This window comes from Labrys sp. F242 (genome assembly GCF_057813875.1).
This window is the reverse complement of record NZ_JBVASG010000001.1, coordinates 2,710,683-2,766,779: the sequence shown is the minus strand read 5'-3', so window position 1 is coordinate 2,766,779 and position 56,097 is coordinate 2,710,683. Positions and strand designations below refer to the sequence as shown.

General features: G+C 63.2%; 52 protein-coding genes, 1 other RNA gene and 2 pseudogenes (2 of these 55 running past the window's edge). 30 read left to right on the top strand and 25 right to left on the bottom strand.

The genetic code is table 11. The features are described from left to right. Window positions 1-326, bottom strand: the 5' portion of a protein-coding gene (locus ACZYTC_RS12965) for a MarR family winged helix-turn-helix transcriptional regulator (RefSeq protein ID WP_488989743.1). It extends 157 nt beyond the left edge of the window; the window shows 326 of its 483 coding nt (coding positions 1-326); it begins with the start codon at window positions 324-326; its stop codon lies beyond the left edge, outside the window. Between the two features lie 44 nt (window positions 327-370). On the opposite strand from ACZYTC_RS12965, the gene ACZYTC_RS12960 reads away from it, so the two are divergent. Next, window positions 371-1,885, top strand: a complete 1,515-nt coding sequence (locus tag ACZYTC_RS12960; RefSeq protein WP_488990007.1) for an FAD-dependent oxidoreductase — start codon at window positions 371-373, stop codon at window positions 1,883-1,885. An 80-nt stretch (window positions 1,886-1,965) separates the two neighbouring features. Here ACZYTC_RS12960 and ACZYTC_RS12955 read toward each other — a convergent pair whose 3' ends face one another. After that, the gene (locus ACZYTC_RS12955; protein ID WP_488989742.1) at window positions 1,966-3,954 is read right to left on the bottom strand and encodes an ABC transporter substrate-binding protein; all 1,989 of its coding nucleotides are present in this window, start codon (window positions 3,952-3,954) and stop codon (window positions 1,966-1,968) included. Window positions 3,955-4,455: 501 nt separating this feature from the next. Between ACZYTC_RS12955 and ACZYTC_RS12950 the strand changes: the two genes are divergently transcribed. Together ACZYTC_RS12950 and ACZYTC_RS12945 are read left to right on the top strand one after the other, a co-directional pair. After that, on the top strand, window positions 4,456-6,240 hold the full coding sequence (locus ACZYTC_RS12950; RefSeq protein ID WP_434955680.1) for an MFS transporter: 1,785 nt from the start codon (window positions 4,456-4,458) through the stop codon (window positions 6,238-6,240). A gap of 146 nt (window positions 6,241-6,386) precedes the next feature. After that, window positions 6,387-11,156, top strand: a complete 4,770-nt coding sequence (locus tag ACZYTC_RS12945) for a DUF3320 domain-containing protein (RefSeq protein ID WP_488989741.1) — start codon at window positions 6,387-6,389, stop codon at window positions 11,154-11,156. A gap of 89 nt (window positions 11,157-11,245) precedes the next feature. Here the strand turns inward: ACZYTC_RS12945 and ACZYTC_RS12940 are convergent, their stop codons facing one another. After that, the gene (locus tag ACZYTC_RS12940; RefSeq protein WP_488989740.1) at window positions 11,246-11,650 is read right to left on the bottom strand and encodes a RidA family protein; all 405 of its coding nucleotides are present in this window, start codon (window positions 11,648-11,650) and stop codon (window positions 11,246-11,248) included. Between the two features lie 612 nt (window positions 11,651-12,262). On the opposite strand from ACZYTC_RS12940, the gene ACZYTC_RS12935 reads away from it, so the two are divergent. Next, window positions 12,263-12,397 (top strand): hypothetical protein, encoded by a 135-nt coding sequence (locus ACZYTC_RS12935; RefSeq protein WP_441774037.1) that lies wholly within the window; start codon window positions 12,263-12,265, stop codon window positions 12,395-12,397. A gap of 120 nt (window positions 12,398-12,517) precedes the next feature. On the opposite strand, the gene ACZYTC_RS12930 is transcribed toward ACZYTC_RS12935, so the two are convergent. The 4 genes from ACZYTC_RS12930 to ACZYTC_RS12915 form a co-directional block, all read right to left on the bottom strand. Beyond that, window positions 12,518-14,077, bottom strand: a complete 1,560-nt coding sequence (locus ACZYTC_RS12930) for a RimK family ATP-grasp domain-containing protein (protein ID WP_488989739.1) — start codon at window positions 14,075-14,077, stop codon at window positions 12,518-12,520. 126 nt (window positions 14,078-14,203) lie between these two features. Beyond that, window positions 14,204-14,686: a GNAT family N-acetyltransferase gene (locus ACZYTC_RS12925; RefSeq protein ID WP_488989738.1), complete on the bottom strand. Its 483-nt coding sequence runs from the start codon at window positions 14,684-14,686 to the stop codon at window positions 14,204-14,206. 243 nt (window positions 14,687-14,929) lie between these two features. Beyond that, complete coding sequence (locus tag ACZYTC_RS12920) at window positions 14,930-15,337, bottom strand: rhodanese-like domain-containing protein (protein ID WP_434955687.1); 408 nt, start codon at window positions 15,335-15,337, stop codon at window positions 14,930-14,932. 114 nt (window positions 15,338-15,451) lie between these two features. Next, complete coding sequence (locus ACZYTC_RS12915) at window positions 15,452-15,769, bottom strand: type 1 periplasmic-binding domain-containing protein (RefSeq protein WP_488989737.1); 318 nt, start codon at window positions 15,767-15,769, stop codon at window positions 15,452-15,454. Between the two features lie 62 nt (window positions 15,770-15,831). Between ACZYTC_RS12915 and ACZYTC_RS12910 the strand changes: the two genes are divergently transcribed. From ACZYTC_RS12910 to ACZYTC_RS12890, 5 genes and pseudogenes are all read left to right on the top strand, one after another. Then, window positions 15,832-16,098 (top strand): hypothetical protein, encoded by a 267-nt coding sequence (locus ACZYTC_RS12910; RefSeq protein ID WP_488989736.1) that lies wholly within the window; start codon window positions 15,832-15,834, stop codon window positions 16,096-16,098. After that, a pseudogene (locus tag ACZYTC_RS12905) lies at window positions 16,059-16,259 on the top strand (ATP-binding cassette domain-containing protein); the annotation flags it as partial. The gene ACZYTC_RS12910 and the pseudogene ACZYTC_RS12905, both read left to right, overlap by 40 nt. Window positions 16,260-16,337: 78 nt before the next feature. Then, window positions 16,338-16,499, top strand: a pseudogene (locus ACZYTC_RS12900) (sugar phosphate isomerase/epimerase); the annotation flags it as partial. A 414-nt stretch (window positions 16,500-16,913) separates the two neighbouring features. Beyond that, window positions 16,914-17,288, top strand: coding sequence for a hypothetical protein (locus ACZYTC_RS12895; protein WP_441774033.1), 375 nt, complete (start codon window positions 16,914-16,916; stop codon window positions 17,286-17,288). Between the two features lie 293 nt (window positions 17,289-17,581). Continuing rightward, on the top strand, window positions 17,582-18,442 hold the full coding sequence (locus tag ACZYTC_RS12890; RefSeq protein ID WP_488989735.1) for a hypothetical protein: 861 nt from the start codon (window positions 17,582-17,584) through the stop codon (window positions 18,440-18,442). Between the two features lie 51 nt (window positions 18,443-18,493). Here the strand turns inward: ACZYTC_RS12890 and ACZYTC_RS12885 are convergent, their stop codons facing one another. From ACZYTC_RS12885 to ACZYTC_RS12865, 5 genes are all read right to left on the bottom strand, one after another. Further along, the gene (locus ACZYTC_RS12885) at window positions 18,494-19,945 is read right to left on the bottom strand and encodes a sensor histidine kinase (RefSeq protein WP_441774031.1); all 1,452 of its coding nucleotides are present in this window, start codon (window positions 19,943-19,945) and stop codon (window positions 18,494-18,496) included. Then, entirely contained in the window at window positions 19,942-20,616 is a 675-nt protein-coding gene (locus ACZYTC_RS12880; RefSeq protein ID WP_434955692.1) for a response regulator transcription factor, read from the bottom strand. The genes ACZYTC_RS12885 and ACZYTC_RS12880 overlap by 4 nt, the downstream gene beginning before the upstream one ends. A gap of 51 nt (window positions 20,617-20,667) precedes the next feature. Continuing rightward, on the bottom strand, window positions 20,668-21,042 hold the full coding sequence (locus ACZYTC_RS12875; protein ID WP_488989734.1) for a hypothetical protein: 375 nt from the start codon (window positions 21,040-21,042) through the stop codon (window positions 20,668-20,670). A 113-nt stretch (window positions 21,043-21,155) separates the two neighbouring features. Continuing rightward, window positions 21,156-21,788: an outer membrane protein gene (locus tag ACZYTC_RS12870; protein ID WP_488989733.1), complete on the bottom strand. Its 633-nt coding sequence runs from the start codon at window positions 21,786-21,788 to the stop codon at window positions 21,156-21,158. A 409-nt stretch (window positions 21,789-22,197) separates the two neighbouring features. After that, window positions 22,198-22,458: a hypothetical protein gene (locus ACZYTC_RS12865; RefSeq protein ID WP_488989732.1), complete on the bottom strand. Its 261-nt coding sequence runs from the start codon at window positions 22,456-22,458 to the stop codon at window positions 22,198-22,200. 272 nt (window positions 22,459-22,730) lie between these two features. Here ACZYTC_RS12865 and xylB point away from each other — a divergent pair, with 272 nt between their 5' ends. Next, the gene (xylB, locus tag ACZYTC_RS12860; RefSeq protein WP_441774028.1) at window positions 22,731-24,188 is read left to right on the top strand and encodes a xylulokinase; all 1,458 of its coding nucleotides are present in this window, start codon (window positions 22,731-22,733) and stop codon (window positions 24,186-24,188) included. 199 nt (window positions 24,189-24,387) lie between these two features. Next, window positions 24,388-25,503 carry a hypothetical protein gene (locus ACZYTC_RS12855; RefSeq protein WP_488989731.1) on the top strand — a complete coding sequence of 372 codons (1,116 nt, stop codon included), beginning with the start codon at window positions 24,388-24,390 and terminating at the stop codon, window positions 25,501-25,503. A gap of 88 nt (window positions 25,504-25,591) precedes the next feature. Here the strand turns inward: ACZYTC_RS12855 and efeO (ACZYTC_RS12850) are convergent, their stop codons facing one another. The 5 genes from efeO (ACZYTC_RS12850) to ACZYTC_RS12830 all read right to left on the bottom strand — a co-directional run bounded on the left by efeO (ACZYTC_RS12850) (window position 25,592) and on the right by ACZYTC_RS12830 (window position 30,672). After that, window positions 25,592-26,422: an iron uptake system protein EfeO gene (gene efeO / locus ACZYTC_RS12850; protein ID WP_488989730.1), complete on the bottom strand. Its 831-nt coding sequence runs from the start codon at window positions 26,420-26,422 to the stop codon at window positions 25,592-25,594. A gap of 44 nt (window positions 26,423-26,466) precedes the next feature. Further along, window positions 26,467-27,759, bottom strand: a complete 1,293-nt coding sequence (gene efeB / locus ACZYTC_RS12845; RefSeq protein ID WP_488989729.1) for an iron uptake transporter deferrochelatase/peroxidase subunit — start codon at window positions 27,757-27,759, stop codon at window positions 26,467-26,469. 13 nt (window positions 27,760-27,772) lie between these two features. Continuing rightward, the gene (gene efeO, locus ACZYTC_RS12840) at window positions 27,773-28,942 is read right to left on the bottom strand and encodes an iron uptake system protein EfeO (protein WP_488989728.1); all 1,170 of its coding nucleotides are present in this window, start codon (window positions 28,940-28,942) and stop codon (window positions 27,773-27,775) included. After that, window positions 28,939-29,778: an iron uptake transporter permease EfeU gene (efeU, locus tag ACZYTC_RS12835; RefSeq protein ID WP_488989727.1), complete on the bottom strand. Its 840-nt coding sequence runs from the start codon at window positions 29,776-29,778 to the stop codon at window positions 28,939-28,941. Before efeU ends, efeO (ACZYTC_RS12840) begins: the two co-directional genes overlap by 4 nt. A gap of 384 nt (window positions 29,779-30,162) precedes the next feature. After that, entirely contained in the window at window positions 30,163-30,672 is a 510-nt protein-coding gene (locus ACZYTC_RS12830) for a hypothetical protein (protein WP_481274164.1), read from the bottom strand. A gap of 152 nt (window positions 30,673-30,824) precedes the next feature. Here ACZYTC_RS12830 and ACZYTC_RS12825 point away from each other — a divergent pair, with 152 nt between their 5' ends. Then, the gene (locus tag ACZYTC_RS12825) at window positions 30,825-31,871 is read left to right on the top strand and encodes a hypothetical protein (protein ID WP_488989726.1); all 1,047 of its coding nucleotides are present in this window, start codon (window positions 30,825-30,827) and stop codon (window positions 31,869-31,871) included. A gap of 114 nt (window positions 31,872-31,985) precedes the next feature. Here ACZYTC_RS12825 and ACZYTC_RS12820 read toward each other — a convergent pair whose 3' ends face one another. The 3 genes from ACZYTC_RS12820 to ACZYTC_RS12810 all read right to left on the bottom strand — a co-directional run bounded on the left by ACZYTC_RS12820 (window position 31,986) and on the right by ACZYTC_RS12810 (window position 34,896). After that, window positions 31,986-33,584, bottom strand: coding sequence for a SulP family inorganic anion transporter (locus ACZYTC_RS12820; protein ID WP_488990006.1), 1,599 nt, complete (start codon window positions 33,582-33,584; stop codon window positions 31,986-31,988). Window positions 33,585-33,705: 121 nt separating this feature from the next. Continuing rightward, on the bottom strand, window positions 33,706-34,473 hold the full coding sequence (locus ACZYTC_RS12815; RefSeq protein ID WP_488989725.1) for an SDR family oxidoreductase: 768 nt from the start codon (window positions 34,471-34,473) through the stop codon (window positions 33,706-33,708). A 126-nt stretch (window positions 34,474-34,599) separates the two neighbouring features. Further along, on the bottom strand, window positions 34,600-34,896 hold the full coding sequence (locus ACZYTC_RS12810) for a hypothetical protein (protein ID WP_434955706.1): 297 nt from the start codon (window positions 34,894-34,896) through the stop codon (window positions 34,600-34,602). A gap of 623 nt (window positions 34,897-35,519) precedes the next feature. On the opposite strand from ACZYTC_RS12810, the gene ACZYTC_RS12805 reads away from it, so the two are divergent. The 5 genes from ACZYTC_RS12805 to ACZYTC_RS12785 all read left to right on the top strand — a co-directional run bounded on the left by ACZYTC_RS12805 (window position 35,520) and on the right by ACZYTC_RS12785 (window position 40,766). Next, complete coding sequence (locus ACZYTC_RS12805; protein ID WP_434955707.1) at window positions 35,520-35,972, top strand: NUDIX hydrolase; 453 nt, start codon at window positions 35,520-35,522, stop codon at window positions 35,970-35,972. A 154-nt stretch (window positions 35,973-36,126) separates the two neighbouring features. Then, a complete protein-coding gene (locus ACZYTC_RS12800; protein ID WP_434955708.1) occupies window positions 36,127-37,158 on the top strand; it encodes a transporter in 1,032 nt (343 codons plus the stop codon). 76 nt (window positions 37,159-37,234) lie between these two features. After that, a complete protein-coding gene (locus ACZYTC_RS12795; protein ID WP_441774020.1) occupies window positions 37,235-37,999 on the top strand; it encodes a site-2 protease family protein in 765 nt (254 codons plus the stop codon). Between the two features lie 116 nt (window positions 38,000-38,115). Then, window positions 38,116-39,771: an energy-dependent translational throttle protein EttA gene (ettA, locus tag ACZYTC_RS12790; RefSeq protein WP_434955710.1), complete on the top strand. Its 1,656-nt coding sequence runs from the start codon at window positions 38,116-38,118 to the stop codon at window positions 39,769-39,771. Between the two features lie 2 nt (window positions 39,772-39,773). Next, on the top strand, window positions 39,774-40,766 hold the full coding sequence (locus ACZYTC_RS12785; protein WP_488989724.1) for a hypothetical protein: 993 nt from the start codon (window positions 39,774-39,776) through the stop codon (window positions 40,764-40,766). 115 nt (window positions 40,767-40,881) lie between these two features. Here ACZYTC_RS12785 and ACZYTC_RS12780 read toward each other — a convergent pair whose 3' ends face one another. Then, a complete protein-coding gene (locus ACZYTC_RS12780; RefSeq protein ID WP_488989723.1) occupies window positions 40,882-42,225 on the bottom strand; it encodes an Hsp70 family protein in 1,344 nt (447 codons plus the stop codon). Window positions 42,226-42,478: 253 nt separating this feature from the next. Between ACZYTC_RS12780 and ACZYTC_RS12775 the strand changes: the two genes are divergently transcribed. The 6 genes from ACZYTC_RS12775 (at window position 42,479) to ACZYTC_RS12750 (ending at window position 47,414) form a co-directional block, all read left to right on the top strand. Then, entirely contained in the window at window positions 42,479-43,204 is a 726-nt protein-coding gene (locus ACZYTC_RS12775; RefSeq protein ID WP_441774017.1) for an SDR family oxidoreductase, read from the top strand. Window positions 43,205-43,374: 170 nt separating this feature from the next. Continuing rightward, entirely contained in the window at window positions 43,375-44,145 is a 771-nt protein-coding gene (gene tam, locus ACZYTC_RS12770; RefSeq protein WP_441774016.1) for a trans-aconitate 2-methyltransferase, read from the top strand. Between the two features lie 90 nt (window positions 44,146-44,235). After that, complete coding sequence (locus ACZYTC_RS12765) at window positions 44,236-44,874, top strand: SGNH/GDSL hydrolase family protein (protein ID WP_434955715.1); 639 nt, start codon at window positions 44,236-44,238, stop codon at window positions 44,872-44,874. 245 nt (window positions 44,875-45,119) lie between these two features. After that, on the top strand, window positions 45,120-46,202 hold the full coding sequence (locus ACZYTC_RS12760) for a 3-deoxy-7-phosphoheptulonate synthase (RefSeq protein ID WP_434955716.1): 1,083 nt from the start codon (window positions 45,120-45,122) through the stop codon (window positions 46,200-46,202). Between the two features lie 142 nt (window positions 46,203-46,344). Beyond that, window positions 46,345-46,719 (top strand): hypothetical protein, encoded by a 375-nt coding sequence (locus tag ACZYTC_RS12755; protein ID WP_434955717.1) that lies wholly within the window; start codon window positions 46,345-46,347, stop codon window positions 46,717-46,719. A gap of 83 nt (window positions 46,720-46,802) precedes the next feature. Then, window positions 46,803-47,414 carry an MOSC domain-containing protein gene (locus ACZYTC_RS12750; protein WP_441774014.1) on the top strand — a complete coding sequence of 204 codons (612 nt, stop codon included), beginning with the start codon at window positions 46,803-46,805 and terminating at the stop codon, window positions 47,412-47,414. 30 nt (window positions 47,415-47,444) lie between these two features. On the opposite strand, the gene ACZYTC_RS12745 is transcribed toward ACZYTC_RS12750, so the two are convergent. After that, entirely contained in the window at window positions 47,445-48,014 is a 570-nt protein-coding gene (locus tag ACZYTC_RS12745) for a dihydrofolate reductase family protein (RefSeq protein ID WP_488989722.1), read from the bottom strand. A gap of 200 nt (window positions 48,015-48,214) precedes the next feature. On the opposite strand from ACZYTC_RS12745, the gene ACZYTC_RS12740 reads away from it, so the two are divergent. Together ACZYTC_RS12740 and metF are read left to right on the top strand one after the other, a co-directional pair. After that, on the top strand, window positions 48,215-49,213 hold the full coding sequence (locus ACZYTC_RS12740) for an ArsR/SmtB family transcription factor (RefSeq protein WP_434955720.1): 999 nt from the start codon (window positions 48,215-48,217) through the stop codon (window positions 49,211-49,213). Beyond that, window positions 49,213-50,106, top strand: coding sequence for a methylenetetrahydrofolate reductase [NAD(P)H] (metF, locus tag ACZYTC_RS12735; RefSeq protein ID WP_441774011.1), 894 nt, complete (start codon window positions 49,213-49,215; stop codon window positions 50,104-50,106). The genes ACZYTC_RS12740 and metF overlap by 1 nt, the downstream gene beginning before the upstream one ends. Window positions 50,107-50,200: 94 nt before the next feature. Here metF and ACZYTC_RS12730 read toward each other — a convergent pair whose 3' ends face one another. The 3 genes from ACZYTC_RS12730 to ACZYTC_RS12720 all read right to left on the bottom strand — a co-directional run bounded on the left by ACZYTC_RS12730 (window position 50,201) and on the right by ACZYTC_RS12720 (window position 52,517). Continuing rightward, the gene (locus ACZYTC_RS12730; RefSeq protein ID WP_488989721.1) at window positions 50,201-51,019 is read right to left on the bottom strand and encodes an AAC(3) family N-acetyltransferase; all 819 of its coding nucleotides are present in this window, start codon (window positions 51,017-51,019) and stop codon (window positions 50,201-50,203) included. A 27-nt stretch (window positions 51,020-51,046) separates the two neighbouring features. Continuing rightward, on the bottom strand, window positions 51,047-51,580 hold the full coding sequence (locus ACZYTC_RS12725) for a GNAT family N-acetyltransferase (RefSeq protein ID WP_441774009.1): 534 nt from the start codon (window positions 51,578-51,580) through the stop codon (window positions 51,047-51,049). 229 nt (window positions 51,581-51,809) lie between these two features. Continuing rightward, window positions 51,810-52,517, bottom strand: coding sequence for a B3/B4 domain-containing protein (locus ACZYTC_RS12720; RefSeq protein ID WP_488989720.1), 708 nt, complete (start codon window positions 52,515-52,517; stop codon window positions 51,810-51,812). Window positions 52,518-52,723: 206 nt separating this feature from the next. Between ACZYTC_RS12720 and ACZYTC_RS12715 the strand changes: the two genes are divergently transcribed. From ACZYTC_RS12715 to ACZYTC_RS12695, 5 genes are all read left to right on the top strand, one after another. Then, the gene (locus ACZYTC_RS12715) at window positions 52,724-53,752 is read left to right on the top strand and encodes a CorA family divalent cation transporter (protein WP_322432741.1); all 1,029 of its coding nucleotides are present in this window, start codon (window positions 52,724-52,726) and stop codon (window positions 53,750-53,752) included. 107 nt (window positions 53,753-53,859) lie between these two features. Next, window positions 53,860-54,615 carry an N-acetylmuramoyl-L-alanine amidase gene (locus ACZYTC_RS12710; RefSeq protein WP_488989719.1) on the top strand — a complete coding sequence of 252 codons (756 nt, stop codon included), beginning with the start codon at window positions 53,860-53,862 and terminating at the stop codon, window positions 54,613-54,615. A gap of 156 nt (window positions 54,616-54,771) precedes the next feature. Beyond that, window positions 54,772-55,181, top strand: an RNA gene (gene rnpB, locus ACZYTC_RS12705) — RNase P RNA component class A. 324 nt (window positions 55,182-55,505) lie between these two features. Continuing rightward, window positions 55,506-55,757: a GlsB/YeaQ/YmgE family stress response membrane protein gene (locus ACZYTC_RS12700; protein WP_434955727.1), complete on the top strand. Its 252-nt coding sequence runs from the start codon at window positions 55,506-55,508 to the stop codon at window positions 55,755-55,757. A gap of 200 nt (window positions 55,758-55,957) precedes the next feature. Beyond that, window positions 55,958-56,097, top strand: partial view of a CsbD family protein gene (locus tag ACZYTC_RS12695; RefSeq protein WP_434955728.1) — the 5' portion only. 43 nt of this gene lie beyond the right edge of the window; 140 of the gene's 183 nt are visible here — the first part of the coding sequence; its start codon is at window positions 55,958-55,960; its stop codon lies off the right edge, out of view.

The following is a 56,097-nucleotide window of genomic DNA, read 5'->3' as shown; positions in this document are numbered from 1 at the left end:
ATGGTCGCCTCGCGAATACGTCGATCGGCAATGCTGCCCTGACGATCCACCAGGCCGAGGCTCTCCAGTTTTGCCACCTGCCGGCTGACTGTCGTGTAGTCGCGCCCCACGCGGTCGGCCAGTTCCACCACGCCGATCGGGCCGAGCCGCTCCACCATGACCAGCAACGGAAACAGAGCGCGATCGAGAGAGATGCCGGCTGCCCGCACCATCGCCTCGTCACGCTGGGGGCGGTTCATCACGCTGACGATGTCAACCAGAGCGCCGTGAAGCTCGCGCAGCAGCGAGCTAATATGTGTATTTTGCACATTGTTGGTTGACGACATATTCGGTCTCCTATTATGTGCATATTACACATATGGAGCAGGCCATGACAAAGCATTTTGCAGTTGACGTTCTCATTTGCGGGGCAGGGGCGGCTGGGTTGACGCTGGCTATCGACCTCGCGCGGCGTGGGGTGCCCTTCCGGCTGATCGAAAAAATGGACAAGCCGTTCCACGGGTCGCGCGGCAAGGGGATCCAACCGAGAACACTGGAGATCTTCGAGGACCTCGGAGTTTTGGATCGGATCGCGGCGGCGGGCGGACCCTATCCGCGGCAGCGCCACTATCACGATGACGGCAGTCACAGCGATTCCGAGCTCATGGAGCAGCAGGCCCCGATACCGGCCGAACCGTATCGCACCCCGTTGATGCTGCCGCAGTTCATGACCGAGAGCATCCTGCGCGAACGTCTTGCAGAATTGGGACATCGCCCTGAATTTGGATCTGAGCTGGTTGGCCTTGACCAGGACGAGGCCGGTGTATCGATGCGGATCGCCCGCAGGGCGGGCGAAGAGAGCATTCGCGTGCGCTGGCTTGTCGGCGCCGATGGCGGCCGCAGTTTCGTGCGCCAGGCGCTCGACCTGGGCTTCCCGGGCAGGACGCTCGGCGTTCGCGCCATCGTCGCCGACGTTTCCCTGACCGGTTTGAACCGGGATGTCTGGCATCGTTTCGGGGACAAGGACATGCAGCGGCAGATCTCGCTTTGTCCGCTCGCGGGAACCGACCTTTTCCAGATACAGGGACCGGTTCCACTTGAAGGCGACGTCGATCTCTCCGCCGAGGGGCTGAATGCCATGGTCGCCCAACGCACCGGCCGGGACGATATCCAGGTGGGATCCGTCTCCTGGGCTTCGGCTTTCGCCATGAACGCCCGGCTGGCCGATCAGTATCGCGTCGGCAGCATATTCCTGGTTGGGGATGCGGCGCATACGCACCCTCCGACCGGCGGGCAGGGGCTCAATACCAGCGTTCAGGATGCCTATAATCTCGGCTGGAAGCTGGCAGCTGTTCTGGCTGGCGCCCGCGACCAGCTGCTCGATACCTATGAGGAGGAGCGGCGCCCTGTAGCCGCAGCCATGCTCGGCCTTTCGACAAGTCTGCTGGATGATCTCAAGCGCGGCGAGATACGGCGTGGCCGCGAGACGCAGCAGCTCGACATCGGCTATCCCAAGTCGTCGCTGGCGATCGAGCGGCCGACACGACGGGGTGGCGTGCTTGCGGGGGATCGTGCGCCGGATGCCCCGGTCCGGGGCGCGGCCGGTCAGCCCCTGCGCTTGTTTGACTTGTTCAAGGGACCGCACTGGACGTTGCTCGTGTATGAGGGCAATCCAACAGCCCTGCCATCGCGTCGCGGGCTGCATATCCACGGCGTCGGCGAGCAGGGCGGCATCGTCGATCACGCCGGCCATGTCGGTGGCATCTACGCCCTCATGCCGGGAGACTGGGTGCTCGTGCGGCCCGATGGCTATGTCGGGGCCATCCTTGCTTCTTCCGAAATGGCGCTGCTGGAGCGCTATCTTGAGGAGGTGGGCCTCGGCCGGCCGGAACAAGCGCAGCCATGACCCATGGCAGTGCAAGGGCGAGCTGGTCGGGGTCGGCCAGCCCGGCCGGCCGCATGGACCTCGCCGCCCCGGCCAAGGCCTTATTGTGGTGAGACGAAGAAGAAATCCGCGGGTGGCAGCGAGCCGTAGACATAGGGTTCCTGCCGGTTGCCCGTGATATCGAGCACGTCCTGCCGGACGAAGCGGAAGATCTTGTTGATCTCCACGCCCGGCTCGACCAGGCGCTTGGCAAGGGAGAGGGCGAAGGGGCTGTTGGCCTGATCGCCGTCGGCAGCCGTCGTACCTTCCTTTGCAGAATAAACCACCAGGGTGGCGCCGGCCGGCTCCACGCGCGAAAGCCCGCGATCGATCGAACGGCTCGCCACGCTCAGCTTCATCTGAGCGATGAAGGGATTGTTGCGACAGGCATCGAGCACCACCAGCTTGAGCTTGCGCGCACCATCCAGCGAACTCATCACCCGCTCCAGCGGGACGGCCTCGTCAGGAACGTCGCGATCGGATTCGAGTACGGCGTCCAGCGGGATCAGATAGTTCTTGTTGTCCACTTCGATGCCGTGACCGGCATAGTAGATGACGGCCCAGTCCGATTGGTCGGCCTTGCGCGCAAAGGCTTTCAGCGCCGCGATCATGCCGGCGCGATCGAGGTCGTGCGCAACCGTGACGTCGTCCACTCCGGTCTGGTGCAGCGCCTGCCCGATAAGGTCGGCATCGCGCAGGGTGTTCGGCAGCTGGGACACCGAACGGTAGGCCGAATTGCCGATGACCAATGCGACGCGGCGAGGCGCTTGGCCGGCGGTGGCGGCGGTCGTGTTGGCAGCAGGAACAGTCTTGACGATGGGAGTGGTTTTGGCAACGGCAGGCGTCTCGATAACAGGCGCGGGCTTGGACGCGTCCTGCGCCATTTCGATCGTATCGCCGGCATTTTCCGGCAGGGCGTCGGCGACCGCAAGCGGGGCCTGCGGTTCGACCGGCTCATAGGTGATAGTGCCGTCGCCACCCTTCTGCCAGCGATAGACGATCAGATCGGGCGTGGTACGGTCGCCCTTGGCGTCGAAGGCGATGTCGCCGAGTACGGTGTGGAATGCCTCGCCACCATGCATCACCTCCGCCATGCGCTGCGGATCGGGCGTTCGGGCCTGTTTGGCCGCCTGCTGGAAGACCTGTACCGCGGCATAAGCATAGAGTGCGTAGCCTTCCGAGAGGTCGGGTGCGGTACGGATGACGTCTGCGGCCGCGGGGTTCTTGCCGGGCTGGGGAGAGAAGGTCATCAGCGTGCCGATCACGGCATCGCCGCCGATGACGGGAAATTCGCTGCCGGCCAGGCCGTCCCCGGAAAACAGCAAGGTCCTTTGGCCTCGTTGGCGCAATTGCCTGAGAATAAGGCCTGCCTCGGTGTAAAGGCCTCCCCAGAGCAGGAGATCGGCTCGTGCCTTGCCCAGCCGGTCGACGATGGCGGAATAGTCCTTCTCGCCGACATCGACGCCGGCCTCCAGCACCGGCTTGAAGCCCGCTCGTACGAAGGCATCGCGGGCGCTATCCGCCAGCAACCGGCCATAGGTGGTCTTGTCATGCACGATCGCCACCCTCTTGCCCTTGAAGTTCTTGGCGGCATAGTCGGCCCAGACGCCACCATGGCGATCGTCGCGGCCAGCGACACGGAAGACGTTCCACAGGCCGCGCTCGGTCACCTTCGGATTGGTGGCGGAGGGGGAAATCAAGAGCATGCCGTGCTCGGCATAGACCTCCGAGGCCGGAATGGTAACGCCCGAGTTGAAATGCCCCACCACCAGCTTGACGCCCTGCGCCGCGAGCTTGTTGGCGGCCGCCACGCCCTGTCGGGGATCGGAAGCGTCGTCGGCGATGACGATCTCCACCCGCTGCCCGGCGATGCCGCCCTTGGCGTTGATGGCCGCCACGGCCGCCTCGGTGCCCTTTCGCATCTGTTCGCCGAAGCCGGCGTTCGGTCCCGTCATGGGGCCGGCCACGCCGAGCTTGATCTGGGCCCCTGCCGGTGTTCCTGTCGAAAGGCCTATCGCCAGGAGCAGGCAGGTCAACCAGGCCATCCGCATAGCGGGTTCCTTTCGGTGTTCGGAATAACCTCAACTATAGGTTGTAGCGTATGATACGGCATCGCACCCGGCAGCGACAATCATCTCGGTAACACGTAGCGGCCGAGGCAGGATGGTCCGGCCTGGGACAAGAAGGGCAAAGCCGCGCGCGGGCCTTTCGGCATCGTGTTCTTGGTGGTGTAGCATTGGGGCGGTGAGCAAGATGCCCGGCCCGGGGAGCCAAACGCCTTAACGTTGCTAAGTATAACTTGAATCACGATTTGACGCTGCCAAGTAACTATGAAACCGTCAGAGCTTGAGGTGTGCGGTTTTTCCGGACAGAGTCGCCGGCGCGCGCCGAAGCTTGATTGAACAGCGTGATGATCGTCTGAGGAAGCCTGCGCTTCAGGCATCGTCCACCGGCACGACAGCCGACAACGGACCGGATCAACGGCCGATGAGGAAACAAGACATCCGGCACGGGTTCGCTGGGCTGCGCCCGGCCGGCGGGGGAGAGCATCGATGTCAGTCAGTACGGCAAGTGTGGACCCTTCGGCGCCGATGAGCAGGGAAGACAAGAAGGTTATCTTCGCCTCTTCTCTGGGCACGGCTTTCGAATGGTATGATTTCTTCATTTATGGTTCATTGGCGACCTATATTGCCGCCCATTTCTTTTCTTCGCTCAGCGAGACTGCAAGCTTCCTCGCCACGCTGCTGGCCTGGGCCGCGGGCTTCATCGTCCGGCCCTTCGGCGCTCTCGTCTTCGGTCGCGTCGGCGATCTGGTCGGACGTAAATATACCTTCCTCGTCACCATCACGCTGATGGGCGCTTCGACCTTTCTGGTCGGCCTGCTGCCCAGCTACGCGTGGTGCGAACAAAATCTCGGCGTCGGCGCCATCGCGCCCACCATTCTGATTGCGCTGCGTATCGTACAGGGCCTGGCTCTCGGTGGCGAATATGGCGGGGCCGCGACCTATGTGGCCGAGCATGCGCCCGCCAACAAGCGGGGCCTTTATACGGGCTGGATCCAGGCAACGGCGACCGGCGGGCTCCTGCTCTCGCTGGTCATTATCCTGTTGATCCGGCAATACATGTCAGAGGCGGCCTTCAGCGCCTGGGGCTGGCGCATCCCCTTCTGGATCTCGATCATCCTGCTGCTGGTTTCGGTGTGGATCCGAATGCAGCTCGCCGAGAGCCCGTCCTTCGTCAAGATGAAGGAGGAGGGGGCAACCTCCAAGGCGCCGTTGAGCGAAGCCTTCCTGAAGTGGTCCAATCTCAAGATCGGCCTGATCGCTTTGTTCGGCATGGTCGCGGGCGAGGCCGTGGTCTGGTATTCGGGGCAGTTCTACGCCTTGCTGTATCTGACCAAGACCTTGCGCGTAGACCTGACCACTGCCTCGCTGCTGCTGGGCGTTGCCCTCGTCGTCGGCCTGCCACTTTTCGTGTTCTTCGGCTGGCTGTCCGACAGGATCGGCCGCAAATGGATCATGCTGCTGGGCTTCCTCCTGGCAGCGGTGTTTTATCAGCCGATCTTCAAGGCCATCACGCACTACGCCAATCCGGCGCTCGAGACGGCGCTCGCCAAATCGGCCGTCACCGTCACCGCCGACCCGGCCGATTGCTCGGTGCAGTTCGACCCGATCGGCACCGCCAAGTTCACCTCCTCCTGCGACGTCGCCAAGAATTTCCTGGCTTCGAGCTCGGTGTCCTACACCAACGAGGCGGCCGCACCGGGAACGCCGGCATCGGTGAAGATCGGCGATACGGTGATCCCGTCCTATGTCGCGACGGGGCTTGATGCCGCCTCTGCCAAGGCCAAGAAGGCCGAGTTCACGACGGCGCTCTACAAGGCCTTGAAGGATCACCAATATCCTGTGTCGGAAAAGCAGGCGCCTGTGAAGGATGCCAGCGGTGCCGTCGTCAAGAACCCGGATGGTACCGACAAGACCGCCACCACCTATGCCATGGCGCCGGCCGATCCGGCCGGGATCAACAAGCCGATGCTGGCTTTGATGCTGATCACGCTTATCGTCCTGGTTACCCTGGTCTATGGCCCGATGGCGGCGGCCCTGGTGGAACTCTATCCCACCCGCATCCGCTATACCGGCATGTCCTTGCCCTACCATATCGGCAATGGCTGGTTCGGTGGCCTGGTACCCTTCGTGATCTTCGCCATGGTTGCGGCCAGCGGGGATCTCTATTACGGCCTGTGGTATCCGATCGTCGTCGCGGCGGTGGGCTTCATCGTCGGCATGCTCTTCGTGCCTGAAACCAAGGATCGCGATCTCGACAACATCCCGTCCTGATCGCCTCGCAACACGACAGGAAACGGCGCGGCGCCTCGGTGTCGCGTCGTTTCCTTTTTGGTGAGGTATTTCGCGCCAACCAGCGGTGTCACGCTGGAAAATCGAACCTCCGCGAGTATAAACTGGCCATGGAGGGGTTCGAATCAATGTCTGACAATTTGGTGCGCAGGCGCCTGCTGGAACAGCGGCAGGCTCTGCTCGATCTTGGCCTGCGCAATCGGCTGATCAACCTGCCGATGCGGACCAAGGGCGTGCGCACCATCGAAATCGTCGAGGCGAGGGCCCCCGAGACCTATGAACTGCTGGCGGCCGGCAAGGCGCTCACTTTTCTGCCCGGACGCGAGCCGGAAGAGGCAGCACAGGGCGAACTGGCCATCGAGGAGATAACCGCCGCTCCGCCGGCGGCCCCGGTGGACGCCAGGCCGAGCAGCGAGGCCGTGGCACCGGCACCCAACCGGTTGCAGACCCGCCTGGCCGCCGAAGCCCTGCAGAAGCGCTTGTTCGATATCTGGTACGATGCCCGCACTATCGAGGAGGAGCAGGGCGTCAATATTCTCTACCTCGCCTTCGGCCTGCTGCGCTGGTACGAGGACGATAAATCCGACATCGCGCGCCATGCCCCGCTCGTGCTCCTGCCGGTGCGTCTCGAGCGTTCCAGCGCCGCCGAGCGTTTCAGCCTGCGTGCGCGGGGTGAGCCAGCTTCGCCCAATCTGTCGATTCAGGCCAAGTTGCGTGGCGATTTCGGCTTGGTGATCGAGGATTTTCTCGATGAGGACGAAGTCGATATTCCCGCCTATGTCACCGAGATCGCCAGGACGGTTTCCGGCAAGGCGCGCTGGGAGGTGTTGCCGGATGCGATGGTGCTCGGCTTCTTCTCCTTCGCCAAATTCCTGATGTATCGCGACCTCGATCCGGACAATTGGCCTGACGGCAGCGCCATCCACGACCATGGGCCGGTGGCGGCCCTGCTGGGGGAGGGCTTCGAGGCCCATGAGCCGATCGTTCCCGATGGTCAACCCATCGATCCGGTGATACCGCCGCCGGCGCTCAATCACGTGCTGGACGCCGATTCATCCCAGGCCGTCGCCATCGAGGAAGTGCTGCGCGGGCGCCATCTGGTGATCAAGGGGCCGCCGGGCACCGGCAAGAGCCAGACCATCGCCAACATCATTGCAGGTGCCGCCCTGCAGGGCAGGAAAGTGCTGTTCGTGGCGGAGAAGATGGCGGCGCTGGACGTGGTGCATCGGCGGTTGCGCCAGGTCGGGCTCGGGCCGATGACGCTCGAATTGCACTCGACCAAGGCCAATAAGCGCCTGCTTTTGGAGGATTTGCGGCGAACGCGCGAGCTTGCCCAGAAAGCGGCCGTCCAAGATCCTGGCGTGACTTTGCGCCTGGCCGAGACTCAGGCTGATCTTAACCGGCATGCGGCGATGCTGCATGAACCGATAAGGCCGAGCGGCATCAGTCCCTATCGGCTGCTGGGCCAGCTTGTCGCCCTGCGTGAGGCGGGTGGGCTCGCCGGCTTTGCCGTCGAGGGCGCCAGCCAGTGGACGGGCGAGCAGGCGCGCACCAATCGGGAGTTGATGGCGGAGCTCGCCGAGCGCCTCGCCACGGTGGGGGACCCTGCCACCAGCATCTGGCGCGGCGTAAGGCGCGATGCCATCGATCCGGCCGAACTCGAACGCCTTGCCGGCCTGATGCGCAGCGTCGAAGCGGATCTGGAAGCCGTGGGAGAGGCCGCAACCGGCGTCATCCAGGATTTCGGGCTCGAAGTCGTGACGATCCGCGATCTCGATGCCGTCAGGCGCACCACCTGCGCGGCATCGTCGCTGCCCGCCCATGCCGACCGGCACCTTCTCGCCCAATCGCTATGGCGTGATGACGCCGGCACCCTCGGCGAACTAGTCGCTCTGGGACGGGCCCATTGCAAGGTTATCGAAGCGATGGCACGGGTCTACCGGGCGGAAGCCTGGACGGCGGATCTGCGGCCGATCCGCGAGGAACTTGCCACGCGCGGCGCGTCCTTGCTGCGCTTCTTCTTCGGGGGCTATCGCAGTGCCAAGGCCCAGTTCAAGGCCTTGCTCGCCATCGAGATGCCCGGCGATCTCGCCAAGCGGCTCCAGCTTCTCGACGGCATGATTTCGGCGCAGGACATTCGCCGCCGTTTCGAGAGCCAGAAAGATTTGGGCGCGCGCGCCTTCGGCACACTCTGGGCCGGCGACAAGTCCGACTGGGACAAGCTGCAAGCCATCACCGATTGGTGGCGGGACCATCGCCATCCCGCGCTCGCGCGTGATTTCCTGGAACGGCTGGCTGCCCGGCCGCGCGGCCGGGACCTCGGCGCCATGGGTACGGTGATCGTACAAAGCGTGCCGCGCCTGTTCGAGGATCTGGAGGCACTCAGCAACTTCCTCGATTACGACCTGGAGGGCGGTCACGGCATCGTCGATTGTGCGGACCTGGAGGTTGCGGCCCTCGCGCGGCAACTGCGCCTCTGGCTGGCCAATCTCGAAAGCATCACCCGCTGGATTGCGTTCACCCATCGCTGCCGCGTGGCTGGAGAGGCCGGCCTCGGCGGTCTGGTGGACGGCTTGCTCGACGGCCGTATCCCGGGCGACAGCCTGGTGGCGACCTTCGAGCGAACCTATTACGAGGCCTTGCGCGAGGACGTCTTCACGCGGCACCCCGATCTCAAGCGTTTCGACGGCGAATTGCAGAACCGCACGGTCGAACATTTTCGCTCGCTCGACAGGGCCCGCATAGCCCTGGCGCGCGAGAGCGTGGCCCTCAAGCATTTGCGTGAACGCCCGGCTTCGGCCGGCGGCATCGGGCCATTAGGCGTGCTCAATGGCGAGTTCGCGAAGAAGCGCAATCATCTGCCGATCCGGCAACTGCTCGACAAGGCCGGCCCTGCCATTCAGCAGCTCAAACCGGTGATGATGATGAGCCCGCTCTCCATCAGCCAGTTTCTCAGGCCGGGAGCGCTCGCCTTCGATCTGCTGGTCATCGACGAAGCTTCCCAGGTCGAGCCGGTCGACGCCCTCGGCGCGGCGGCAAGGGCGTCCCAAATCGTCGTGGTCGGCGACGAGCGCCAATTGCCGCCGACGCGCTTCTTCGCCAAGCTGACCGGCGAGGCGCCGGAGGAGGAAGGGGACGAAGAGACCTTCAAGGCGAGCGATGCTGAAAGCGTCCTTGATCTCTGCCTCGCCAAGGGCATGTCCTATCGCCAGCTCAACTGGCATTATCGCTCGCGGCACCAGTCGCTGATCGCCGTTTCCAATCGCGAATTCTACGATAACCGCCTGCTGGTGGTGCCGAGCCCGCATGCCGGCGGTCGCCTCCCCAGTGGCGGCGCCGGGGGGGCGGAGGCGGTGGGCTTGATCTTCCGCTACCTCCCCAAGGCCGTCTATGATCGCGGCAACAGCCGCACCAATGCCGAGGAGGCCAGGGTCGTGGCGCAGGCGATTATGGCGCATGCCCGCCATCGCGCCTCGCAGTCACTCGGGGTGGCCACCTTCTCGGTGGCGCAGCGCCAGGCCATCCTCAAGGAACTCGAACTGTTGCGGCAAGCCAATCCCACGACCGAGGTTTTCTTCAACCGGGAAGGCAACGAGCCCTTTTTCGTCAAGAATCTGGAGAACATCCAGGGCGACGAGCGCGACGTCATCTTCATTTCGGTGGGCTATGGCCGCAGCGCCGAGGGGTATCTCGCCATGAGCTTCGGCCCGCTCAATCTCGACGGCGGCGAGCGGCGGCTCAATGTGCTGATCTCGCGGGCGAAGTATCGCTGCGAGGTCTTCTCCTCCCTCCGCGGCGAGGATATCGATCTCGCGCGCGCCAATGCGCGCGGCGTCGTGGCGCTGAAGCTGTTTCTTACTTTCGCCGAGACCGGCCGGCTCGATCAGCCCGTCGAGACCGGCAGGGCGCCCGATTCGCTGTTCGAGGAGCAGGTCGCCAGCCAGTTGCGGGCGCGGGGCCATCAGATCGCGCACCAGATCGGCAGCGCCGGCTTCTTCGTCGACCTCGCGGTGGTGGATCCCGATCGGCCGCAACGCTTCCTGCTCGGCATCGAATGCGACGGCGCCCAATATCACGCCTCGCGGTCGGCCCGTGACCGCGACCGGCTGCGCCAGCACGTGTTGGAAGGGCAGGGCTGGGTGATCCATCGCATCTGGTCGACGGATTGGTATCTGCGCCCGCGGGAGGAACTCGGCAAGGTCGAGGACGCGATCGACCAAGCGAGGGCGATCTGGCGCAAGCGGGATGAGGAACTCGCCGTGTCGGTCGAGCCGGAAAATGGGGCGGAGGAAGAGCCGTTGCCGCCACCGGCCGATGAGCCGCCGGCGGAGCCTGATGAGGTGCCTGCGCCATCCTCGCCCGCGCGTCCCTATGTCGAGGCGCGCCTCAGCATGACGGGCACGGCGGAACTGCACGAGGTGCCGACGGCGCGCATGGCGGCTTATGTGGTCGGCGTGGTCGAGGTCGAGGGGCCGGTGCATGAACAGGAGATCGTGGCGCGCATCCGCGATTCCTTCGGCCTGGCCCGGGCCGGCAACCGGGTGCGCGAAGCGGTGCAGGACGGCATCGACGTCGCTCGCGTCACCAGCAAGATCGTCGGCGGGCCCTTCTACAAGCTGCCTGATGCCCCTGTGGTTCTGCGTGATCGCTCCGTGGTGGATAGCGCCGGCCTCCGGCGTCCCGACATGCTACCCGATGAAGAGGTCGAAGCCGCCTTTCTAGCCGTGATTGCCGCCAATTACGGGGCGCCGCGTGACGCGCTGATCGTGGCGGCGGCTCGCTTGTTCGGCTTTGCGGCAACCAGTTCCGTGCTGAAGGAGCGGCTCGACGACGTGCTGACGGTGATGCTGTTCAAGGGGCAGCTCAAGCTGCAGAATGACCTGATCGTCAGCGGTTGAGGACCTGCTTTCGGCGCTGGCACTCGTCCCGGCCCGAGCCGTTCATCCCGAAAATCCGCATCCGTTGCGTAACTATACGTGTTTGCCGATCACGCATCGTCTTCGACGACGGCGATGGCGTCGACCTCGAGCATGTAGTCGGCGTGCGAGAGGGCAGCCACGCCCACCAGGGTGTCGGTGGGCTTGTGCACGCCGAACAGGGAGATCCGGCCTTCCTCGATCTGGGACAGGTAGTCCCGTTTGTAGTCGGCCACGAAGATGGTGAGCTTGGTGACCTGGTCCGGTCGTGCGCCGGCAGCAGCCAGGGCCAAGCCGATATTGGCGAAGACCTGCGTTGCCTGGGCGACCATGTCGCCGCGGCCGACCAGATTGCCGTGGGGATCTTCGGCGACCTGCCCGGCAATGAACACCAGCCTGCTCCCCTTCGACACGACGACATGCGAATAGGTCTGCGGCGTTGGAATGCCGTCCGGATTGATGCATTGCAGCGGCATCTTTAAAGTCCTTTCGGAAGGGGGGATGGGACTTCGATCACACACAGAGGCCGGCGCCGCACGGGGATAGTCACCGCGTCGGAGGCCATGAAGCGCTTTTTCTCGCCCCGGAAACGATGAGGCGAACGCTAGAAAACGGACAGCACCGTCGCGGCGAAACGGGTGCGTCGTTAATCTCTTTTTTCCTATATTTTCAAAGTGATGCGCAAGCCTGTCAAACTTGGCTGGTTAGACGGCACTTTAACACGGTCCGGACACCGGTCAGACATGTCCTGGAAAGGTTTGCCGGGCATGATGCAACCCTCGCTACAAAGGGTCGTGTCATGTTCTATGCGTTGCTGTTCGCCTTGGCCTCGGCCTGCTGCCTCTATTATGTCAGTTATGACATCTGAAAGCGCCCGACCCATCACATTGGCGTAGTTTCTAGAGAAGAGTGCGGTTTCTTTGAATCACACTTTTTCTCTAACTCTTTGTTTCGACGCGTTTTCCCAATCGAAAGGTCGATTAACTTTTCAAAAAAAACGCTCCAGCCCCGGCAATGAAACTTTACACGGCAGACCGAGGCCGGAAGCATCGGGGACCGATACTGCATTCTCCATCTGGAGGAGTGCCATGTCGTTTCGTGCCAATGCCGTTTCGGTCTTTCTGCAGGGAGCATTGACGAGCGCCGCCGCCCTCCTGGCGGTGAGTGCGATGCTCGCCGTGCTCATCATCGCCCTCCATGAAGGGGTGGTGCATATCCTGTAGCGAACGGCGCTGTCAGCCAGCGATGCCGGGTGCCGGCCGCGGCGGGCTTGTGGTCCGCTCGTGCCATGGCAGGCCATCGGGGGCGCGTTCGAGCCCCAAACGCCAGCGACATTGGCCACCTCAGGAACCGGTGTCGCGCAGATTGTGCACCAGCCGCGGCCTGGAGATCGCCTCGGACGGGAGCGCCGGTGCGGGCGGGTGATGACGGGCATCCACCAGGGCCTGGAAGTGCGACAGCAGCTTGCGATAGAGGCCCTCGCCGGCGGCGGCATCCTCCAGGCCGAGATCGATATTGGGATTGTCGTTGATCTCGATGACCACGACCCCCGATTTGGTCTGCTTGAGGTCCACGCCATAGAGGCCGTTGCCGATCAGCCTTGCTGCCCGCACTGCCGGTTCGATCACCTCGTTAGGCACCTCCCCGACGGACACGGCCTGGGTGCGGCCTTCGGTATAGGCCCCGGCTTCGCCATGCTGGATGATCTGCCAGTGGCCGGAGGACATGAAATATTTGGCAGCGAAGATCACCTCGCCTGCGAGGATGCCGATGCGCCAGTCGAAGGGTGTGTAGACATAGTCCTGCACCAGGATGAGATCGGACTGCTTGAACATCGCGGCGGCAATTTCCTGAAATTGCTGCCAATTCTCGGCCTTCTTCACGCTGAGGCTGAAGGCGCCGTCAGGCACTTTCAGCACCGCGGGATAGGTCAACTGCGTCTCGAAGCTCGTCAGCGTGCGGCGAGTGAGGAAGAGCGTACGGGGCGTCGCGATACCGTTGCCGCCGAGAAGTTCGGACAGGAAGGCTTTGTTGGTGCAGCGCAGGATCGAGCCGGGATCGTCGATCACCGGCATGCCCTCGCTGGCTGCCTTGCGGGCGAAACGGAAGGTATGGTGCGCGATTGCCGTGGTCTCGCGGATGAACAGCGCGTCGAACTGGGTGAGACGCGGATAGTCCTTCTTCTCGATCAGCTCCACGGCGATATCCATGTCCTGGCCGATGCGCACCATGGCCTGCAGAGTCTTCAGCTTGGAAGGCGGCAGGGGATCCTTGGGATCGTGCAGGATTGCCAGGTCCATGCGCGGGCCGCTGGTCGAGGGGGCATGGCGCCAGGGACGCCGGCAGAAGCGGGCAAGGCCATCGAGAAACAGGCAGTCGCGGGCCGGATCGACGTCGCGCGGGTCGAGCGGACGCAGGGCGGCGACCTTCCAGCCGCTGCCGCCTTCAACGCGTTCGAGGTCGATCGCCAACAGGGGACACCGGAACAGCTCGAAGCTGCGGCTGGCAAACTCGGGCAGACCGCGATCCTCGATGCCGCGATCATCGACCTGGCCGAAAAAGACCTGGATCCGCATCGCCTCCACCGCTCGGGGTACGGAGGCAAGAGCGCCGAGGCAGCGCTCCAGGCCGGCAAGCTTCTGGGTCTGCACCGCCTTGACCTGAAGATCGGTAATCGCCTCCATGCTTGGCGTCACCCGTTCGCCGCGCGCCTCGGCGAGCAGGGACACGTAGTAGCCGATGCTGAGATAGGCATAGCTGCGGCATAGATTGATGATCCGGCGCGGCCGCTGCAGCAGGCTCGGTCCTTCCGCGATGAATTCCTGTGCGGTGATCACCCGGATGCCGGGTACGGACCAGCGAAAATCACTGGATTTTTCAACGATGATCAGTTGAGCGGGCATTGGCTGCTTTCAAGAAAGGGAAGGAAGGCGCTCGGCGTTGCGGTCGTGCTTGCGCGTCTCTCCGCCGGCGATTTCGCAGCAGGCCGAAAGATGCATCCGAACAATGGTTTATGACTCCGCGCGTATCTATTGCAGCGCGCTTTGCCTCAGGCAGTCGTGGTCGATCAGGCGCTGGAAGCGAATGGCCTCGGCCCCGTCTTCGTAATAGTTCGCCACGCGCTTGAAGGGCCGAAAGCCGAGGCGGCTGAACAGGGCCTGGGCGGGGAGATTGTCGCTGCGCGTTTCCAGCCGCAGCAGATGAGCGCCGGTCCCGGCACTGCTGGCCATTGCCTGCTGGAGGAGCGCCTGTGCGATACCTTGCCGCCGGGCGCGTGGTGCCACGGCAAGGGAATAAAGCCGCGCGACGGCCGTGCGGCGGTTGGTGAGAATGACGCTGCAGCCTGTGAGGCCGGTGGCATCGTCGCTGACGATGACGAGGGCCGAGGGGCTGGTCAGCAGATGGCGCCAATCGCAGCGGCTGATACGATCGCCGGCGAAGGCCGCGTTTTCGAGGTCGATCAGGGCAGGAAGATCCGCTGAACTCGCCTCGCGCAGATAGGGTACGGTCATGTGCGACAGACAGATTGATATCGACAATGAACGCGAGGGTAGGGCGTTGCTGGCGCCTCAACAAATCAGGATTGCATAAGGAAACGAGTGTGCGCCCTGTTGCAGGATGCCTGCCATCATCCTGGAAACAGACGTTTTTTTGGCGCTCGACGTCTTTGATTTACGGCGTCAGGCCTGGGTCAATTCGGTGTCTTTCGGCAGGAAGGAGCAGGGGGAAGAGGGGGAGGCGGATGACGCTCGCCCTCATTTTCCGTCGTGGCCCTCGGGAAACTCGATGGGTCCGCCCGCCTTTTCCCAGGACGAGAAACCATCCTTGAGATGGGCCGCCTCGAAACCCATGTCCTGAAGCGTCGCCACCGTCAGGGCCGAGCGCCATCCGGAGGCGCAGTGGAAGACGAACTTCCTGTCCTGGCCGAAGACGTCCTTGAAATAGGGGCTTTCTGGGTCGACCCAGAACTCAACCATGCCACGGGGAGCGTGGAAGCTGCCGGGAATATAGCCTGAACGCTGCCTTTCCCGGGGATCGCGGATGTCGACGATGACCACGCCGGGATCGCCGACCATGGCGATGGCATCCCTGGTTTCGATTTCCTCGATGCGGGCGCGAGCGGCCGCGACCATCTGAGCCGACGATATTTTCAGCTTTCTCATGGCATTCCCATCCTTTGGTGACGATTTTTGAGATGATGAATCTGCCTGGGGAGCCATGACGTTCAAGGTGGTGGATTGCCGCGAGGCCGCAAGCATGCGCGATCGGCGCTGTCCTCAGCGCCAATTGCTTTCCCGCTCCGAACTCGGGGCGGATTCGGGCGGCACCACCACCATCGGATTCTCGCCTGGAGCGTAATTGTCCACCAGCGCGTAGCCCTCCGCGATGATCGCCTCGATGTTCTGCCGGGTCATCGTGACGTCAAAGGGCAGATGCGCCGCAAAGGGATCCCAGTCCGAACATACCGTACCGACTTCGCGCATCGCCTGGCGCGGCACCTGCAGGGAAAACCGCACCAGCCCCTCGAAGGCGGTGATCGAATTGATGAAGAGACCGCCCGGCATGCGGCCGAGCGTTTCGAAGCGGGCGGCCAAAGCCTCGCGTGCCGATGAGGGCGATAGCCGCAGCAGGAAACCTCCGGCGTCATCCCCTGGCCATGTGCCGCCACGGCGCCGCGGAAACCCTGGATACGTCGATCGGTGGCGTGTTCCCCGGCGATGCCGCCGAGAAAAAGCAGATCGGATGGCGCCGTCCGGCGTTTGCGCAGCCTGGCGATCAGCCCCTCGGTGAGGGCATAGGCGCCGCCGTAATTGTCAGTGACCACCGAGGGCGCATCGCTGCCGGGCAGATCGAGATTGACGCAAGGGATACCGGCGGCGCGGCATCGCCATACTGGACAGGCTGCTCGATCTCTTCCGGCTGATTTCACCGACTCGGCGCAAATCGCTGGTCGACGACTGGGTCAAGGCCCTGGCCATCAAGGTCTCCAATCCCGACAATGCGGTGTCGATCTTGTCCGGCGGCAACCAGCAGCGCGTCGTGCTGGCGAAATGGCTGGCCACCAAGCCCAAGCTCCTGATCCTGGATTCACCCACGGTCGGTGTCGATGTCGGCGCCCGCGCCGGTATCTTCGCCATCATCCGCAAGCCGATCATCTCGGGCGGCTTCAAGGGCGGTATGGCCGTGGAGAGCCTCATCCATATGCCGCCGCAGCTCGCCTCCGCCCTGTCGGTGTGGCGCCCCGTCGCCAACAGCCGCGAGGAAATCCTGGCCGAGGGCCTGCCCTTCCTGCGCAACAAGGCCAGGCAGTACGGCCTGATCTAGGCCCGTATGCTGGATTGCCCGACAATGCGTCCTCCGATCTCCACCGGTCGGAGGATGCTTTTGTTTGTCCGGCAGCGTTTGGCCGTGTCCGATCGGCAATGCCGTGCCGACAGGTCTGCGAGCTGGATGGATGGGCGCAATGTCCGCGTAATACCCGCGAGCGATAGGGAGACATCGAAGGTTTCGGGTGATTCGCACCCTTTGCCGAAGGTGTCATCGTGGAAGACAGGCCATGTGTCCCTATCCCACCGCCGCCGAAGTGTCGTTTGGCCTTTGCGGACTGTATCTATATTCCCCACCCCTCGAATGTCTGGGCGACCGTCGGTTCAACTCACCGGCGAGGACTCGTCTCGGTCAGGTCTGACCGAAGGCCCGTGCGTCATGTCGGATCCGATCAGACTGAATTTCGATCGCATGCCTCGCCCCAACGGGCTGGCTGCAGCCATGGCGACAGCCGGCGTGGATGCTACCGCGCTTGCCCGCCGTGCCGGTGTGACTGCGGGCGATATCGATGCCTGGGCTCGCGGACAGCGCGACCTACGACCGGCCATGGCCACGCGGCTCTCGGCTCATCTCCATACCACGGCCGCCGATCTGCTGATCGGGCTCGGCTGTGGCGAGCCGGCGCGGCCAACGGGCTTGCCGTCATGCGACGAGATCAGTGCCGGAGCCGCCAAGCCAGTCTGGCTGGAGCGTCTCGCAGGCCGCGGCAATCTGGCCGAAACTGTGCTGATGCTGTCTGCCGCTGCGCTCATGGGAATTGTCGGCTGCCTGGCCGTTCTGGATTAGCCAGCTTTCACCCAACGGCCTCTTCAGATGTCGAAGGTGACATAGATGAAGCCGAGCAATGCCAGCATGACGAAGAGCATGGCCGCAATGGTCAAGGTCCCACACCTTCCTGCGTGAATGACCACACCATAGCGGCGGGGTGTTTCCCTAGTTTTTCCGCTTTGTGAAGGGCTGCGCCTCTATGTCCACGGTTCTCCAGGGAACTGTCGGCCGATATGCGCGCTCCTATACCCCCAAAAGAGATCGGCGCGGTGGCGAGGCCTTTCGCGCAATCGATCCTGCACGGAGGGTCCATGTGGAAGTTCACGGAGCTCGCGGATTGGTGGAGCCAGCAGCAGAAGGAATCCGAAGCGATCCTGGACAAATGGGTCGAGGATTCCAACTATAGCCAGGGTGCGATGATCGTGGGAGCCGGCACCAAGGCCTTGATGACTTTCGGTGCCGGGTTCGTCGATGTGCTGCGGCTTGGCGATGGTCTTGCCAAGGGCACCGCGGCCGGCGCCGGGCAGGATGGCTTGCGGCTCATCGCGATCCTGCCGGTCGGCAAGGCGGCGCAGATGGTCCGCTCCGTCAAGGGCGCCATCATGGCCAGGCTCATCGTCGACATCAATCCGAATGCCGGCATCTGCGCCTGGGTCGCATCGGCCAAGGCTCTCACGCAAATCGGCGCGAAGGTCGATGGCAGGCTCTTCGTCACGGTGGAAGACCTTGCCAAGGCCGCCGGCCTCGACATCGGCGCGCTCGGCGGGCTTTCCATGCAAGGAATGGAGAGGATTCTGACGCAACTCGGCGCGCGCTGCGGTGCCATCCGTCTCGTCAAGGTGGAGCAGGACGTCGCGCGCATGGTGGGCCATGATGGCAGCGTCGTGATGGTCATCGTGGAATTCGAGCGCTTTGGCTCGACGAACTATCATGCCTTTTATGCGTATCGCACGGCGATCGGGCAGTTGCGCTACATGGATAGGTCTGTGCAGGCGGCCACTACAAAAATCTACCAGGGCATCGCCGAGATCGCCAAGGTCTACGGTACTCCGGCGATGAAGCCGATCCAGGCCATGAAGATCGAGAACATGTTCGTGAAGACAGTGGCGCATGAGTTGCCGCGCCTGGTCCTGCCGGTGCTTGGGGTCGTCGCCAGCGAAGACAGGCGCTAATAGCCCGTCTGGAAATGCTGACGCATACGAGCCCTGAACAGTTGACGATCCTCAGGCCGCCGCGCGGAGCAGGGGCAGCTCGATACGCACATGTGCGCCCTTCCAGGGACCGTTGACGATTGCGATGCTGCCGCCATGCAACTGCGCGATCTGGCGGGCGAGGTTCAATCCAAGCCCGGCGCCGCGCGAAAGCGGGTGCAGGCGATAGAACGGCTCGAACACGTTCTTGTGCTCCTCGGCGGGGATGCCGGGCCCTTCGTCGCGCACCTCCAGGCCACCAACTTCGTCGAGCGCTACCGTGATGGTGCCGTGACCGCCGCTATGCTCGATGGCGTTGCGGATGATGTTGGCGAGAGCCTGTTCGACCTGCAGGACGTTGGCTTCGACCTCGACCTTGCCGTGCGGCGGTTCGAAGGCAAGGTCGTAGCCGGCCTCGATGGCGAGCGGCGCAAAATCGGCGGCGACGCGGCCCGCGAGTTCGGCAAGGTCGACCACCTCGCGATGGTTGGCGGGACGATCGAGCAATTGATGATCGAGCAATTGCTGGGCCAGATGCGAGAGGCGCTCGATATCCTGTCTCAGCCGCAGGCTCTGCGGTTCCTCCTTCAGCAATTCGGCCCGCGTGCGCAGAATGGCGATCGGCGTGCGTAACTCATGGGCTGCGTCTGTGAGGAAACGGTTGTGCCGGTCGAAGCCCTGGGCAAGGCGGGCCAGTGCCTGGTTGAAGGCGTGCACCAGCGGCACGATCTCCTGGGGGACGTTCTCCACCGGCAATTGCATGGCGCGCGTGCTGACATCGATGCGTGCGGCCTGGCTGGCCGTGCCGACCAGACCGGTTAGGGAGCGGCGCACCACGGCCGGCGTCGTCACCAATGTGGTCACGCCCATCACGACGATGATCGGCACCAGGAAGATGGCAAGGCCCACGATGATGCCGGGGATGACCCGTGCCCAATTGGCGCTGCCGTCCGGGTTGCGGGCCATGTCGACCTGGGCGGAAATGTTGATGATGAAGCCGTCGGCTTCGGACCGCGAGTGCAGGGTGGAGGTGACGATCTGCACCGGGCCGGCCTTGGTATCGATCTTCTGCACATAGGCTTCCGGGCGCATTTCCTGCCCGTCGTTCTTGCCGGCGAAACCGATATTGGCGTGATCGACCGCCCGCAGCAGGTCGCCGAGATCACGGTCATAGTCGGGAGGAACCGAACCCACGCGCAGGCTTTGTCCCGCCTGGTCGCGGACGATGTACCAGACATAGGGATATTCGGTGCGGAAGTCGGCCAGTTCCTTGGTATCGTTGACGATGAGCTTGCCGTCCTTGTCGCGCTCGATCGCTCCGGTAATGGCGGCAACTGCCGCCTCGTTGTCGACCATGAGCTGCGGATTGGCGACCGACAGCGCGATGATGAACAGCACGATGAAGGAGACAAGCATCGCCGCTTGCAGCAGGATCAGCCGCCGCACCAGGATCCATTGCAGGGAACGGGCCCGCCCCTGCTTCACGAGGCGGCCCGAAGCAGATAGCCGAGATTGCGGATGGCGCGGATCTCGATGCCGGCCGCAAGGTCGTCCAGCTTGCGGCGCAGGCGCGAAATATGGGCGTCGAGCGCATTCGAGCCGATTTCATCGTCAAGGGCATAGACCGCCTCTTCCAGCGTGCCGCGCATGACGGTGCGCCCTGGCCGCCGGATCAGAGTCTCCAGGACGAGGCGTTCGCGCCGCGGTAGGTCGAGGGGCTGGTCGTCGATCAACGCCTCACGATGGCGGAAATCATAGGTGAGGCGGCCGACCACCGCCTGGTCCGCCCGCAGCGTATAGGGGCGGCGGTGCAGGGCACGCAGGCGGGCGACCAGTTCCTCGGTGGCGAAGGGCTTGCCCATATAGTCGTCGGCGCCGGCATCGAGCCCCGCGACGCGGTCCTGCAGGCTGCTCATGGCGGTGAGCGCGATGACCGGAGCCTCCACATGCAGGGCGCGCAGGCGCGGAATCAAGGTGAGGCCCTCGCCATCGGGCAGGCGACGGTCGAGCACGATCGCGTCATAGGCGCCGTAGCGAGCCATCGCCTCGGCGTCCGCCAGGTTCGAGGCGTGGTCGACCACGACGTCCTGGCGTTCCAATGCCGTCTTGAGTACGGAAGCCATTTCCGGTTCGTCCTCGATCAGCAGGATACGCATGGGACCCTTTGTCCGTCTTCGGTTCGGGCCGGTCTCAACAGGGAGGCCGGACTACTCGCATTCCAGGCTTGACTTGCGGAAATTGGTGATGAGCCAGCGCTCGCCTGCGGCGCGGGCATAGAAAGTATAGAAGCACTCCTGCCGCTCGACATAGCCGGGCGTTTCCGTGGTCTCGACATCGCTACCGCGCCGGGTCCGGCGGACTTCGCTCCTGGCGGTACCCGGCACCACGTTGGTGGAAACCTTGCGCCACTGATAGGCGCGCTGGCCAGGTCCGAGATCCAGTATGCTGGTTGGCGGTCCATAGTCCAGCATCACCGTCTCAACCGGGCCGCCGACATAGTTCTTCATGACGGCGGAAGCGCAACCCGTAAGCAGCAGAACGCCTGCAGCGAGCACGACAGGGAAGGCGCGACGAAAAGACATTGGTGATTCCAGACTATATTTGGCTCTAGAAGCCGAAGATTGCGTCGACATTACGAGGAGCCGACCGGATCCGACTTGTGGCTGGATCCGGTCGGGGACCCCAACAGCGATCACTAGAATCGGTAGTTGAGGCCCGCTTTCAAAGCGTGGCTGCCAATGTCGTCCTTGCCATGCCCGAAGGACGAACGTGTCTTCAGGCCTGGGGTGCGGACATAATTGTATTCGACCTTGAAGGAGACGGTGTCGGAGAAGGCCTGCTCGACACCGGCGCCCATCAGATAGCCGGTCTTCCAGCCGTCCCTGACACGCGCGCCGTCGGTGCCTTCGAATTTGGTGAAGGCGAAGCCGGCCGTGCCGTAAAGCAAAGTGCGATCGAGAGCGATACCGGCCCGGCCCTTCAACGCCGCACGCCATTTCTCCTTGATCTTGCCGCCCCGCACGCGGCGTTCGGCACCGCCGAGATTGGAGCCTTCGATCTCGGCGCCGATGACGGCGGGTCCAAGGCGCATGTCGTGACCTGCCTGCACGCCCAACTGGAGGCTGTTGCCCTTGGCGAAGGGGTTGGCCGACTTGGCCGATGCCGCGCCGACATGCACGCCGACATAGGAGCCACTAAAGGACGTAGGCGGGGGCGGCGCGTAACGGGAGGAAGTATCATAATAATCTTCGGCCCAGGCAGGACCGCAGCCGGCCGCCGCAAAGGCCAGCAGGCCTGCCGCGAGGGGGGTGAGCAATTGCGTACGCACGTGTCTACTCCACTGCACGCGCTTGCGGCTGCGGGGCAATTGCCCGTGCGGACCGATGCGCGGATTGTCGGGTTTGGAGCCATGTCTCCGATGAGGGAGCGGCTCCTTTCGGGCTGTCTTTCGTCGGCGATGACGGCCTGCCGAGATCGATGCATTCTGCGATGCACCGGCATTGGCAAAAATCGCAGGGGCTCTCTAGCCAATCCATCAGATTGGCTTGGAAACAAAGAGCTAGAACATGCAGGTGTTCATGCCTGAATGCGTTTTGCTCCCGAGAAGGAAAAGGCCAACGGAGGTTTGCCTCCTCTGACCTGCATCGATTCGATCGCCTGAAAGACATGAATCATCATAGGGGCGAACATTGCGCCCACATTGCGCTATTAATATCTTTCAGATATTTATGTATTTTTTAAATGAGACTATTGGTATTTACGAATGTTTCATAAATCCACTTCTTCGGCATATGTAAACTAAAGGTTATTTTGTGCTTTCCTGCGAGTTGTAAGTGAATGCCTTTGCGCCCAATGCGGTCGGCATGAGGCTGACAAGCCGGATCATGCGGGACGCGATGTGCCAATATCGCCAGGTTTCCCGGAGCCGGGTCGAGTGCGAAGAGCAGCCGGTCGAACCAGGGAAAATCGTTGGTGTCGCCAAAAGGGGAAACCAGCATCGTGCCCGCTCGTCATGCGGCGACGAAAAAAGCATCAGGGGCTGTAGGGCGTAGGTGCCCTGGCCAGGACGGCGAATGGCGTCGCCGTCTACAGCCCCTGATGGAAGTCGGGGTCCACGAGCCCCTTGCATAGGTCAGATGCAGTGACACGGCCGTGAAACTCATGGTTTACCTTTGGGTGATCATTGTCATGTCCGCTTCGACGCGATGGGGCTTGCCCCGGCTTTTGTGGCGGGCGCATGATCGGCCAAACAGATTCTTTGGAGGAATGCGTGTTTCTCGGCATCGATATGGGTACCTCGTCGATCAAGGCGCTACTTGTGGATGGCGAGCAGCGTGTGGTCGCCAGCCATGACGTTGCGCTGACGGTACAGCGGCCTCATCCCGGCTTCTCGGAACAGGCGCCCCAGGCCTGGGTAGAGGCGGTGATATCAGCTGTCGATGCCCTGAAGACAACCCATCCCAAGGAGGTTGCCGCGGTCGAGGGCGTCGGTCTGTCGGGCCAGATGCATGGCGCCGTGCTGCTCGGGGCCGATCATCAGCCGCTCCGGCCGGCGATCTTGTGGAATGACGGCCGCTCGCAGGCCGAATGTGCGGAATTGGAAGCCAAATGGCCCGATCTGCGTGCTGTGACGGGCAACAAGGCGATGCCGGGTTTCACAGCGCCCAAATTGCTGTGGGTCGCCCGGCATGAGCCAGCAATCTTCGCTGCGACACGCCTCGTGCTGCTGCCCAAGGCTTATATGCGCCTGGCTCTGACCGGCGAGGCCATCGAGGAAATGTCGGATGCGGCCGGCTCGCTCTGGCTCGATGTTAACAGGCGGGACTGGTCGGATGCGGCGCTCGCCGCCACGGGCCTGTCGCGCGAGGCGATGCCGCGCCTGGTCGAGGGCTCCGAACCTGCAGGTCGCCTTAAGGCCGATCTTGCGGCGCGCTGGGGCATGGCCAAGGCCCCCCTGTTCGCCGGCGGCGCAGGGGACAATGCCGCCGGTGCGGTGGGGCTCGGTGCCATCAGGCCTGGCTCGGCCTTTCTCTCGCTCGGCACCTCGGGGGTGCTGTGGGCGACGACCGACCGCTTCCTGCCCAATCCCGCCCATGCCGTGCATGCTTTTTGCCATGCCGTGCCGAAGACATGGCACCAGATGGGCGTGATTCTATCGGCCGCCTCGAGCCTCGCCTGGATCGCCGGCGTGCTGCAGACCAAGGAGAGTGCCTTGCTGGCCCCGCTCGGCGACAAGCCGGCGGCACCGTCGCCGGTGCAGTTCCTGCCTTATCTTTCCGGCGAACGCACGCCGCATGACGATGCCGCCATCCGCGGCGCCTTCACCGGCCTCGCCCATGAGAATGGACGCGATGCCATGGTGCAGGCCGTGCTGGAAGGTGTCGCCTTTGCCTTCGCCGATTGCCGCGATGCCCTGGCGGCGGCGGGAACCGTAATTGCCGGTGCCGATGTGATCGGGGGCGGTTCGCGTTCACGCTTCTGGCTCGAAATCCTCGCCAATGTCCTTGGCTTTCCGGTCCATCGCCTGGCGGATGGTGAAACCGGCGGGGCTTTCGGTGCGGCGCGGCTGGCACGGCTGGCCGTCACCGGCGAAGACCCGCTGGCGATCTGCACACCGCCGCACCGCGTCGAGACCATCGCTCCGGATCCAACTCTCGCCGCCGCCTATGCCGAAGCCTTGGTGCGCTGGCGCGCGCTCTATCCGGCGCTGCGATCGGCGACCGGCTGAAGTGCTTTGCCGCAGGGCGAGCGCAATTTTGCCGCCTTGTGCCGTAAGCTGGTTTGGAATGGGCGCTCAATTCCGCGGCGCCGTTGGGATGGCAATTCCGTTGATGCGCACTCTGCTGCTGGCGTTCGTTCTGGTGGGCTTTTGCTTCGCTCCCGCTGCGGCGCAAAATTCTTCGTCTCCATCGCCTCCGCAGCCGGCATTGCCTGCCCCCCCGCCGCCACTGCCCAGGGCCAAGGCCCTGCCGAGCGCAGCCGACATCAAGCTCGCCGCGACCATCGTCTTTTTCTACGTGCGCAACGATCTTGCGACGGTGCCCAATGTCTTCGCCGCTCTGAAGAATTCGGAAGCGATCGCGGGCACGGGCTTGTCACGCGCGACGCTGGCCGGCTTTTTCTCGATGCTGTTTCTGCAGAACCGCGCGCGCGTGGAGGGCTGGATCGGGGCTGGCGCCGACTATCCGGCCGACAGCAAGTCGATTCTCATCTTCGCCCTGTGGCAATCGGGCAATACCGACCTGATCGCTTCTCTTTTCCGTGAGGAACCCGGCTTTCTCAGGGACAAGCCCGGTAATCTCTACACTCTGGCGCCGAGCCGGCCGGTGGAGATGGATCTCAAATGGGGTGCCTTTTTCGCGACGGGCAATCCCGGCTTCCTCGCAACTTTGGTCGATGCGCTCGATCCGCGCAGGCCATTAAGTGGCAGCAACGAACTCGACAAGTCGATCCGCATCAATGCGGTGCAAGGCCTTGCCTATAATGTGCGCCAGCACGAGGTGCTGGAACGCTATCTGGTGCAGCGGGCCGGAGAGGCCTCGGGCTCCTACAAGCAAGCCCTGGATACCTTGTTGGCCAGCAGAAGCGCAGGCTTCAGGCCGGCCCCGGACCGCGACGGTGATTTTTCGGGTACCATCGCCATGCTCAAACTGCCGGATAAGCCTGCGCCCGGTGGCAGCGCCCCCGAGGCAACGGCCCTGAGCGGGGAGATGCCGCAGGCACGGCGGGGCGACACTATCGGCGTGACCATGCTGTTTTCGGGCATGGGTCTCCAGAAGGATCTCTCCGCCGATGTCAGCTATGACATCAAGGTGACAGGGCCCGATGGCTCGGTCGATCCCCGTTCGGCGCAGCAAGGTGTGACGGCGCTCAAGGACAAGGTTGGCGGCCGATTCAACCTGGTCGACAGCCGCTCGACTCTTTCCATTCATTTCGAAACGGACGACAAGCCGGGCCCCTATCGCATCGATGTCCTGCTCAAGGACAATGTCGGGGGGCGCAAGGTCGCGCTGACGCGCTCGATCGAGTTGCTCGACAAGTAAGGCAAACTCGGTCGGGGGACTATTTTGGTAGTGTCCGGAGAGGCGGGCCCGAAGGCCCGCCGCCCGACAGAGCATTCTGCTCCGGATTTCAGTTCAAACCGAGCGTGCCGCGCAGCTTGGAAAGATCTTCCGCGAGTGTCGTGATCGGACCCTGAAGGGCCGTACGATCCTCGGGCGTCAGCTTGTCGTAGGTCTCGTAGCCATCCTTGGTCTTGTACTTGGCCAGGATCTTCTCGACGGTTTCGAAATTTGCGTGGATCTTCTGCGACAGGTCCTTGTCGGCCTTCACCGTGAGCGGGTGGAGCAGCTCGACGATCTTCCGGGCGCCGTCGACATTGGCCTTGAAGTCCCACAGATCGGTGTGGCTGTAGCGATCTTCTTCACCTGTGATCTTGGTGGCACCGACTTCCTCGATCAGTGCCGCAGCGCCACCCACCATCTTCTCGGGCGGGATGGTGAGGCCGGCAATGCGCTTTTGCAGGTCCACAACATCGGCATTCAGCTTGTCGGCGAAGGAGGCGAGGCCATCGGTGCTCTTCTTTTCGAACAGGCCGTATTCAAGGCGATGGAAGCCGGTGAAGCCGTCGTCGGCTTCCTTCTTCTCATGGTCGTCGGCACGGGAATCGATGCTGCCATCGAGATCGGAAAAGAGTTCGGCGACCGGCTCGATCAGTTCGTAATGGACGCGGGTCGGTGCGTAGAGGGCCTGGGCCTTCTTCAGATCGCCGGCCTTGACCGCGGCCGTGAACTTGGCGGTGTCCTCCACCAGCTTCTTGACGCCCTTGGAGATGAAGACCTTATAGTCGGCCACGGGCTGAACCAGGTCCAGCGGGGAGACGGCCGGCGTGTTTGCGCTGGCGGTCGTGGCAAGGCCGATAACCGCAGCGCCCAACAGCATGCGCCATTTGAGATGTGCCATGTTTTTTTCTCTCTCTCTCTTCAGTTCAAGGTTGAAGGATCGGTTCAGGCCGTCTCCGCCAGCAGGGACTGGCCGAGAAATGCTGTCTTGTCGGGAATGCCGGGCAGGATGAAGAAATAGCCGCCGCCGACCGGCTTGATGTATTCCTCCAGCGGCTCGCCGTTCAGGCGTTGCTGGACGGTGGCGAAACCGGCTTCCAGATCGGATTGGAAGCAGATGAAGAGCAGCCCCATGTCGAGCTGGCCCGACTTGGTGATGCCGTTGGAATAGTTGAAGGGGCGGCGCAGGATCAGGTTCTTGCGCGAATCCGGTGTGCGTGGATTGGCCAGGCGAATATGGGCGTCCAGCGGTGTGCGCTTGCCTTCCGGGTCATCATGATAGGTAGGGATGTCGGCTTCGACCTTCATGCCGAGAGGAGCGCCATTCGGCTTGTGCCGGCCCATGATGGCTTCCTGCTCGCCGAGCGGGGTGCGGTCCCAGCGCTCGACGAAATTGCGGATGATGCGCACCACGCCATAGCTGCCACCTTTCGCCCACGCAGGCTCGGGGGCACCTTGCTGGATCCAGACGAGGCGGTTCATCTCGGCCTCGTCCTTGTGGTCCGGATTGGCCGTGCCGTCCTTGAAGCCGAGCAGATTGCGCGGTGCCGACTGGGTTTCGCCGGCGGCACGCGGCGGCGGCACGAAGCCTTCCTGCTTCCAGCGCATCATCAGAAGATCGGGCGTGTTCTTTACGATGTCGCGTACGGCATGCAGATTGCTGTCGGCGGTGTTGGAGCAGATCTGGAGCATCAGATCGCCGTGGCACAGGTCGGCCGACAGTGCGTCGTTGGAAAATTGCGGCATCTTGATCAGCTGCCGCGGCTTCTTGTCGGCGAGCCCGAAACGCTGGTCGAACAGCGAGGCACCTACGCCCACAGTGATGGTGAGATTGTCCGGGGAGACCACAGGCCCCATCAGCCCGGAATCGGGGGGAGGAAACTTGGGATCGATTACCGGCGGCGTGCCACCCTGGGTCAGGAAGGCGATGCGATCGGTGAGGACGCGGAACAGGCGTTCGAGATCGGTGCGCGTGGTGGCGAGGATGTTGAAGGCAACCACAAGTCCCATTGGCGGTCGGTCGGTGGTGACGCCGGCCTGATGGGCCCCGAGATAGCTCACGCGGTCGCTGAGATGCCCGGTTGAACCGGCTTCCTCGGCGGCCGCCTGCTTGCCCGGCAGGGTGGCGAGCAAAGCGCCGCCGCCGGCTGCGCCAAGGCCCAGCAGCATGGAGCGCCGGCCTGGGGAGCGTGGGGCATCTGTATCGGATTGGGGCGGATAGGGGGTCTTGTCGGTCATTGTTCCCATCCCTTCAGTCGAGGCCCAGCGTGCCGCGCAGCGTCGACAGGCTTTCGGCCAGCGTCGTCACCGGCTTTTGCAGGGCCAGACGATCGTCCTGGCTCAAAGCGTCATAGGATTTGAAGCCGCCGTCGGGCGTGCGGTATTTGGCGAGGATGGCGTTCACGGCGGCGAAATTGTCGTTGATGCTCTTCTGGCGTGCCGCGTCGGCCTTGGTGGTCAGGGGGGCGAGCAGTTCGACGATCTTGCGGGCACCATCGATATTGGCCTGGAAATCCCACAGATCCGTGCGGCTGTAGCGATCTTCTTCGCCGGAGATCTTGTTTGAAGCGACTTCCTCGATGAGCACGGCAGCGCCACCCACCATCTTGGAAGGCGGGATGACCAGAGTCGAAATCCGGTTCTGCAGCTCGGTGACATCGGCCTGCAATTTGTCGGCGAAGGGGGCGAGCCCCTCGGTGCTGCCCTGCTTGAACAGGCCGTATTCAAGGCGGTGGAAGCCGGTGAAAGCCGGGTCGGCCTCCAGCTTCTCGAAAAGATCGGCGCGCGCATCGATCGACTTGTCGAGGTCGGAAAACAGCTCGGCCACCGGCTCGATGCGCTCATAGGATTGGCGTGTCGGCGCATAGAGCTCGCGGGCCTTGGTGAGGTCACCAGCCTTGATGGCGTCGGTGAAGGCCTTGGTCGCGTCGACCAGGTCGTCGACCTCCAAGGTGACATAGACCTTGTATTCGGCAAGCGGGCCGATCAGCTGCGTCAGGCTCGGCTTGACTTCCTTGGGGGCATTGGCGAGAGCCGTTACCTTGAGCTTGCCTCGGGGGTTGGTCAGTAGGCCGCAGGCGATCTCATAGTCGCCCGGTTCGAGCCTGGTGGTCAGCTTCTGGGTGAAGCCGGGGGCGATGTTTTCGCGTTCCTCCACCACCATCACGCCTTGCAGGATCTCCCATTCCATCACCCGGTTGCTCTTGTTGGTGATAGCGAAAATGGTGCGCCCTTCGGGGACCGTCAGTTCGTTGGGTTCACAGGCCGTTGCGGTGACGGCGATGGCGACGGTGTCGCCGGCCTTGGGCCCATCGGCGCCAGGCTGCCTGGCGACCAGGAAATAGGTGCCGACGCCCACCGCCACGATGAGGGCGAGCATGCCGGCCCCGACAGCCGGATAATTGATGCGCGGGGCTGTCACGATCGTGCGGCCTTCGAATTGGATGGGGAGGGGGAGTTCGGCGCCATCAGGAAGAGAAACAGCGCTGGAATGAGATAGAGGAGATAGGCGATCACTTCGCCATGGGTCGGCGTGTCGTGATAGCCGAACAAGCCGCCGAGCACCGTGCCGAGCGCACTGTCGCTGGGCAGGATGCCGGAGATATCGAAGGCGATGCCCTGAAGATGGTTCCACAGGCCGGCTTCGTGCAACGAGCGCACCGCGGTTGCCACCAGGCCGGCCGCCACGAAGATGATCAGGATGCTGGTCCAGCGGAAGAACAGGCGCAGATTGAGGCGCGCCCCGCCATAATAGAGCGCCACCCCGAAGACAGCTGCGCAGGCAAGGCCGAGTGCGGCGCCGACCGGCGCCCCATAACCGACATTCTGCTCGAAGGTTGCCAGCAGGAAGAAGGCGGACTCCAGCCCTTCGCGTGCGACCGCCAGGAAGACCATGCCGACCAGCGCGAGGCCCTGATGGTCTGATGAGGCCAGGGCGGCATCGACGGAGTGCTGCAACTCGGCCTTGATGCTGCGCGAGGCTCGCACCATCCAGAATACCATGGCGGTCAACAGGCAGACCGCGATCAGGCCGACCACGGCTTCGAACAGTTCCTGGGTGCGCTGGGGAAATTCGGCGCTGGCGGCGTGAAGCGCGACGAAGACCGAAAACGACAGGCCGACGGCCAGGATGATGCCGCACCACACCGCCGGCATCCAGGCGCTCCGCCCGGTGACACGCAGATAGCTCGCAACGATGCCGACGATCAGCGCTGCCTCGATGCCCTCCCGGAACATGATGAGAAATGGTACGAGCATGGTGTCGTTCCTGCGCGCCCCCACAGCCGATGCAAGATTAACAATCGGCAAGCTATTACACGCGTTCAATTCTGATGAACAAGGGGCTGTGACGCAGAAAACCGTTACGGATCAAAGATAAGAGTAATTCTAAATTCTAGTTCATAGTAGTTCTAAATTGTGCAACTCCTTATCTATTTTTAGAGATATTCCAAAGCGGCTAAATAATCCTGTCTTATCTGGGGTCTGCTTCAAGACGGGTGGCGGACTGGCGCGGTGAGAGGCGCTTCGAGGTGGCCGATCTCCCTGCGTGCGCGGGAGATCGCCCCGTCCGCCGCGAGCAGGCTGATCGAGGGCGCCGGGTGGCGTTTAGCGCGAATCCTTTTCGTCCGGGTGCCTGAAGGATTACCCGCGCCTTTGTGAAATGGCACTCCGAAATACGGTGACGACCCGGGCCGCAAAGCTGCGGGTGGCGATGACCGCCGCCCAGACAGGGGTGCGTTTCAGCCAGTCGAGCAGTGTCCGGCGGACCCAGTCGATCAGGTTCATGAGCCAGGCGAACCAGCCTATGGTCATCAGCTTGGGTTTGCCGGCGGCATAGATGCGCTCGATCAGAAGGAAGCTGGCGAGATAGGCGACGGCCAGGATGAGAAGGCCGCGGAACAGCCGGCCTTCCCCCAAAAGCAGCAGGCCGTAGATCTTCAGCGGTTCTGCCACGGCGATGGGTACGGCCAGCAGAATGAGGATGACGAAACGCGGCAGGCCGGCGACCGCGCGCTCCCCAATTTCGACGAGGCGCAGCGCGGCGAAACGACGGATCAGCGGTCCGTAGACCGGCCGGGCCAGTTCGTCGATGATCACCAGGATTGCAAGGAGAACCTGCAGCGGCAGGAGGACGAGGCGCTTGAGCGTCATGGGCGATGAGGGATCCTCGAACTGAGGCGGCTTTTGGAAAGTCGCATCCGCTGAATGTGAGAAGCTGCCGCGCTGTTGGCAACGCCCATTCCGCGATATTCCCGTGTGGTGTTTACCTTTCAGGTGGCCGAAGGGGGATCGAGGACATCGCCTTGGTGGCATTTCCCCTGTTTTTGCCTTATTGCGCGGGTGTAAAGAGCGAGCCCGACAGGGCGGTGTTCGGTTCGGGAGAGACGATGGAAGCGCGCGAACGTATCGGCCTGGCGGCTCTTGGAACGATCGGGCTGGTGTTGTCGGTAGGCGGTTTTGTGCTGCACAGCCCGGCTCCGCAGTCGGCCGTTGCGGAAGCTGCTATGGCGGGCGGGGAGGCGACGAATCCGCGGCCCACGCCTGTGGCAAGCCCGGCGGGCCAGGTTCCCGCGCCCGTCCCCGCGGCTCAACCCACTCCCTATGCCGATTGCCTGCACACGGGGATCGAGGTGAAGCTCGGCAAGACCCGCCTGCGCGTTTCCGGCCCACCGGCCCTGACGCTGGTGACAGGGGAGGGCGCGGGCGAGGAGGTCAATTTCGCCACCAAGGCCGGACTGGAAAAGGCCTGTTCGCAGCCCGAGGTGACCGCCAAGGCCTTCGTGCTCACGCTGGAAGCGATGGACAAGCCCTTCGGCATGGCAGCAAGCTGGAGGGCCGCGTTCTGCAAGGGGAGTGGGGACGGGGCTTCGCCCTTCCTGTGCGGCGGCGGGGCACGTGAAGGCGGGGCACCGCGTTCGCTCGTTACCGTTGCGCTCTACGAACCCGCCACTTTCCAGGCCGAGAGCATGTTCCAGGCGAAGGCTCCGGATCTCGACAATTTCAAGGCCTGGAAGGAGCGGCTTACCAAGGCGGGCACGCCGCCTCCCGCACAGACGGATGGCGATTATGACATCTATCCAGGAGGGATCTGGCTCGAGCGCGATGCCAAGTCGGCCGCGCCCTTCCTGGTTTCCTGCGACGTCGACGGCTTGCCCGTCACCGGCCAGCATTATTGCATCGGCACGCTCGGCCTCGCGGATGGCCTGCGGGCACGGCTGGAGTTTCGGACCATGACGCCGGAGATTGGCCGCGAGGCCGCGGCAGCGGTGGCCAATTTCAAGGCATTGCTGGCTGCCTGGCAGGTTGCGGCGCCTCAATCGCCTTACGGGCCGCCTCAGCCGAGCAAATAATTCGACATAGGGAGCATCGACCTCAACGTATCCCCTGGCCCGAAGCAGGTGAACTCACCGATCAAAGCGGGTTCGATAACGGGGCCGACATAGTGGCCGCGCGGAAGGGGCCGGTCATCGTGACGTTTCCTGCGAGGGAGCGGCTGCTTGATAGGCGTCCCAGACGCTCCAATAGCAGCGGTCTGCCTGTATGAGGGCTGCGGCGCCGGCTTTTTCCAACCCCATGCGAGCATCGTCCTTAAGGCGCGCGAGATAGAGAAGCCGACCTTCTCCACGCAATAGTGCCTCGAATTCCGTCAAAGCGTCGAGCGCCGTGCTGTCGAGGTCCGAGCTTTCTTCCAGGCTGAGGATGACGGTGTGCGCGCCCGGCTGGTCGGCGCAAAGCTTGCGGGCCTGCGCAAAACTGCTTTCGGCATTGAAAAAGAACAAAGGCTGGCTTGGTCGTAGAATAATCACGCGCGGATCGCGGTGGCTGTCGGGATGGCGGGCGGCATCGACGAAGTCCCGCGAGGTGTCGAGTTGGCCTAGGGAGGCGACATGGGGTGAGCCGAGGCGGCGCAGGGTGGCGACGATGGAGAGAGCGATGGCAAACAACATGCCGTTCAGCACACCAAGGCCCATCACGGCGAGGGCCGCGGCGCATGCGACATATTGATCCCGATCGATGCGCCAGAGCCGCCACAGCGGCTTCGGATCGAGGACGTGCAGCATGGCCGAGATCACCACGGCTGCGAGCACCGGTTCCGGCAGGCGGGAGACGAGCGGGCCGGCCAGGCCGATCAGCACGGCGATGCCGACTGCGGCGACCAAGCCCGAGAGCCGGCTGACCGCGCCGGCAGCCTCGTTGGCGGAGGACGCCGAGAAGCCCGCACCGACCGGCATGCCGCGAACGAGGCCTGAAAGGAGATTGGCGGTACCCAAAGCGAAGAGTTCGCGATTGGCGTCGACGCCCTGTCCGTGACGCAAGGCCAGGGACCGAACCGTTCCCCATGATTCCGCGAAAAGGATGAGGGCGAGGGGAACGGTGGTTTGTACCAGCCGCGACCATTCGCGGGCGGCGAGGTCGGGTATGGCCGGCGCCTGCAAGGCAATGTCGATCCGTCCGGCGATCTGGACGCCATGGGCCGGAAAGTCGATGGCATAGGTAGCCGCGATACCTGCAACAAGGACGATGAAGGCACCTGGCAAGACCGGGTAGCGTCTTACGATGAGCAGGGCGGCCAGGGAGACCAGGCCGGTGGCGAGCCCAAGCAGGTTCCATGCGCCGATCTGGCCGAAAATTCCCACCAGAAGGTGAAACGGGTCGCCGTTGGCCTTGATCCCGAGAATCGCGGGAATCTGCTTGAGGACGATGGTTACCGCCAGCCCGAAGGCGAAGCCGCGCAGCACTGGCCGCGACACGAAACCTGACAGCGACCCCAGTCGGGCAAAGCTGGCGACGAGGAGGACGAGGCCGGCAACGATCACGGCTGTGAAGGCAATGGCTTCGCGCTCTCCAGCGGTCGCTGCCGGGAAACCAGCCACCACGGCGGCCAGGATGGCGGCCGAAGACGATGTCGGGGAGGTAATGGCAAAATTGCTGCGGCCGAGCAGGCCATAGATGATCAGGCCGACGAGGGCTGCGAAGACGGCATGCTGGGGTGGTAGGCCGGCAATCGTCGCATAGGCGATGGCTTCCGGGACCAAGAGGCCGGCCATGGACAGTCCCGCCAAGACGTCTGCGCGTGCAACCGCCAAAGCTCAATCCTTTGCCGGCAAAGTTGAGCGATCATCTATTGTGGCGATCGTGGCGGGATTGTGGCGAATGGAGCCGCGATATTTGATGAGCCGTCGCTCACACACAGGCTGTGAGCCCGCCATCGACATAGAGGATGTGGCCGTTGACGAAATTGGAGGCATTGCCGGCGAGGAAGATGGCGGCACCAGCCAATTCCTCGACTTTCCCCCAACGCCCGGCCGGCGTGCGCGCCTCGACCCAGGCCGAGAAGGCGGCGTCCTGCATCAGCGCCGTGTTGAGTTCGGTTTCGATATAACCCGGACCGATGCCGTTGACCTGGATGTTGTGACGGGCGAGCTCGGCGCACAGGGCTTTGGTCATCATGCGCACGGCGCCTTTGGCCGCGACATAGGGGACGATATTGGCACGGCCGAGTTCGCTCATCACCGAACAGATGTTGATGATCTTGCCCGAACGTCGCGCGATCATGCCGCGAGCCGCGGCTTGCGCCACGAGGAAGACCCCCTCGACATTGGTGGACTGCACGTCGCGGAAGACAGCGAGCGGAAAGTCCACGAAGGGAGCCCTGCGCTGGATGCCGGCATTGTTGACCAGGATGTCGAGGCGAACATGGCGGGCCTCGATGGCGGAGATGGCCGTCTCCACGCCGGCCTGGTCGGTGACGTCGAAGGCCGCGGTCTCCACCGTCAAGCCTTCTTCGGTGAGCAGGCGGGCGGCGGCATCGAGCTTGGCCTGGTCGCGGCCGTTGAGAACCACGGTCGCGCCGGCGCCGGCCAGTCCGCGCGCGATGGCCAGGCCAATTCCCTGGCTGGAGCCGGTGACGAGCGCGACCCGTCCCGTCAGGTCGAAAATATCGGTGAGCATGGCGAGCCTCCGGCCATCAAGCTATCGCGCTGGCAGGGAGGCGGCCAGGGCTTTTCATCCGACCAATAAAAAAGGCTCCGGAGCTTGCCCCGGAGCCAGACTTGGCCGGATAAAACCGGCGAAGGCTTACTTCTTGATGGCCGTGATCAGTTCGTCATAGGCCTTGCAGAGCTCGTCGGTCGGCTTGCCGCCGGCAGCCTGGGCCGCCTGGGCCTTGGTCAGCAGTTCCTGCGCCTTCTGGGCCCAGGTCTGCGCATTGGCCTGAGCCTTGGCCGGATCCTTCATGGCGTTGGTCATGGCTTCTGTCAGGTCCTTGCCCTTCTGGGTCAGGGCTTCGACCGTGCAGCTCGAGCTGCCGCCACCGCAGGAGGCGAGGGCAAGAGCGAGAGAGCCAAAAGCGGCGGCGAGCAACATTTTTCTCATGGGGCTTCCTTTCCTCACCGTGGAAGGTCGGTTTTGGACCGCCCAAAACTTCGTGGTGCTGCGGCGCAGGTGAGAAATGCGCCGGCGGCGAACCCCTAGCCGGCCATCCTCATGCATGGCGTGCGTTTACGCACATATCGCCCGAATCGAAAGCCGCCCAGTCCACACGCCATAAGCGAAGCGATGAGGAGTTTCAACACAATGAGGTTGCATTTGACCCTATACTGTTCGGTAATGTGACCGTTATTCACAATGAAACGGCTAAATTTCTCCGACATGACGCACATGTCCATAGGGAGACTTGCTGGGTTATTTGTTTGGCTCCGAGAGCTAATATTGCAATGCAGCAAGAGACGGTCGTCGCGTGGTGAAACAGATTGTGTGCGACAAAAAAATAACAACATTGCAACTTATGTGGTTGTCTTGTCCCGCTAGAATGGCCGGGTGACAGGAAGTAGGCGGGAACTTGCCAGCAAGCTTCTCGTCTATTTGAGGAAACGTGCCTGTTCGAAAGTGGTAGAACAAAGTTGGTGTGCAAAAGCGCACGGGGGCTAAGGAATATTTGATATATTCGCGGTATAGGTAGTGTTGCCGAGTGCAGTGTTAGGGTTTCCTCACGTTACATGGCCAGAGTCGATAAATATCCTCTCAAATCGCCCGTCGAAGCCAAGGAGCTTCGTCAGGTCGGCGCGCTGCCCCTGCGATTCCAGCGCGGCAAGATCGAGGTTTGCCTGGTGACCACGCGCGAAACGCGGCGTTGGACCATCCCCAAGGGATGGCCGATGAAGGATCGCAAAGACTGCCGGGCCGCCGCCATCGAGGCCGAGGAGGAAGCCGGGCTGCTGGGCAAGGTCGGCAAGGAACCGGTCGGCGAATATCTGTATTGGAAGCGCCGCGACCTGCATTTCGATCTCGTCCGCGTCTTCGTCTATCGTCTCGACGTCACCGGCCATCTGCCGGTCTGGCGGGAGATGAATGAACGCGAGGTGCGCTGGTTCTCGCCCGGGGATGCTGCTCTCCTGGTTGAGGAGCCGGGTCTGTCCGCCTTGCTGGAACAGGTTGCCAGCCCTGCATGACAGCGCGCTGCGCGGTCGTCATCCCATTGTCACATGCATGATCTAGCCCCGTCATTTCAGGCGGCTATCCCGGGGGCGGGATATCGCCTGAACTTGAAGCTATGCGGGCTTCGGGCCTCGGGTGGGGTGGCCTGAAACGCTTGGCGGAGGCGGCATGGACACTATTCAGCAGCAACATCTGCCGGGCGTCAATTTCGTGCCGGCGGCGATCGCCGGCCTGATCTGGGCCTATCGCTTTCGGGAGGGCTATGAGCCCGAGGCGATCGATCCGCGCGACGTGCCTGCAGCCCTGGCGGCGGAGGACGGTTGGCTTTGGCTGCATTTCAGCCTGACGGACCGGCTCGCTCGGGATTGGCTGTCTTCCTTCGAAAGCCTTCCCGAAGAGGTGCGGGCTTTGTTCCTGGCCAAGGACGAGCCGCTCGGCCTGCACACGATCGATCATGTCATCTTCGGTGTCATCGCCGATTTCCATAGCGAGCTGGGTGGGGAGAGCGATCATCTCGGCCGGCTGCGCTTCGCCCTCAGCGAGAGGCTGGTGATCTCGGGGCGCCGGCATCCGCTGCGGTCGGTGGAGGAGATCCATCGTGCCGTGCAGAAGGGCCTCAACCTGCCGGCGGCCGGGCGGCTGATCGAAACCATCATCGATCGCTTCTGCGATTCGGTGGCGCGCCGCGTGGCCGGGATGGCCGACGAACTCGACACCGCCGAGGACCGCGTGGTCGAGGATATGGCCGCCACCGAGCGAGTGCGCCTGATCGAAGTCCGCCGCATGACCGTGCGTGTGCACCGCCAGCTTTCCTCGCTCGCTCACGTGTTGCGCGACTGGGAAGACGAGCCGGACGAGGCGAACAAGCCGGGCATGCATATTGCCGCCGAACGCCTGGCGGACCGGTTGCAATCGCTCGACCATGATATTCTCACTTTGCAGGAGCGGGCCAAGCTGCTGCAGGACGAAGTGGGTGCCCGGCTGGCCGAAGAGACCAACCGCTCGTTGCGTGCCCTCTCGATTCTGACGGCCCTGCTGCTGCCCGGCAGCCTGGTCGCCGGCATATTCGGCATGAACACCAAGGATCTGCCCTTCCTCGAGACCGAAGGGGGCTTCTGGTTCGCGATCGTCATCGGCGCGGGGGCGACGGCATTGTTCTATTGGATTCTCAGGCGGGTCGGCGCGGGGCTACGCATCTGAAGCATCACCGCTTGCCCTTGCGAAAATGCGGTCGAGTTCCCACAATAGCGCATCCGTCTTCGAGAATGAGTCTGCCTTGTCCAGAGTTGCGGTGATGCCCTGGCGCCTGAGCGCCAATTTCCTCCCGATCCTCGCCGTATTCGTGGTGACGGCCATCAGCCTGGCGACCGGGTGGTTCGATGCCTCCGTCACCGTGTTCGCCTTCATCGTTTCGGGATGGCTGGTGTCGCTGTGCCTGCACGAGGGGGCGCATGCCCTGGCGGCCTATTGGGGCGGAGACCGGTCGGTGATGGAGAAGGGTTATCTCAGCCTCAATCCCCTGGCCTATAGCGACCCACTGATGAGCTTCGGCCTGCCGCTGCTCTTCCTGATACTGGGGGGCATCGGCTTGCCCGGCGGTTCGGTCTATATCAACCGCACCGTACTCAAGACCAGGCATTGGGACGCCTTCGTCGCCCTGGCCGGTCCCTTGGCCAATCTCGTCTGTCTCTTCCTGCTCGGCCTGCCTTTCATGCTCGGCCTGCCGGAAACCATGGGCACGGCGCCACTCTGGGCCGGCATCGCCTTCCTGGCTGCGCTGCAGGCCTCGGCCGCCGTCCTCAATCTCCTGCCGGTTCCGGGCTTCGACGGCTTTGCGGTTATCCGGCCCTATCTGCCCTATCACATTCAGGCCCAGGCCAATGCCATCGCACCCCTGGCGACGATCGGCTTCCTGTTCCTGGTGTTCTCCACCAATGTCGGCGGGATGATCTGGAAAGCCGTTTTCGCACTGACGGGCCTGTTCGACATCTATCCCGGCTATGTCGGGCTCGGATATCAGCTGTTCCGTTTCTGGCAGTAGCACCCGCTTCCAGGGCAGGGGAGCCTGCCTTATTACGGCGGCGCCCTTGCTCCTATGCGCCCGCTCGGCTACACACCGGCCCAATCCCCTTTCCACGAAAACTCAAGCAGGCAACGATGGCCGCGTATCAATTCGTCTACCACATGCAGGGTCTGAACAAGACCTATCCAGGCGGCAAGAAGGTGCTCGACAACGTTCACCTGTCCTTCTATCCGGACGCCAAGATCGGCGTGCTCGGCGTCAACGGCTCGGGTAAGTCGACCCTGCTGCGCATCATGGCCGGCATCGACAAGGACTTCACCGGCGATGGCTGGGTGGCTGAAGGCGCGCGCGTGGGCTATCTGCCGCAGGAGCCCCAGCTCGATCCCGCCAAGACCGTGCGCGAGAACGTCATGGACGGCGTTGCCGCGAAGAAAGCGATCCTCGACCGCTACAACGAACTCGCCATGAACTATTCGGACGAGACGGCGGATGAGATGAGCCGCCTGCAGGACGAGATCGACGCCAAGAACCTGTGGGACCTCGACAGCCAGGTCGACCAGGCCATGGACGCGCTGATCTGTCCGCCCGACGACGCCGCCGTCGACAATCTCTCGGGCGGTGAGCGCCGCCGCGTGGCACTCTGCCGCCTGCTGCTGGAACAGCCCGAGCTTCTGCTGCTGGACGAACCGACCAACCATCTCGACGCCGAGACGGTGGCCTGGCTCGAAGGCCATCTGCGCAGCTATCCGGGCGCAATCCTGATCGTTACCCATGACCGCTACTTCCTCGACAACGTCACGGGCTGGATCCTCGAACTCGATCGCGGCCGCGGCATTCCCTATGAGGGCAATTATTCGACCTGGTTGTCGCAAAAGCAGAAGCGCCTGGCTCAGGAATCGAGCGAGGAAGAGAGCCGCCAGAAGGTGCTCGCCGCCGAGCAGGAATGGATCGCCGCCAGCCCGAAGGCGCGCCAGGCCAAGTCCAAGGCCCGTATCAATGCCTATGAGGACCTGCTCGCCAAGGCGAACGAGAAGGGCCCCACCACCGCCCAGATCATGATCCAGACCGGCCCGCGTTTGGGCGGCAAGGTCATCGAGGTCGAGGGCGTCTCCAAGGCGTTCGGTGATCGTCTCCTCATCGACGATCTTTCCTTCTCGCTGCCGCCCGGTGGTATCGTCGGCGTGATCGGCCCCAACGGCGCCGGCAAGACCACCCTGTTCCGCATGCTGCTCGGCCTCGAAAAGCCGGACGCCGGCACCATCGCCTTCGGCGACACGGTGCAGCCCGGCTATGTCGACCAGTCGCGCGATGCGCTCGATCCGAACAAGACCGTCTGGCAGGAAATCTCCGGCGGGAATGAGATCCTCTATCTCGGCAAGCGCGAAGTGAACTCGCGCGGCTACACCTCCGCTTTCAATTTCAAGGGCGGCGACCAGCAAAAGAAGGTCGGCGTGCTCTCCGGCGGTGAGCGCAACCGCGTGCAGCTTGCCAAGATGCTGAAGGAAGGCTCCAACGTCCTCTTCCTCGACGAACCGACCAACGACCTCGACGTGGAAACGCTGCGGGCCCTGGAAGAGGCGCTGGAGAACTATGCCGGCTGCGCCGTGATCATCTCGCATGATCGCTTCTTCCTCGACCGCCTCGCCACCCACATTCTCGCCTTCGAGGGCGACAGCCATGTCGAGTGGTTCGAGGGCAATTTCGAGGCTTACGAGGAAGACAAGAAGCGCCGCCTCGGCATCGACTCGACCATTCCCAAGCGCATCCAGTACAAGAAGTTCTCGAGGTGAGTGTGCCAGCCAGCCGCGCCGCAGAACCGGCGCGGCTGGCGCGCACCATCGGCCTCGTCCTGATTGTATTTTTCGCGGCGCAGGGCATTTCCGTGGCAATCACTACCGAAAGGGCGTCGATGGGCGCCCTTTTCTTATGCGCCTATACTCATGTGGGGATCTCGCTCTATGACGGCTTGTTCCCGCGTTGGCGCAAGGTGAGCTGGATCTTGTTCATCGTGGCTCTCCTGTGCGCGCAGATACTGGCCCTTGCCGGCTATGGGGCGCCCTGGAACAAATCCGTGCTTCGACTGAGCTCGAACTATGAAATTCCCGAGAGCGGCACTCCCTTGTGGCGCAGTGAACTGATCCAGTTTCTCGACGTTCCCTGGGAGATGCCGGTACTCGTCGCAACTGTCACTGCGGCCGTTTTTCTCGTGCTTGACCTGATCTTGATGCTCACAGGTGACGACGGAGTTGTCGGCACGCACAAGCCTTCTCCCTCCAGAATCCTTTCGTCACAGGTCTGGCAAGCCGTTCTTGTGCTGGCATTCGTCGCCATCGTCGGCGTCATTACAAGTTCGAGCCGAGGCGGCGGACATATGGGCTCTTTGTTTGCCTATCCACCGACCTCGACCGGCAACCCCAATGTGCCGCAATGGTGGCTGCTGCCCTATTATTCCTTGCTGCACGTGGGTCCGGGCAGGGTAGGCGGGGGCATCGTCGCCATCTGTGCGACGCTCGTCCTTCTCGCCATACCATGGCTGAGCACGCACCGTTGCCGGCTCAAGCCCGTTCTGCTCTGGTTCGGGACCACCTGCGTCCTATCTGCCTTGTGCTGGATAGGGCTTGGGTGGCTAGGGGGGGCCAGACCCGATGATGCCACGCTCTGGCAGGGCCGCTTTCTGACCCTTTGCTATTTCGCCGTTTTCCTCGTCGCCCTCCCGATCTTAAGCAGATGGGCGCGACGGCTGCAGGATGATCGGACGGGTGAGGTGCTGAAAACCTTCGATTGATAGCGACGGCCGTTTTTGACTTCCAGGTCATTGCGAGCGCAGCGACGCAATGACGGTGCTTGATCAGTCAAGCTTCACTATCGTTCGGCCGTTCGGCCTTTCGGGCTGGGGCCGTTCATGCCGCCAAGGGCGCGCGCACGGCCCAGCGTTCTTTCTGCTTGTCCTGGCCGATCAAGGCGAGGCCGTAGGCGATCGACTCGAACTGGTCGGTGGAGACCAGGCGCTCTTCGCCGAAGCGCTCGGCGAAGAGCTTGCGTATGGCCGGCACGAAGGAAGTGCCCCCGGTGAGGAAGACGCGCTCGATTTCCTCGGCCCGGGTGTTGGCGCGTTTGAGCCCTTCGTCCAGGCTGGCCTCGATGCGGGAGACGTCGGCGGCGATCCAGTGCTCGAAATCGCGGCGCTTCAGCGGGGCCGAGATCTCGATGTCGCCGCCGGCGAAGCGGAATTCGGTCTCGTCCTGGCTTGATAACGCGATCTTCGCCCTGGACACTGCGCTGTAGAGCGAGAAACCCATGTCGAACTCGATGATCTCGATGAATTTTTCGAGCTTTTCCGGTTCCACCGCGACTTTGACCAGGTCCTGCAAGCCCTTGAGATCGCCATTGGTCTTCATCATGGCGAGCTGATGCCAGCGCGCGAGATTGGCGTAATAGTGATTGGGGATCGACAGCTCCTTGTCGAAGGAGCGGAAGCGCCCGCCCTTGCCCAGGCGCGGCGAGACGATGCGATCGACGATCGAATAGTCGAAGGCGTCGCCGGCAATGCCGACGCCGGAATGGCCGAGCGGCTCGGCCTTCAACTGGCCGGCGGCCTGCTCGAAGCGCATGATCGAAAAGTCGCTGGTGCCGCCGCCGAAATCGGCGACCAGCACGGTCGCATCGCGCTTGAGCTGGCGGGCATAGAAGAAGGCCGCGCCCACCGGTTCATAGACATAGGTGGGATTGACGACGCCGAGGCGCTCGAAGGCAGTCTGATAGCGCTGCATCGCCAGATCGTCATCGGGCTGGCGGCCCGCAAAGGTAACGGGACGGCCTATGACGAGGTTGGCCGCCGACAGGTCGAGCTTCCCGTCCCCATGCTTGACCAGGGTATTGAGGAAGGTCGCCAGCAGATCCTCGAAACGATAGCGCTCGCGGAAGATACGGGTCTCCTGGAAGGTGGCGCTGGCGGCAAAGCTCTTGAAGGATTGGATGAAGCGAAGGGCGCTCGTCGCCTCCACGAATTGCTCGATGGCCCAGGGCCCGCCCTCGACGCGAATCGTGGACTTACCGGGGCGGCGTTCGTCCCAAAAGCACAGGGCCGTGACGAAATGGTTCAGGCCCTGGCCGCCATGCTCGAAGTTCAGCGCCTCGGTGTGACCGTCGGCATGGGCAAAGGCGACCACCGTGTTGCTGGTGCCGAAGTCGATGCCAATGGAGACAGGGGTGCTCTGTCCCGTTGCTGGGGATTGGGGCGGCATGAGGCCTCCTAAGGCTTTGCGATCTGTCGAGGTCGACAAGAATCGCAAGGACGCGTCGAACCTGAGAGGCAGAGCAGGAAAAGCGTCCAGGATTGAACGCACTTTGCTCTGGCGGTGGGGAAGAGGGCCGGGGGAAATAGCCCAGGAGGCGCGCCAAAGCTAGTGCCGATCCAAAATTTCCTGACTTTGATTTGTCAGACTTGTCAGCAGGCTTGCGCCCGCTACCATGCCGCCAATCATGCGGGAGGAAACGATGGAATTTGCCGGCGAGCGTATCGTGGTAACGGGAGCCACCAAGGGTATCGGGCGGGCTACAGCCAAGCTGCTGGCGGCCCGGGGTGCACAGATCATTGCCATCGGGCGCAGTCAGGACGAGCTCGAAAGCCTGTCCGCCGAGACGGGGGCGGAGATTCATGCCGTCGACCTCGCCGATCCCGAAGCGGTCCGCGCCGTGGCCCGTTCGATCCAGCCCGTCGACCGCCTGGTCAACAATGCCGGCACCACCACACTCGAGCCTTTCCTGGAGACCAGTGTGGAGGCCTTCCAGGAACTGATGTCGGTGAATGTGATCGCGGCCATGATCTTCGGCCAGGAATGCGCGCGCAGTATGATCGCCCGGGGCAAGAAGGGGGCGATCGTCAACGTATCCAGCATCTCCTCCTCGATCGGCTTTGCCGATCACGCGGCCTATTGCGCCAGCAAGGGCGCGCTCGACTCGCTGACCACCGTGATGGCAAACGAACTCGGACGCCAGGGCATCCGCGTCAATGCGATCTGCCCGACGGTGATCCTCACGCCCATGGCGGTGAAGGCCTGGAGCGACCCTGCCAAGGCCGCGCCCATGCTGCAGCGCATCCCGCTGGGACGCTTCTTCGAGCCGGAAGAAGTGGCGGAGACCATCGCCTTTCTTCTCAGCGACAAGGCCTCGATGGTGAACGGGGTCGCCATGCCCGTGGATGGCGGCTTCCTGATCACCTGAGGCGGTCAACCATGGTCCTCCGGCGCGGCCGGGGCATGGTGCCGAAAGGGGGATGCCTGTTTGCGGCATTCCCGATGCGACGACGAGGGCCTGCAACACCAAGTCCGATTCCGAAATCGGATGTGGTGCTGTAGACGCTTCGCTGGAGCGAATATTCAAGGATGTTTGTCATGGCCGATTGGAACCCCTCGCTTTATTTGCGTTTCGAGGATGAGCGCACGCGGCCGGCACGCGACCTGCTCGATCGCGTGCCCCTGGCGGCACCCACCCTTGCGGTCGATTTGGGGTGCGGCCCGGGCAACTCCACCGAACTCCTGGCCAAGCGCTGGCCCGCGGCCGAGGTGATCGGGATCGATACCTCCGAGGCCATGCTGTCGGAAGCGCGCAAGCGCCTGCCTTCGGCTCGCTTCGAACAGGGAGACGTGACGAGCTGGCAAGCAACAAAGCCGCCGGAACTGATCTTCGCCAATGCCGTGATGCAATGGATTCCCGGACATGCAGCTTTGCTGCCGCGCCTGCTGGCCCAAACCGCACCGGGCGGCGTGCTGGCCGTGCAGATGCCCGACAATCTGGCAGAGCCGTCCCACCGCCTGATGCGCGAGACGGCCGCGGACGGCCCCTGGGCGGCCAGGCTCGGCAATGCTTCTCGCATCCGCGAGCGCATCCTGCCCGCCGAGGACTATTATAATCTGTTCGCCGGTCAGGCCTCTTCAATCGATATTTGGCGCACCACCTATTATCACGTGCTCGACGATGCGCCGGCCATCGTGTCCTGGCTGCGGGCGACCGGTCTGCGCGCCTTTCTCGATCCGCTGGATCCCGAGCAGCAGCCTGCCTTTCTGGAAGACTATACGGCGCGCATCGCGAAGGCCTATCCGCCGCGGGCCGACGGCAAGGTGGTGCTGGCCTTTCCGCGCATCTTTATTGTCGTGCAACGCTGATCGCGCTTCTTTGCTCTCATTCCTTGTTTCGGCGCGTCCTTTGGGTTCCCGTCGAGGCCGCCCCATCGCAAAGCGCTCCAGGAGACCTCCATGAAGAATGTTCTTTGTTTCGGCGATTCCAACACGTTCGGCACGCCGCCTCTGGCGAGCCTGGACGAGGCCCGGCGCTACGACGGCAAAACGCGCTGGCCAGGGGTCATGCGCAAGATCCTCGGCCATGCCTGGCACGTGATCGAGGAAGGCCTGCCTGGACGTACCACCATCCGCGACGATCTCATCGAGGGAAGCCACAAGAATGGCCGGCGCTATCTCGCCGCCTGCCTGGAAAGCCATCATCCGCTCGATGTCATCGTATTGACGCTGGGCACCAACGATCTCAAGGCCCGTTTCGGCGCGCCGCCTGAAGACATCGCCGCCGGGGTCGACATTCTCGCCGGCATCATCGCCGGGGCGCCCAATCTCGACCGGCCGCCGGCCAAGCTGCTGATCGCCTGTCCGCCGCCCATCCGCCTCGTCGGTTGCCTCGGATCGCTGTTCGCCGGCGGGGTGGAAAAATCGCAGGCCCTGCCGCCTTTGTACGAGGCTGTCGCGCGCAAGCATGGTGCCGAGTTTCTCGATGTCGGCACGCTGATCGAGGTGAGCCCCATCGATGGCATCCATTACGAAGCCGAGGCACATCGCACGCTGGGACAGGTATTTGCCGAACGAGTCCAGGCGCTGGGAAGCTGATTGCTCACGGCAAATTCGCACGTGACAAAATCATTGGCCGTCGCTATATGCCTGCCATGACCTTTGCATCCGCCCCCACCTTTTATTGGTATTTTGGCTTTCGCAGGCCTCAGGCGGAGGTAGGGGTGCGCTCGATCTGAAGACAGCAACAGATCAGACCCAAACAACCGCCAGCCCGACTGGCGGTTTTTTTATGCCGCCGGCCGGGACCAACCAAAGCCCAAACCGAGACTGGAACCCAGGCCATGTTGAGCACCACCGACGATCTTCGTATCCGTGAAATCAAGGCGTTGACCACGCCGGCTGACGTGATGGGAGAACATCCCCGCACGCTGGAGGCAACCCGCACCGTCGCTCAATCGCGACAGGCCGTGCATGACATCCTGCGTGGCAGCGACGATCGTCTCGCCGTGGTGGTCGGCCCCTGTTCGATCCATGATCCGGTGGCCGCCCTCGATTACGCCGATCGCCTGATGAAGCTGCGCCAGCGCCTGGGTTCCTCGCTGGAAATCATCATGCGGGTCTATTTCGAGAAGCCGCGCACCACGGTGGGATGGAAAGGCCTGATCAATGATCCCGATCTCGATGGCAGCTTCCAGATCGACAAGGGGCTGCGCATCGCCCGCAAGGTGCTGCTCGACGTCAACAATCTCGGTCTGCCGGCAGCCTGCGAATTCCTCGACATGACCACGCCGCAATATATCGCCGACCTCGTCGCCTGGGGCGCCATCGGGGCGCGTACCACCGAGAGCCAGATCCATCGCGAATTGGCCTCGGGCCTGAGCTGCCCGGTCGGTTTCAAGAACGGTACGGACGGCAATGTGCGCATTGCGGTCGATGCAGTGAAATCGGCGTCCCAGCCTCATCACTTCATGGCGGTGACCAAGGATGGCCGCTCCGCCATTGCCTCGACCACCGGCAACGAGGATTGCCACATCATCCTGCGCGGCGGCAAGAGCACCAATTACGATGCGGCGAGCGTCGAGGCGGCCTGCAGCGACGTCGCCAAGTCGGGACTCTCGCCGGTGGTGATGATCGATGCCAGCCATGCCAACAGCGCCAAGAAGCCGGAGAACCAGCCCCTGGTGCTGGCCGATATCGGCATGCAGCTCGCGGCAGGCGACAACCGCATCATCGGCGTGATGATCGAGAGCAATCTCGTCGCCGGCCGCCAGGACCAGGTGCCCGGCCAGCCGCTGACCTATGGCCAGAGCATCACCGATGGCTGCATCGATTGGGACACCACCGTCGTCGCCCTCGAGCGCCTGGCGCTGGCGGTTGAGCAGCGCCGCATCGCCAACCGCGAAGCGGTGAAGGTCGGGGCGTAAGCGGGGGCGGCTCTTCGGACTCGCCTGGAAACGTAAGCTTGCCGGAGAGGGTAGGCGGGTCTGAGGACCCGCCTACAATTGTCGCCGATTTGACGCGGCCTGCCCTGAACCGGCATGGTCGGGCCGGAACGGAGACGAGGACGTGAGCGAAACGCAGATTATCAAGAAGGCCATCTTCGCCGTCTGGTGGCGGATCGGCATTCCCGTGGCCCTGTTCGTCTTCGCTGTCGGCTGGGCGCTGAACTTCCTGTTCTATGTCGCGCCGATGTTGCAGGTTACAGGCTCGATTTCCCATTATGGTGCAATGCTGATCGCCGGCCTGCTGGGCGGTGACGTCTCGGGCTTTCTGGGAGATGGCGGTCTCATCGGCAATGTGGTGATCGGATTCCTCCGCGCCATTCTCGACAATCTCCCGATGCTGGTCATTCTGGTGCTGCTGACACGCTGGCAGATCCGGCGCCACTTGCCCCGTATCCTGCGTGACTGTGGGCTGGTGAGCGCCGGCGAGGGGGGATGAGGCAAGCCATCGAGCGGCGTTTTTGCGTCGCTGCCGATTCGGTGGCAGACCGAGATTCCCGCGCTGCCAGACGAGGTGAGACCATGCCGGATCTTTCGATCAACACTATCCCCGACATCGCTGTCAGCCCTGTGCTCAAGCGTGCGGGGCGGGTGGTCATGGTCGCCGCAGCCGGGGGAGAGGCTATCGGGGCGGAGAGGCTGGGCGAACTCGTGCTCACGCATGAGGGCATACCGGGAGACCGGCATGCCGGTTTCCTCAGGCCCGCCGATGTCAGGGTGCCCTGGTTCGAGCGCAACGCGCCGATCCAGAACGAACGCCAGGTCTCCATCGTCTCGATGGAGGACCTTGCGGTGATCGCCGACAATCTCGGCGTCGAGCGCGTGGAGCCGGAATGGCTTGGCGCCAACCTCGCCGTGGAAGGCGTGCCGGATTTCTCCTTCCTCCCTCGTGGTACTAGACTGTTCTTTCCCTCGGGCGCCGTGCTGGCGGTGACGGGGCAGAACGATCCCTGCCGCATCGCCGGGGCGGAAGTCGAACGGCATCTGAGCGGGCAGGAGGGGCTTGCGCTGCGTTTTGCCGCCGCGGCCAAGCGCCTGCGCGGCGTGGTCGCCACTGTCGACCGTCCCGGTTCGATCCGGGGTGGCGAAGAGTTCAAGCTGCGTGTCCCCGAGCAGTGGATCTGGCAGGGCTGAGCCGGAAATGGCAAGTGCTGCACTGGTACTTCAGGGCAATTCCGGCCCGGCGGGCGCAAAGCGCAGCAGCGTCACGCCCTGGGGCAGGCTTTCACTGCCGAGCGGTTTCAGCTTGAGCGACAGGCCCGGCTGAAAATAGGGCTTGCCGCCGCCCAGCACGAGGGGATGCTGATAGAGGCGGTATTCGTCGATGAGGCCGGATCGCGCCAGTTCGGCGGCGAGGGTGGGGCCGGCGACGCCGATCTCGCCGTCGCTCTCCGCCTTGAGCGAGCGCACCACCTCCATGGCGTCCGAGCTCACCAGCGTCGCATTCGGCCCGACCTCCCGCAGCGTCGTCGAGAAAACGAGCTTAGGCGTCTCGCGCCAGGCGTAGGCAAAATCCATCTCGACCTCGCCGGAGTCCTGTTCGCGCTCGGGGCTGTCCCAATAGCGCATTACCTCATACATGCGCCGCCCATAGAGTGCGACCGACGTCTGCCGCATAAGCTGGTTGAAATGCCGGTGCAACTCGGCCTGGGGGATGGGCAGGCCAAATTCCTGCTGTGGTGCGGTGACATAGCCATCCAGGGACATCAGCATGGCATAGACGATCGTGGCCATTGGCGCCTCCCTTGTTCTCCGGCCACTATGCCCAAACCAATTGCATAACGCAATCAGTTCGAAGGGGTAGGCGATGATTTCACCAGCTTATTCGCGCAGAAGTCGCCTGTTCACATGATGTCGTCGCTTGCGAAACAAAATTCTTGCGCATTTTGGGAAATGACATAAACATATCTTTATGTGAGAGACGGTGGCGTAGGATGACGAATCTAGCTCCTTTCGAAATGGTGTTGGGCACGCTGAAGGCGTCGGGTGAACCGACGCGCCTTCGCCTGCTGGCCATCCTGGCGGAAGGCGAGCTCAACGTGACCGATCTCACCGAGATCCTCGGGCAATCGCAGCCGCGCATCTCGCGCCACCTCAAGCTTCTGGTTGAAGCCGGGCTGGTGGAGCGCATCCGCGAGGGCGCCTGGGCCTTCTTCCGCCTGGCGGAAGGGACGATGAAATCCGAGATCTTTGCGCAAATTCTTGCCGGCCTCGATCGCAGCGATCGCATTCTTGCCCGCGACCGCTCTCGCCTCGTCGAGGTGAGGCGCACCCGGGCGGCGGTGGCTGCCGATTATTTCCGCGCCCATGCCGGTGACTGGGATCGCATACGCGCCCTCCATGCCCCCGACGAGGCGGTCGAGGCAGCGTTGCGCGAGGTGGTCGGCAGCCAGCCTATCCAGGCTTTCCTCGACATCGGCACCGGCACCGGGCGCATGCTCGAACTGTTCGCGCCGCTGGCGGTCCGTGCCGTCGGCATCGACGCCAGCGCGGAAATGCTGGTGATCGCCAGGGCCAATCTCGAACGGAACGGCATCCGCAATGCCGTGGTGCGGCAGGGCGATCTCTTCGCGCTTTCGGTCGAGCCGGGCGCCTATGACCTCATCATTGTGCATCAGGTCCTGCATTACCTCGACGATGGCGCCAAGGCCCTGCGCGAGATCGGGCGGGCGCTGCGCCCGGGTGGCCGTCTGGTCATCGTCGATTTCGCCCCACACGAACTCGAATTCATGCGCGAGGATTTCGCGCATCGCCGTCTCGGTTTTGCCCGCGAGACGATCGAGCATTGGCTGGAAGCCGCGCATCTGCGGCCGGATGGCTGGCGCCTGGTGGAAGCGGGCGGGGGGCGCTCGAGCCTCACCGTATCGATTTGGACCGGGCGTGATCCGCGCCGGGTCTCGGACACTATCACTCTTGGTCAGGAGGTCGCGTGATGGCTGGTCACGCCTTGCCCTCACACGGCGGTATTCGGGTTTCCTTCGAGTTCTTCCCGCCGAAGAATTCGGAGATGGAAGCGGCCCTATGGGAGGCGATCGAACGCCTGGCGCCGCTCGATCCCCTGTTCGCTTCGGTGACCTATGGTGCCGGTGGTACCACCCGTGAACGCACGCATGGCACGGTGGCCCGCATGGTGCAGGAAACCGATATCCGCCCGGCTGCACATCTGACCTGTGTCGGCGCCACGCGCGAGGCCATCGACGAGGTGATCCGTGGCTATGCCGAAGCAGGCGTGCGCCACATCGTGGCGCTGCGCGGCGATCCGCCGGCAGGGGTGGGTGCCCGCTACGAACCCCATCCGGGTGGCTATGCCAACTCTGCCGATCTGGTGGCGGGTATCAAGGCGCAGGGCGATTTCGAGGTCTCCGTCTCGGCCTATCCCGAGAAGCACCCCGAAAGCCCGTCGCTCGCCTTCGACATCGACATCCTCAAGGCCAAGGTCGATGCCGGCGCCACGCGTGCCATCACCCAGTTCTTCTTCGACAACGAGCATTATCTGCGCTTTGTCGATCGGGTTCGCGAGGCGGGCATCGATATTCCGATCGTGCCGGGCATCGTGCCGGTGCAGAATTTCAACCAGGTCCGCAACTTCGCCGAGCGCTGCGGGACCGATGTGCCGCGACGCCTTGCCGACCGCTTCGAAGGCTTGGACAATGATGTTGCCACGCGTAAACTCGTGGCCGCCGCGGTCGCCGCCGAACAGGTTTTCGATCTCGTCGATCGCGGGGTCAGCGATTTCCACTTCTACACCATGAACAAGGCCGATCTGGTCTATGCCATCTGCCATCTGCTCGGCCTCAGGCCAAAGGTGGAGAAGGCGGCGGCTTAGCTGGAGCGCGGACTTCCAGTCCGCTTCTCTCGCTTCCTGAAATGGGATCCTCCCAGGAGTGGACGAGGATACCCGCGTTGCCGGCGCCAGTTTCCTACGCGCTAAGTATATTCATGCCGCGCCAGCGCGAAACGGTGGCATCGACTGTTTCGCGGACAGGCAGGAGATGGGATGGTGCCGATCCTATGGTGCCGCTACGGGCGATGCCCGTCTCGACAAGATGGCGTCCCGCATCCTCCAGGAGATCGACACGCAGGATCGCTGTCTCGTAGCGCTGCCAGCGGCGCTCGCCATCGACCATCAGGGGAGCGCCCTCTTGTATCAAGGTCTGGTGCGGCCAGGTCCGTCGCTCGGCCAGATGCAGGATTGTGCAGCTCTCGAAACTGACGCCGAGTAGAAGCACCCTGGCTTCGAGATCGTAAAGCCTTGCCAGCGGCGAGTTCTCGCCGAAGGGGTCTTCGAGCGGTTGGTCTTGAAGGATCGTCTCAGCCCGTGTGCCCCAGGCCGCCAAGGAACTGGTGGGATGGTTGCTGCGCATCACACCGGGCCAGGTCCGGAACAATTCGGCGATCCTGCCCATGCCTCGTGCCGGTGTTCGCTTGGGGTCGAAGGCTGGCATCGATTGGCGCACGGGTTCATGCCATGCCTGCGGAATGGGCGGCGCGCCCCAGTGGACAGGATCGGTCAGGTCCGGCGACATCGCCGGCATGAGGAGCGTACCCTCGGGGGTGATGACGTCGCAAAGCGCCTGGATCACCGCTGTTTCGGCGCCGTTGACCCAGCCGAGCGCCTTGAGGGAGCTATGAACGAGCAATGTTCCGCCGGGCGTGACCCCGAGTAGCCGCAGGTCGGTGGCAAGGCTTTCCCTCGTTCGCGGCATGGTGCTTTGCTGGATGATGCTTGCCTCGGTCATGACTTCCTCAGGAACAGGGAGAAGGGCTCACCCCCGCAGCCGTGCCATCATATGGGCATCCGCGAACGCACCGGCCCGGAATGCGTAATTGCGCAGGAGCCCCTCCTGCTTGAAGCCGAACCGTTCGTAAAGGCGTATGGCCTGCAGATTGTCGGCAAAGACCGTCAGTTCGAGACGCTCGATCCTCAGCCAATGATCGGCCGCGTCGATGACTTCCCGCAGCAGCGCGGTGCCGATACCCTTGCCGAGATGGTCGTCATGAACGCCCATTCCAAGACCTGCGGCATGGGCCCGCCGGCCGCCGTAGCGCTCCAGGCCGGCATTTCCCACGATGGTGCTCTCGAGTACGGCGACGAGATTGAGGGCCTCCGGACCGAGCCCTTCCAGCCATCGCCGGGCCAGCTCCGGCCTCTGATAGGGCAGGCGAAGCGTGCCGGCCCTGTAGCCGGGAAGATTGGCGAGTGCGGTTATCGCGTCGACATCCTCCAAACGCGTGGCACGTATCGACAATCCCGGCGGTGCAGGCCGTGAATCGAGGGGATGGGATGGGGGCGGGGGCATGGTCGCTCTCCTTTTCGCGAGGAGAGCTGGGCTTCCATGGACCCTGCTCGCCTCGCAGGGTTCATGGGTCGATCGTATCGCGCTTACGGCAATACTCTTCCCGCGCCCCGAGGGAGGTGCGTGGCAAGATGCATGCAGGTCATGCGCTTTATGTTCATGCGCCGACACTAGGCCATTGGCTCGAGAACGGCAAGATGACGAGAATGCACCTCGCAAAAGCACGATCCGCTCAACCCAGCGTGATCGTGGGATTGCTCCTGTCGGCGTAGCCGATCGAGATGCTGGCGCCGCAATCGGCCGTGAGCCAACCGGCGAGATGGTTGGTGGCCTCCTCCAGTTCACCCCAGCCATTGGCCTGCACCGTCACCAGCGCCCGCCTTGTTTCCGGCGTGATGGCCGAGCGCATGTCCTGGCGCCAGTTCCATCGGCGGCACAGCACATGCCTGCTGTCGGCGAGCACGACCTCGCCATCCTTGGGCGGATCATTGGGATCCTCGCCTGCCTCCGCGCCCATATCCAGAAAGCTGTCGCCGGGGCGCGAGAAGCGGAAGGCGACGGGCGGGGCGACCTTGTCGAGATCGTCGGCGCCGATGCAGAAGCCGTGCTGCAGTGAGATCGTGTTGTAGATATCGACGAAATTGTTGATGGCGGGCAGTCTGTCGCCCGCCAGCACGCGCTTGATCAGTCGCTCGACCGAGGAACGATAGCTGGTCTTCTTGATGCCGAAGCCCTTATAGGCGCTGCGCCAGGCTACGACACCCGGAATGGTGGAAAGTTCCATACCTTCATGCTGGCTGCGGCAGGCTGCCTCCGAGGCGAGGATGGCCGCATCGAGATGGCCCGGTCGTCCCGTGGTGACGGCAAGATCTTCGGCCACGAGGACGGCCACACGGAAGTCGGGAAAGCGTTCGGTGAGTTCGGCAATGGTCAATTGCATGGGCGTCATTCGCTGGTCGGTTTGGCGTGGCGCCGGCATCGGACGGTGATGATGTCACAAAACGAATCATCATGCTTTTGATTGATCTTGCCACGAGGGATCGAACGGATAATGTGAATCCGCGCGGTTCGGCAAGCTTTTGTGCAGGCTGCGCTTTTCGGTTCCGCCGGGATGCGTCCCAGCTGTTCAGACTGTGGTGAGGCCGTATGGAAACCGCCAACGCGCCGACTGCGAGCTATGGTATCGAACCCGGATTGCGTTTCGCCCTGCTTCTCGACGGGCGGGGCGGCTGCTGCCAGCTCGACATGGCGCAGGCCCGGGCCTGGAAGCCCGGTGACGGCGTGCTTTGGCTGCATCTGGAGCGCGATCATCCCGCCGCCGCCGACTGGGTCCATGGCAGAGGAGATTTCGATCCTGTCGTCGCAGATGCCCTCCTCGAAGAAGAGTCGCGGCCGCGTGTCGAGCCAATCGACGATGGTCTGCTGATCATTCTACGTGGCGTGTGCGCGACCGCGCCGGAGGAAGTCGAGGAAAAGCCCGCCGATATCGATCTGGTTCCGCTGCATCTGTGGGTCGATGGCGACCGCGTGATCTCGCTGCGCGACAAGGATCATTACATCACGGCTCTGCGCGACATCCGCAAGGCCCTGCACAAGGGCAAGGGGCCGAGCCATGCCGGCGATCTCCTGGCGATGATCGGCGACAAGCTGGTTCGCGACCTCGAGCCGGTGCTTGATGCCATGGACGAGGAGGTCGACGAACTCGACGATCTGATCTTCCAGGGCGATGCCGGCGAGGTGCGTGAGCGCCTGAAGCTGCTCAGGCGGCGCGCGGTGCAACTGCGCCGCTATCTTGCCCCCCAGCGCGATGCGCTCAACCGCATGGAGCATGACGACGCTCCCTGGTTGGATGAACGCGACAAGCTGCGCTTGCGTGAGGTGATCGACAAGCTGATGCGATTCATCGAATATCTCGACGCGATCCGGGACCGGACCAGTATCCTGCATGACGATCTTTCCACCGTGATTGGCGAACGTATCGCGCACAATTCCAACCGCCTGGCTGCCCTTGCCGCGCTGCTGCTGCCGCCCAGTGTGGTAGCCGGCCTGTTCGGCATGAATGTCGGTGGTATTCCCGGCGTCGACAAGGGCTGGGCTTTCGCGACCATCGTGGGCTTCGTCACGATCACCTCGATCGTCACGCTATGGGTTCTCAAGCGGATCAACTGGTTGTAATACCGGTCCGCATCGAGACCGACTCTTCCCAGGCAGACCTGTCTGCCTGGGAAAGCGGCCGACAACGTGGATGGACCCTTCCATCTGCCGTATCGAAAAGACCGCCCTTGCAGCTTGATACATCCCTCGCCAACCTTGCCGTTGCCTCGCCCAATCATGGCGAGCGCCTCGACCCGGCGTCGCCACTTCTGCTCGTCCTGCATTATACCGGCATGCCCGACGGTGAACTGGCGCTGGCCCGGCTTTCCGATCCGGCTTCGCAGGTTTCCTGCCATTACCTCGTCGACGAGGGCGGACGGATCATCCAGATGGTGCCCGAGTCCCGCCGGGCCTGGCATGCCGGCCAGGCGAGCTGGGAGGGCGTGACCGATATCAACTCCCACTCCATCGGCATCGAGATCGTCAATCCCGGACACGAATGGGGTTATCGGGATTTTCCGGCTGTGCAGATGATGGCGGTCAAGGCTCTATGCCGCGATATTGTGAACCGCCACGGCATCAGGCCGCACCATGTGCTCGGGCATTCGGACATCGCGCCGCTGCGCAAGACTGATCCTGGTGAGCGTTTCGACTGGGCCGGGCTGGCGCAAGAGGGTATCGGCCTCCATGTGCGCCCCGCCGCCATTCAGGGCGGGCGTTTCTTCTCCGCCGGCGAGGCCGGCCAGCCCATCGAGGCGCTGCAAGCGATGTTCTCGCTCTATGGCTACGGCATCGCGGTGAACGGGGTCTATGATGCGCTCACCGAGGCCGTGGTGACGGCCTTCCAGCGCCATTTCCGCCAGGCGAGGGTGGACGGCATTTGTGATGCCTCCACCATTGAAACCTTGCGCAGCCTCATCCTGGCCAAGCAGGCACTGGTGTGACTTTTCGCACAGCGCCCCCGCGCTGCCGGCGCTAAGGTCACTGGCGAATGGTTCTCCCATTTCCTCCCAAAGACATAACTCCCGGCGTCCAACCAATCGGTTGGCGCCGGTTTTTCTTTGTTGACGCCGCCGGCGCTTGGCGTCACACAGGCGCGGCTAGCTGGCTGGGCGGCCGCTGTTGCCAGGCTCAAACCTGGGAATGGAGGAAAGTCCGGGCTCCACGGAAATAGGGTGCCGGTTAATGGCCGGCGGGGGCGACCTCAGGGAAAGCGCCACAGAAAGTAAACCGCCTCAGCAGGCTTCTTTTGAACTTGCCGGGGTAAGGGTGAAAGGGTGCGGTAAGAGCGCACCGCGCGGCCGGTAACGGCAGCGGCATGGCAAGCCCCACCCGGAGCAAGACCGAATAGGGACGACCGCGGCGGTCTTCGGACGCGCCGAGGCGCATTTCCGCGCTGTCGTCCGGGTTGGTTGCGTTGAGGTCACCGGTGACGGTGGCCCCAGATGAATGGTCGCCACGTCCGCGCGAGCGGGCCATACAGAACCCGGCTTACAGGCCAGCTAGCCTTGCCTTTCAGCGGATGAGCGGTGCGCGGACTTGCAGTCCGCTTTTCGACTTCAAACGCGATGTCTCCAAGAGCGGATATCGCGACATGCAAGCATGTCGCTGAGATCTCCGCGCTCCAATTCGCGCCTTTTCTAGAACCGCTGTTCCAGGCCAGTCGTTCTTGTTTTTGTCACCGAACGCCGCCACATTGCGCCCGAGTGAGTCTCTCGGCGGATATGATTCCGATTCAGGGAGGCGCGACAGTCAGTTGAAATCGTGGGGAATTCGGGAATGGGCCTCTGTGGCGATCCGGCGAACTCCCGCGGACTTCGAACCGGGTAACATCATGGGTATCGTCTGGACCATCCTCATCGGCTTCATCGTTGGCCTGCTTGCGCGTTTCCTCTCGCCGGGGCAGCACAATCCCAGCGGCTTCATCCTTACCACGATACTGGGCGTGGTCGGCGCGGCGCTGGCGACCTGGCTCGGGCAGCAGATCGGCTGGTACACGATCGGCGAAAAGGCCGGCTTCATCGGCGCTGTTGTCGGCGCAGTCATCGTGCTGCTGGTCTGGCGAGCCTTTGCTCGCAGTGCGTGAGAACACCATGCCAAGGCGCAGCATGGTGTCCCCAGAGCCTTCATGGCCGGGTCCTATCGACAGCTGACCCGACCGTTTCTGGTGCAGATGGATCAGGCCGCCTGATACCCTGACGTCTTTCGATATTGCGCTCGACATGCGGCAATAGAGCATGCCGTCCGGTGCAGGCGCGCCGGCTGTGGCAGTGCAGGAGAATGGACATGGACAAGGATCGTGTCGGAGGGGCCGCAAAGCAGGTCAAAGGCACTATCAAGGAGGCCGTCGGCAAGGTGACGGGCGATGCCAAGACCCAGGCCGAGGGCAAGGCGGAAAAGCTCGCAGGCAAGGTCCAGAGTGCGGT

Bases quoted from the DNA above. Each gene is read 5' to 3' on its own strand.
- ACZYTC_RS12960 (WP_488990007.1), top strand. From the start codon at position 371: ATGACAAAGCATTTTGCAGTTGACGTTCTCATTTGCGGGGCAGGGGCG.
- ACZYTC_RS12955 (WP_488989742.1), bottom strand. From the start codon at position 3,954: ATGCGGATGGCCTGGTTGACCTGCCTGCTCCTGGCGATAGGCCTTTCG.
- ACZYTC_RS12950 (WP_434955680.1), top strand. From the start codon at position 4,456: ATGTCAGTCAGTACGGCAAGTGTGGACCCTTCGGCGCCGATGAGCAGG.
- ACZYTC_RS12945 (WP_488989741.1), top strand. From the start codon at position 6,387: ATGTCTGACAATTTGGTGCGCAGGCGCCTGCTGGAACAGCGGCAGGCT.
- ACZYTC_RS12940 (WP_488989740.1), bottom strand. From the start codon at position 11,650: ATGCCGCTGCAATGCATCAATCCGGACGGCATTCCAACGCCGCAGACC.
- ACZYTC_RS12935 (WP_441774037.1), top strand. From the start codon at position 12,263: ATGTCGTTTCGTGCCAATGCCGTTTCGGTCTTTCTGCAGGGAGCATTG.
- ACZYTC_RS12930 (WP_488989739.1), bottom strand. From the start codon at position 14,077: ATGCCCGCTCAACTGATCATCGTTGAAAAATCCAGTGATTTTCGCTGG.
- ACZYTC_RS12925 (WP_488989738.1), bottom strand. From the start codon at position 14,686: ATGACCGTACCCTATCTGCGCGAGGCGAGTTCAGCGGATCTTCCTGCC.
- ACZYTC_RS12920 (WP_434955687.1), bottom strand. From the start codon at position 15,337: ATGAGAAAGCTGAAAATATCGTCGGCTCAGATGGTCGCGGCCGCTCGC.
- ACZYTC_RS12910 (WP_488989736.1), top strand. From the start codon at position 15,832: ATGTGCCGCCACGGCGCCGCGGAAACCCTGGATACGTCGATCGGTGGC.
- ACZYTC_RS12895 (WP_441774033.1), top strand. From the start codon at position 16,914: ATGCCTCGCCCCAACGGGCTGGCTGCAGCCATGGCGACAGCCGGCGTG.
- ACZYTC_RS12890 (WP_488989735.1), top strand. From the start codon at position 17,582: ATGTGGAAGTTCACGGAGCTCGCGGATTGGTGGAGCCAGCAGCAGAAG.
- ACZYTC_RS12880 (WP_434955692.1), bottom strand. From the start codon at position 20,616: ATGCGTATCCTGCTGATCGAGGACGAACCGGAAATGGCTTCCGTACTC.
- ACZYTC_RS12875 (WP_488989734.1), bottom strand. From the start codon at position 21,042: ATGTCTTTTCGTCGCGCCTTCCCTGTCGTGCTCGCTGCAGGCGTTCTG.
- ACZYTC_RS12865 (WP_488989732.1), bottom strand. From the start codon at position 22,458: ATGCTGGTTTCCCCTTTTGGCGACACCAACGATTTTCCCTGGTTCGAC.
- efeO (WP_488989730.1), bottom strand. From the start codon at position 26,422: ATGGCACATCTCAAATGGCGCATGCTGTTGGGCGCTGCGGTTATCGGC.
- efeB (WP_488989729.1), bottom strand. From the start codon at position 27,759: ATGACCGACAAGACCCCCTATCCGCCCCAATCCGATACAGATGCCCCA.
- efeU (WP_488989727.1), bottom strand. From the start codon at position 29,778: ATGCTCGTACCATTTCTCATCATGTTCCGGGAGGGCATCGAGGCAGCG.
- ACZYTC_RS12830 (WP_481274164.1), bottom strand. From the start codon at position 30,672: ATGACGCTCAAGCGCCTCGTCCTCCTGCCGCTGCAGGTTCTCCTTGCA.
- ACZYTC_RS12815 (WP_488989725.1), bottom strand. From the start codon at position 34,473: ATGCTCACCGATATTTTCGACCTGACGGGACGGGTCGCGCTCGTCACC.
- ACZYTC_RS12810 (WP_434955706.1), bottom strand. From the start codon at position 34,896: ATGAGAAAAATGTTGCTCGCCGCCGCTTTTGGCTCTCTCGCTCTTGCC.
- ACZYTC_RS12805 (WP_434955707.1), top strand. From the start codon at position 35,520: ATGGCCAGAGTCGATAAATATCCTCTCAAATCGCCCGTCGAAGCCAAG.
- ACZYTC_RS12800 (WP_434955708.1), top strand. From the start codon at position 36,127: ATGGACACTATTCAGCAGCAACATCTGCCGGGCGTCAATTTCGTGCCG.
- ettA (WP_434955710.1), top strand. From the start codon at position 38,116: ATGGCCGCGTATCAATTCGTCTACCACATGCAGGGTCTGAACAAGACC.
- ACZYTC_RS12780 (WP_488989723.1), bottom strand. From the start codon at position 42,225: ATGCCGCCCCAATCCCCAGCAACGGGACAGAGCACCCCTGTCTCCATT.
- ACZYTC_RS12775 (WP_441774017.1), top strand. From the start codon at position 42,479: ATGGAATTTGCCGGCGAGCGTATCGTGGTAACGGGAGCCACCAAGGGT.
- tam (WP_441774016.1), top strand. From the start codon at position 43,375: ATGGCCGATTGGAACCCCTCGCTTTATTTGCGTTTCGAGGATGAGCGC.
- ACZYTC_RS12765 (WP_434955715.1), top strand. From the start codon at position 44,236: ATGAAGAATGTTCTTTGTTTCGGCGATTCCAACACGTTCGGCACGCCG.
- ACZYTC_RS12760 (WP_434955716.1), top strand. From the start codon at position 45,120: ATGTTGAGCACCACCGACGATCTTCGTATCCGTGAAATCAAGGCGTTG.
- ACZYTC_RS12750 (WP_441774014.1), top strand. From the start codon at position 46,803: ATGCCGGATCTTTCGATCAACACTATCCCCGACATCGCTGTCAGCCCT.
- ACZYTC_RS12745 (WP_488989722.1), bottom strand. From the start codon at position 48,014: ATGGCCACGATCGTCTATGCCATGCTGATGTCCCTGGATGGCTATGTC.
- ACZYTC_RS12740 (WP_434955720.1), top strand. From the start codon at position 48,215: ATGACGAATCTAGCTCCTTTCGAAATGGTGTTGGGCACGCTGAAGGCG.
- metF (WP_441774011.1), top strand. From the start codon at position 49,213: ATGGCTGGTCACGCCTTGCCCTCACACGGCGGTATTCGGGTTTCCTTC.
- ACZYTC_RS12730 (WP_488989721.1), bottom strand. From the start codon at position 51,019: ATGACCGAGGCAAGCATCATCCAGCAAAGCACCATGCCGCGAACGAGG.
- ACZYTC_RS12725 (WP_441774009.1), bottom strand. From the start codon at position 51,580: ATGCCCCCGCCCCCATCCCATCCCCTCGATTCACGGCCTGCACCGCCG.
- ACZYTC_RS12720 (WP_488989720.1), bottom strand. From the start codon at position 52,517: ATGCAATTGACCATTGCCGAACTCACCGAACGCTTTCCCGACTTCCGT.
- ACZYTC_RS12715 (WP_322432741.1), top strand. From the start codon at position 52,724: ATGGAAACCGCCAACGCGCCGACTGCGAGCTATGGTATCGAACCCGGA.
- ACZYTC_RS12700 (WP_434955727.1), top strand. From the start codon at position 55,506: ATGGGTATCGTCTGGACCATCCTCATCGGCTTCATCGTTGGCCTGCTT.